The sequence below is a fragment of the Paraburkholderia sp. 22099 genome (genome assembly GCF_052045835.1).
GTDB lineage: Bacteria > Pseudomonadota > Gammaproteobacteria > Burkholderiales > Burkholderiaceae > Paraburkholderia > Paraburkholderia terricola.
In genome coordinates this window covers 287,403-341,464 of record NZ_JBQEPU010000001.1, presented here as the reverse complement: position 1 = coordinate 341,464, position 54,062 = coordinate 287,403, and the positions used below count along the sequence as shown (strand labels likewise).

Here is a 54,062-nt window from a genome sequence, read left to right as displayed (position 1 = left end):
GGATCGCGTGGGGCTCGCCGACAGCTGCATGGCGGCGGGCTCGGGATGGGACACGGTCAGTGTGCGCAACGACGCGGGCGAGATCGTGAACGAGCGGCGCCCGCCGCGCATCTTCAGGCCGGACGCCCCCGGCGCGATCGGCATCATGCGGCCGAAGCTGGCGGAGGTGCTCGAAGGGCAGGCGCTCGCGAGCGGTGCCCGGATCGACTATCGCACGACCGTCGAGGATATCGAGCAGGACGGCAACGGCGTCTCATATCGACTGTCGACGGGTGAAACGGGGCGCTGCGATCTGCTGGTCGCCGCGGACGGAACGTATTCAAAGACGCGTTGCAAAGTATTCGGCGGCGAGTATCAGCCGGCTTATGCGGGACAAGGCGCGTGGCGCTTCACGGTGGAGCGTCCCGCGGAGTTCGACGGGCTCGTGCTGTACAAGCACCGGGACGGCCGCGCGGTGGGTGGCCTGCCGCTCTCCGACAAGCTTTGCTACTACTTCTTCCTCGAGAACGCCAAGGTCCACGCGCATATGCCGCAAGACAGGCTGAGCGAGATGTTCAGGGAGCGTCTGGAGGGTTTTTCGGCGCCCGATCTTCTCGCGGCGATCGGGCGTTGCGATGGCACGCGCTACATCAGTTACCGTCCGTTCGACATCCTGTTCATGCCGCAGCCGTGGCATCGGGGGCGAGTCGTACTGGTGGGGGATGCCGCGCATTCGGTCACACCGCAGTTGACGTCCGGCGGCGGCATGGCGATCGAGGACGCGGTCGTGCTGATCGAGGAACTGAGCCAGCGCACAAGTATCGACGATGCACTCGTCGCCTATGGGCAGCGTCGTGGCGAGCGGGTGAAGCGGGTGTTCGACATTTCGCTGGCCATCTGCCAGGCGGAGCAGGACCCGCACGCGGACGGACGGCGTGCCGTCGAGCTTCTGTTCGAAGGATATGGCGTGCTCGCCCAGCCGTTCTAAGCGCGGAGCCTCGATTCCGGAGCGGGCATTGGCTCGGCGCAAGGACGCATCGACGCGTGCTGCCGGCGGGCCCGGTTCTTTCAAATCACTCTTTATTGTTTGCCATGACCGTCACCTCGTTTGCTCCGGTATTCGTCTCCAGCGACACCGCCAAGGCCGTCTTCGACTGGACGGATGCGATACGCGCGCTGCAGTCGGCCTATGCGCGGCCGGTTCCGCCGAAATCCGCCCCGCCGCGCACCGTGGCGGCCGCCGGCAAGACCTGGCTGCGCACGCTGCCGGCCGTGCCGGTGGGCGGCCGCTACTACGGCGCCAAGATCATGGGCATGGCGATGGACGCGGCCGCGCCCGGCGTCGAATACGTGATCGTCCTGTTCGACCGGGAGACTAGCCGCATCGCCGCGTTTGTCGACGGCAATCTGGTTACCGGCTATCGCACGGCCGCCACCTCGGCTGCCGCACTCGACCGGCTGGCGCCTCGCGGCGCCGCGCGCCTCGCCGTGCTCGGCAGCGGCCTCGAAGCGACGATGCATACCCGTGCCATCGCCAGCGTGCGGGATCTGAGCGAGGTCGTCGTATTCAGCCCGACACCCGAGCGGCGCGCCGCGTTCGCGCAAGCTGTGACACGCGATCTCGGCGTGCCCGCGCGCGGCGTGGCGTCGGCGCAAGAAGCGGTAGACGGCGCCGGGATCGTGCTCGCCGCGGCGCGCGCGAGGGGCGAACAGCCGATTCTTTTCGGCGACTGGCTCGAGGCCGGCGCGACCGTCGCATCGATCGGCTCGACCATTCCCGAGCAGCGCGAGATCGATGTCTCGGTCGTCGCTCGCAGCGACATCATCGTGTGCGACACGCTCGAGGAAGTCCTGGAAGAAACCGGCGACATGCTTGCCGCCCACGAAGCCGGCATCGCGTTTCGCGACAAGTCGTTCAGCCTGACAGATCTGATGAGCGGAGCAATCGACGAGCGCCTGAAAGACGCCCGCACCCGGATGTACAAGTCGGTGGGCGGCGGGCTGCAGGACATCGTGGTGGCGGAACTCATCCTCGACAAGGCAATTGCGGCCGGCCTCGCGACGCCGCTGCCGATCGAATTCGAAACCAAGCGCTAAGCGCACACCAGGACACGCGGCATTCAATAGCAACGCAAAAAAGGAGCACAGGATGGCCCGCTACACCCGAAACGAAGCGCGCGAATGGGCGCGTGAGCATCTCGTTGGCGTCGCCAACGTGACCATTCCGACGATAACATCGGACTTCAGGCGCATCAACGAAAAAGCCGTCCGCCACGATGTCGAACTGGCGATCGAGCACGGCTTCGTCGGCTCGCTTTCGTGCTCGGAAGTGGCGATCACGCAGGCGCAGTACGGCGAGTTCTGCGCCATCATGGCCGACCAGGCCGCGGGCCGCCTCGTGATCGTGCATCACGCGGTGTTCAATACGCTGGAAGACAACATCGAGGCGATCAGACTGGCGGAGGCGGGCGGCGCCGACCTGGTGCTGCTCGGCTATCCGCCGTACTTCTATCCGAAGTCCTACGACGAAGTGTTCGAGTACACGAAGGCGATCTGCGCCGCGACGAATCTCGGCGTGATGGTGTTCCCGCTGCCGGCGTGGGGCTTTTCGCGTTTGCATCCCGCCGATATTCCGCTGCCGGTGCTGCGCCGCATGGTGGATGAAATTCCCAACGTGGTCGCGATCAAGGCCGAGGGCGGCCTGCCCTACATCATGTCGGCAATCGAGGTGCACCGCGAATTCCACGAGGAAGTCGTGATTTCGTCTCCGCTGGAATACGAGTACGTACCGCTCGCGCAGGTGATGGACATCCCGTTTTGCGGCACGAATTATTCGGCCTATTACGGGCCGCTGCTGCCAAGGATTCACAAGCTGATCCGTGCGGGCGAATACGATCAGGCCACGCAGCTCTGGTACAAGATGGACCCGGCGCGCAAGGCGTTCGCCAGCCTGCCGATCGCGGCCAACGGTCTGCTCAACCGGATGTTGTGGAAATACCAGGCCTGGCTGCAAGGCTACAACGGCGGCCCGATGCCGCATCCGACCCAGCGCGTGTACCAGCGCGACATGACCGTCTTGCGCAAGGGCCTCGAAGCAGCGGGCCTGAATCCGACGAGCGATCCCGACGAGGCTTTCTTCGTCGGCCGCCATCCCGTGTGAGACCGACCGACATGAGTGAATTCATCACGCCACCCCTGAAGGACCCCGGCCTGCTGAGGCAGGCCATGCTGATCGACGGCGAATGGGTGCCCGCCGACAGTGGCGAGACGCTGGAAGTGCGCAATCCGGCGACCGGCGAACGGGTCGCGCGCGTGCCGAATGGCGGCGCGAACGAGACCCGCCGGGCAATCGCCGCAGCCGAGCGCGCGATGCGGGTGTGGCGCAAGGCGTTGCCCAAGGAGCGCGCCAAGGTATTGCGCACGCTATACGACCTGATGCTGGCGCACATCGACGATCTCGCTGTCATCATGACCGCGGAGCAGGGCAAGCCGCTCGTCGAATCGCGTGGCGAAATCCTGTATGCCGCGGGTTTTATCGAGTGGTTCTCGGAGGAAGCGAAGCGCGTCTATGGCGACATCATTCCGCGCAATGTCGACGGTCGTCGCATCCTCGTGCAAAAGGAGCCGATCGGTGTATTCGCGGCGATCACGCCGTGGAATTTTCCTTCCGCGATGATTACCCGCAAGGCAGGCCCGGCGTGGGCCGTCGGTTGCGCCGGAGTGATCAAGCCGGCGAGTCAGACGCCGCTGTCCGCGCTCGCAGTGGCGGTGCTTGCCGAGCGCGCCGGTCTGCCGCCGGGCGTTTGCAATGTCGTCACCGGCTCGGCTCGCGCCATTGGCGGGGAGCTCACTGCCAGCGCGGTGGTCCGCAAGCTTTCGTTCACCGGTTCGACGGAAGTCGGCGCGCAACTGCTCGCGCAGTGCGCGCCGACCATCAAGAAAACCAGCATGGAACTAGGCGGCAACGCTCCGCTTATCGTGTTCGACGATGCGGACGTGGATGCAGCGGTAAAAGGCGCGCTCGCCGCGAAGTACCGCAACGCGGGGCAGGCTTGCGTCGCGGCCAATCGCATACTCGTGCAGTCGGGCGTCTACGACCGTTTCGCGAGGAAGCTGGCCGAAGCCACCGCCGCCCTCCGCGTGGGCAACGGCATGCACGAGGGTGTGGTGCAGGGGCCGCTCATCAACGAGGACGCCGTTCGCAAGGTCGAGGAGCATATTTCGGACGCGCTGCGCAAAGGCGCTCGTGTGCTGACAGGTGGCAAGCGCCACGCGCTCGGCGGCTGCTTCTTCGAACCGACGGTGTTGGCCGACGTGTCTCGCGAGGCCGCGATTTTCAACGAGGAAACCTTCGGACCGGTCGCACCGCTGTTTCGCTTCGACACGGAAGACGAGGCAATCGCGCTAGCCAACGACACGCCGTTCGGTCTCGCCTCCTATGTGTTCGCACGCGACGTGGGGCGCATTTTCCGTGTCGTCGATCGACTCGAGTTCGGCATGGTCGGCGTCAACGAGGGCTTGATCTCGACGGAGGTTGCGCCGTTCGGCGGCGTCAAGCACTCGGGTCTGGGTCGCGAGGGCTCGAAGTATGGCGTCGATGATTACCTTGAAATCAAGTATGTGGCGCTCGGCGGGCTTTGACGGCGGTGGATCGCGTCGGTAGGCATTGCCGTCCAGGCGGGAACGCCGCGGCTGGCGTGCTTCTTCGAGTTGGACAGGCAAATAGGATACGATGTGTCTTATAATTGCGTGTTGCGCGGTCCGCGCTCGCGGCACATCGAGGCGATCTTGCCAACCGACTTTCCGTTACGCCAATGAAGACAAACGCTCAGCCTCCCGTTACCGCATCCTTCACCGCACGAGGCGTCGGCCGACCGCGCAGCGAGGAAACGCGTACGCAGATTCTTGCGGCGACGGTTCGTCTGCTCGAGACGCGCACGATTCAGTCGATCTCCATCGAGGCTATCGCCAAGGAGGCCGGTGTCGGCAAGGCGACGATCTACCGCTGGTGGAATTCGAAGGCGCTCGTCGTGATCGATGCGTTCATCGAGCACCACCTCGTCAAGACGCCGATGCCGCGGAACTTGCCGCCCGGCGAGGCCATTGCGGCGCATCTTGTTTCGCTGATTCACGAATACGCCGGGTGGTCCGGCAGGATCGTCGCGCAAATCATCGCGGAAGGTCAGGCCGATCCGGCTGTGCTGCGCGAATTCCGCGAGCGGTTTCACTATGGGCGTCGGGCGCTCGTTCGCGAAATGCTCGAGCAGTGGCGCGGTTGCGCGCGCATTCCCGTGCCGCCGAACATCGAGACGCTGAGCGAGATTCTGTATGCGCCGGTCTACATGCGCCTGCTGGTCGGAAACGGTCCGCTCGACGACCATTTCGCGCAGGAGCACATCAGTTACGTCTACACGTTGCTGGGCGTCGACGTGCCGGACGTGGTGCAACTGCGTGAGCAGATGAAGCGGAAAGCGCCCACGAAAAAGACGGCGGGTGCCGCACGCTGAGGCGTGGCGTGTGAGCGCCACGCGCTTGTGACCCGCTTCGGTTCGCCGGTCCGCCCATCAAGCAAAAAAAACGCCGCTCCCGGCAGGGAGCGGCGCTTGTCGAACGGTTTCGAACAAGCGACCGTCAGGCGCTTTTTTCCGCAACGGCCGGAAACGGCAAGCTGTGAAGCCGTTTGCCCGTGGCCGCGAAAATCGCGTTCGCGACCGCCGGCCCGACCGGCGCGACACCCGGCTCGCCGACACCCGTGGGCGCCTCGCCCGACGGCACGATATGCACCTCGACCTTGGGCATCTCGGCGATTCGCAGCACCTGGTAGCCGTCGAAATTGTTCTGCTCGACCTTGCCGTCCTTCAGCGTGATCGCGCTATGCAACACCGCGCCGAGACCGAAGCCGATCCCGCCTTCCATCTGGGCGGCGATGACGTCGGGATTGATCGGCGTGCCGCAATCCACCGCGCACACGACGCGCTCCACCTTCACGTTACCGTCCTTGTCGACGGAAACTTCCGCGACCTGCGCGACGAACGTCTTGAACGCCTCGGCCACCGCGATGCCGCGCCCGCGGCCTTTCGGCAACGGTTTGGCCGGGTCCCAGCCCGCTTTCCGGGCGGCGAGTTCGAGCACGGCCCGCATGCGCGGTTCGTGCGCGAGCAGATCGCGGCGGAACGCGAACGGGTCCTTGCCCGCGGCGTGCGCGGCTTCGTCGATGAACGCCTCGACCGCGAATGCCGTGTGCGAGCTGCCGACCACCCGCCACCACAGCACCGGCACGCCGGTCTGCGTGGTCGTCAGTTCGACCGAGATGTTCGGAACCGCGTAGGCCATGTTGGCGGCGCCCTCGACGGACGTCGCGTCGATCCCGTTCTTGACCATGAAGCTCGCGAACGGCGTGCCCGCGAGAATCGACTGGCCGACGATCCGGTGCCGCCAGCCGACCAGCTTGCCGTCCGCGCTCAGGCCCGCGTCGAGCTTGTGGAAGTACATCGGCCGGTACAGGCCGCCGTGGATGTCGTCCTCGCGGGTCCACTGCAGCTTGACGGGCGTGCCGTTCGCGCCCAGCGCCTTGGCGATCGAGACGGCCTCGACGATATAGTCCGAGCGCGCGTTCGCACGCCGCCCGAAGCTGCCGCCCGCATACAGCGTGTGGATCTTCACCTGCTGCGGGTCGAGCCCGGCCGTGTGCGCGGCATTGCCCTGGTCGACGGTCTGGAACTGGTCGCCGGCCCAGATCTCGCAACTGTCGGCGGTGAGCTTGACGACGGCGTCGAGCGGCTCCATCGGCGCGTGAGCGAGATAGGGGAATGAATAGGTGGCGGAGATCTTCTTCGCCGCGCCGGCGAGCGCCTGTGCGGCGTCGCCGTCCTTGCGGGCGGATGCGCCGGGTTGCTCCGCGAGTTGCCGGTATTCGGCCATGATCGCGTCCGAGCTGCGCTTCTCGGCCTTCGAATCGTCCCATTCGATCTTCAGCGCGTCGCGGCCCTGCTTGGCCGCCCAGAAGCCCTTGGCGACCACCGCGACGCCGCCCGGCACCTGCACGACCGAGACCACGCCCGGCACCGCTTTCGCAGCCGACGCATCGAACGACTTGACCGTTGCGCCGAACAGCGGCGGACGCTGCAGCAACGCGACCAGCATGCCGGGAAACGTCACGTCGAGCGTGAACTGCGCGGTGCCGTCGGTTTTCGGCGGGACGTCGACGCGCGGCACCTGGTGACCGATCAGACGAAAATCCTTCGGCGATTTCAGCGTGACCTTGTCGGGCACTGGTAGCCGCGCCGCGGCCGACGCGAGCGAGCCGTAGGTCGCGCTCCGGTTCGTGGCCGCGTGATGAACGCTGCCGTCGCGGGTCGTCAATTCGGACGCGGGCACTCGCCACTGCGCGGCGGCGGCGGAGACCAGCATCGCGCGCGCTTTCGCGCCGGCCTCGCGCAGTTGCATCCACGAGTTGGACATCGCCGAACTGCCGCCCGTGCCCTGCATTGTGCCGAACGCGAGATTCGCGTAGCGCTTGGCGTCGGCGGGCGCGCTTTCGACACGCACGTCCTGCCAGTTCGCATCCAGTTCCTCGGCGACGATCGTCGCGATGCCGGTGTACGCGCCCTGGCCCATCTCGACGTGTTTCGCGATGACCGTCACGCTGTTGTCCGGCGCGACGCGCAGGAAGGCGTTGGGTGCGAACGCCGCCTCGGGCGTCGTGGCGGCGAGCGCGCGGCGGCCCGTGCCCGCCCACTCGAAGCCGATGGTAAGGCCGACCGCCGCGACCGCGCCGGCTGCTTTCAGGAAGGTCCGGCGCGACGGGCGCACGGCGTCCGTGAGATCGAGATCGGTGGTCATGGTCAGGCCTTCAGGGTGGCGGCGGCTTCGTGAATGGCCGCGCGGATGCGGGCGTAGGTCGCGCAGCGGCACAGATTGCCGTTCATCGCGGCGTCGATGTCGGCGTCGGTAGGCGTGGCGTTGCGTTCGAGCAAGGCGGTCGCGGACATGATCTGCCCGGACTGACAGTAACCGCACTGCGGCACCTGCAGCTTGACCCATGCGGCCTGGATGGCTTTGGCGGGCCGGCTTTCGATGCCTTCGATGGTGGTGATGCGCTTGCCCGCGACGGCGGCGAGCGGCAGCACGCACGAACGGGTGGCTTCGCCTTCCAGATGAACCGTGCAGGCGCCGCATTGCGCCATGCCGCAGCCGAACTTCGTGCCGTGCAGGCCCGCGTTCTCGCGGATCGCCCAGAGAAGCGGGGTAGTGGGATCGGCATCGAGCGTAACGTTCTTGCCGTTCAGGACAAACGATGTGGACATGGAACCTCTCCGTGGGGAAAGCCCGAACTTGGCGCCGGGTGTACGCGGCAGTGTGACCGAGCACGCGCCGTTGTGCTTACACGATCCTGCAAAAATATTGAACAATGCTGCAAATCGAGCGGCCCAGCCGTGGCTGCGCGGCAGGCGCCTGGGTATGCTCGATCCCGTCAACGGAGTTCATGCGTATGAAACAGAATTCTTCCTGGCTCGATCCCGCCGAGGCGCGCGAAACGGCTCGCCGCGAACTCGCCGCGCTCGTCAGCCGCTTCGCGCCAACGGACGGCGCGCATCAGACGGCGATTCCCTCGCTGGCCTTCTACCGATACTCGGCGCCCGTCGATCTCGGCTGCGGCGTGGCGAGCTCGGCGTTCGTGTTCGCGGCGCAAGGCGCCAAGCGGGTCGTGGTCGCGGGGCAGGCTTACGACTACGATCATCTGCATTGCCTCGTGACGTCCGTCGATCTGCCGATGACGTCGCGGGTCACGCGAGCGTCGTCCGACGCGCCTTACCTGTGCGTGAAGCTCGCGCTCGATCCGCAGTGCATCGCCGAACTGGCGACGCAACTGCGTCTGCCGGAACCGGGCGCCGTGTCGGCGGGCGAGGGCATTGCCGTGGGCTCGTTGTCGGCGCCGGTCTTCGATGCGGCGCTGCGGCTCGTGCGCTTGCTCGATACTCCGGATGACATACCGGTTCTCGCGCCGCTCATCGAAAAGGAATTGCTCTACCGGCTGATGACGAGCGAGCAGGGCAAGCGGCTGCGGCACATCGCCGTGAACGGGAGTCAGACGTACCGGATCGTGCGCGCGATCGAATGGATCCAGAATCACTACACCGAGCTTTTGCGGGTGGAGATGCTGGCGCAGGAAGTGAATATGAGCGTGTCGTCGTTCCATCATCACTTCAAGAACGTCACGACGCTGAGTCCGCTGCAGTATCAGAAGCAACTGCGGCTGCACGAGGCCCGGAGATTGTTACTGGGGCAGAACGGGGATGTCGGGTCGGTGGCGATCAAGGTCGGGTATGACAGCCCTTCCCAGTTCAGCCGCGAATATAGCCGGCTGTTCGGGGCGCCGCCGCTTCGCGATGTGGTGCAGTTAAGGCGCCGTAACGGCGTGGGGTACGGAGAGTAAAGCCGCGCTTCGATGAAGCGAGCCCGTTTCCGTCCGCGAGAAACGCGTGAGAAGCGGGCGAGAAACGCAAGAAGCGACAGGCCAACAAAAAACCCCGTAAGACTGTGGTCTTACGGGGTTTCTCGATCTACTTCGCAAACTATATCGGCTTACGCCGTAACAACTGTTGGTGCCCAGGAGAGGACTCGAACCTCCACGGTGTTGCCACCGCTAGGACCTGAACCTAGTGCGTCTACCAATTCCGCCACCTGGGCACGTTTTCAAGCTAGACAGCTATTTTATCGGGATGATGCAGCGTGTCAATCCCCGCCAACAAACAACTTGCTTCGTCAATCACCCCGATCGGATCGGGCAACGGCTCGTGCCGCGAAGCGATGCTTCAAGCGTCTCACACAAAAAGTAAAGCCGCCTAAAAATGCCAGGCGGCTTTACTTTGAATCTGGTGCCCAAGAGAGGACTCGAACCTCCACAGTGTTGCCACCGCTAGGACCTGAACCTAGTGCGTCTACCAATTTCGCCACCTGGGCAGGTGATGAACAGCAAAGAACGCCATTATAGCGACAGATTCACCCCTGTCAAGTGTTTCTCAAAAGTCGCTTAAACGACGCGACCGTGCGTCCGCATGCGCCCCGCAGCGACTATTGACGGGCCGCAAGGCGCGCGAGACGGGTGTTAGAATGCCTCGCATAGTTCGTTGGCACGGTGCACACGCCCGTCGGACTCAGCCTTGAACGAGCCGGACCCGAGCAGTCTTTCCAGTGCAATTGCAAGTGCAACTTAAGCGCAATTTCAACGCTTCTTAAGCCGAGCCATATCGCCGACCGACGTCCATGCAACGAGAAAAAACCATCGACAAGCCCTTGAGCAAATTTCCGTATCCGATCCCAAGCCGCGAAGAAATCCTGGGCGTCCTGCGCACGAGCGAAGCGCCGCTTGCCGCGAACGAGATCGCCGAAGCATTGTCGATCAAGCGCCAGGAGCGCGAGGGATTTTTCAAGCGCTTAGGCGCGATGGAGCGCGACGGCCAGATCCGGCTCGATCAGCGCAATCTCTATCAGTTGACCCATCCGTCGAACTTCGTGGCGGGCCGCGTGCAAGGCCATCGCGACGGTTACGGCTTCCTGATTCGCGACGACGGCCAGGACGATCTGTTCCTGCCCACCGGCGAAATGCAGAAGGTCATGCACAACGACCGCGTGCTTGCGCGCATCGTCGGCTACGACCGGCGCGGGCGTCCGGAAGGGCACATCGTCGAGGTGACAGACCGCGCAAACAAGCGCGTGATCGGCCGTCTGCTGAACGAGAACGGCGCGCTGATCGTCGCGCCCGAAGACAAACGTATCGGCCACGACATTCTGATCACGCAGAACACCAAGAAGGCCAAGGTCGGCCAGGTGGTGGTGGTCGAGCTGACCGATTTCCCGAGCCGCCATTCGCAGCCGCTCGGCCGCGTGGCGGAAGTGCTCGGCGATATCGACGACCCCGGCATGGAAATCGAAATCGCGGTGCGCAAATACGGCGTGCCGCACGAGTTCAGCCAGGCCGCGCTCGACGAAGCATCGAAGCTGCCCGACGAAGTCCGTCCGGTCGACGCGCGTCATCGCATCGATCTGCGCGACGTGCCGCTCGTCACGATCGACGGCGAGGACGCCCGCGACTTCGACGACGCGGTGTACTGCGAGCCGGTTCAGGTCGGCCGCGGCGAGGGCTTTCGCCTGATCGTCGCGATCGCGGACGTCTCGCACTACGTGCACCCGAAAAGCGGGCTCGACGCCGACGCGATCGAACGCAGCACCTCGGTGTATTTCCCGCGCCGCGTGATCCCGATGCTGCCGGAGAAGCTCTCCAACGGCCTGTGCTCGCTGAATCCGAACGTCGACCGTTGCGTGCTGGTGTGCGACATGATCGTCACCGCGCGCGGCGAAGTGAAGGCGTATCAGTTCTACCCCGGCGTGATGCATTCGGCCGCGCGACTCACGTACACCGAAGTCGCCGCGGTGCTGAAAAACACCAAGGGTCCCGAGGCCGCGCGCCGGGCCGCCTTGCTGCCGCAACTGCAGAATCTTTACGGCGTATACAAGTCGCTGTTCGCGGCGCGCCAGAAACGCGGCGCGATCGACTTCGATACGACCGAGACCTACATCGTCTGCAATGCGCAGGGCAAGATCGAGCAGATCGTGCCGCGCACCCGCAACGAGGCGCACAAGCTGATCGAGGAATGCATGCTGGCCGCGAACGTTTGCGCGGCCGACTTCCTGAAGCGCAACAAGCATCCGGGGCTGTTCCGCGTGCACGCCGGCCCGACCGCCGAGAAGCTCGAGAACCTGCGCACCTTCCTGCGCGGCATGGGCCTCACGCTCGCCGGCGGCGAGACGCCGCACGCCAGCGACTACGCCGCGCTGATGGCGCAAATCCGCGAGCGGCCGGACGCGCCCATGCTGCAAACCATGTTGCTGCGCTCGATGCAGCAGGCCGTCTACAGCCCGGAGAACATCGGTCACTTCGGCCTCGCGTATGAGGCGTATGCGCACTTCACGAGTCCGATTCGCCGTTATCCCGACCTGCTCACGCACCGCGCGATCTACGCGATCCTGCAGGGCCGCAAGTACCAGCCCGAACCGGCGCAAGGCATCGAGTTGAACACGGCGCTCTCGCCGCGTGCCCGCGCCATGCAAAAGGCCGACGACGAAAAGCGCGGCCGCGTGCGCGGCAACAACGTGGCGATCTGGGAAGAGCTCGGCCTGCATTGCTCGGCCAACGAACGCCGCGCCGACGAAGCCTCGCGCGACGTCGAAGCGTGGCTGAAGTGCTATTTCATGCGCGACAAGCTCGGCGAGGAGTACGGCGGCATGGTGAACGGCGTGACGTCGTTCGGCATCTTCGTGCAGCTCGATTCGCTCTTTATCGAGGGCCTCGTGCATGTCACCGAACTCGGCTCCGACTACTTCCAGTACGACGAGATCAAGAACGAGTTGCGCGGCGAGCGCACCGGCATTCGTTATCGCCTGTCGGATCGCGTGCGCGTGCAGGTGAGCCGCGTCGATCTCGACGCGCGCAAGATCGATTTCCGTCTCGTGCGCGATACGCCGATCAAGCCGCCGGTGAATCGTACGCCGCTCGCCGACAAGTCGTCCGGTGAAAACGGCGGCGCACGCGTGCGCGTGCTGCCGCCGATCGAAGGCGCCGTGCCGGCGCCGGTCGGGCGGCGCAAGAAGGCGGCGCCCGCGCAGTCCGCGGCGGTGCAGGAAGCGCGCGCCGCGCGCGGCGCGGCGAAGAAGCACGGCGCCACGGCCAAGCCGGCATCGAAACCGCAGACGCGCAAGAAGCGCTGAAGCCGCATCACGGCTGACACCGCGCGCATCGGGTGCGTCAAGACGCACCGGTTGCGCGCGGTCTGCATTTCATCGTGGCCGGGCAGCAAGCGCGGCACGCAACTCGTATTCATCACAGCAGCGCGTATTGAAGGCGCGTTCAATCAAAGGTTGTATCAGTCATGGCACGTCTCAAGGTTCTATACGGTTTTCACGCAGTGACCGCGCGCATCCGGCACGATGCGTCGACAGTCGAGGATGTCTATTTCGACGCGACGCGCAAGGACCGTCGCATGACCGAATTCCTGCACGCGGCGAAAGAAGCCGGCGTGCGTCTGATCGCCGCCGACGAAACGCGTCTGTGGGGGCTCTCGCATACCGAGCGCCACCAGGGCGTGGTCGCGCGCGCGAGCGACATGCCGCTCGCGCAGAACCTGGCCGAACTGCTCGACGGCATCAACGGTTCGCCGTTGCTGCTGGTGCTGGACGGCGTGACCGATCCGCACAATCTCGGCGCGTGCCTGCGGGTCGCCGACGCGGCCGGCGCGCACGCGGTGATCGCGCCGCGCGACCGCGCGGTGGGTTTGAACGCAACGGCCGCCAAGGTGGCGAGCGGAGCGGCCGACACCGTGCCGTACATCACCGTCACGAACCTGGCGCGCGCGCTGCGTGAATTGAAGGACGCGGGCGTGTGGATCGTCGGCACGGCCGGCGAGGCCACCAGGAGTCTCTACGACACCGAGTTCGACGGTCCGGTGGCTCTGGTGATGGGCGCCGAAGGCGAGGGCATGCGCCGCCTCACGCGCGATACCTGCGATGTGGTGATGCAGATTCCGATGGCGGGCACCGTCGAAAGCCTGAACGTCTCCGTCGCGAGCGGCGTGTGCCTGTTCGAAGCGGTGCGGCAGCGGTCGGTGAAGAAGTGATTGCAGGCGGCGCTCATGTGCCGCTCCGGTAAACTAGCCGTTTTTACTGCTCGCCAGCATTCCCCATGACCCAAGACGAACTCAAGCAACTGGTCGGCCAGGCCGCCGCCGATTATGTGAACGCCAACGTGCCCGAAGGCGCGGTGATCGGCGTCGGCACCGGCTCCACCGCGAACTGTTTCATCGACGCGCTGGCCGCCAGCAAGGCACGCTATCGCGGCGCGGTGTCGAGTTCGCTCGCCACCACCGCGCGCTTGCAATCGCACGGCATCAAGGTGCTCGATCTCAACGAAATCGACTCGCTGCCGGTCTACGTGGACGGCGCCGACGAAATCGACCACAGCGGCGCGATGATCAAGGGCGGCGGCGGCGCGCTGACGCGCGAGAAAATCGTCGCCTCGGTGTCGGACGTGTTCGTCTGCATCGCGGACGCAAGCAAGCTCGTCGAGACGCTCGGCAATTTTCCGCTGCCGATCGAAGTGGTGCCGATGGCGCGGACCTCCATCGGCCGCCGCGTCACGGCGCTCGGCGGCGTGCCGATCGTGCGCGTCACGAAAGAGGGCGTGCCGTTCATTACCGACAACGGCAACGAGATCATCGACGTGAAGGGATTGCGCATCAGCGATCCGCGCACGCTGGAAATGCATGTGAACGCATGGCCCGGCGTGGTGACGGTGGGGCTCTTCGCGGGCCGTGGCGCGAATCTGTGCCTGCTCGGCTCCGATAGCGGCGTCGAGACGATCGAGTTCAGCAGGACCTGAGCGTACGCGCTCGTCTCTTGTCGCCGCATGCGGGCCGGTTTCGGCAGGCCCGCTTCAACGAGCGGCTTTTGAAGCCGCTTCAAGAGCCGCTTTAAGAGTTCTACCCGCAAGAGTTCTACCCGCACCCCGTTGCAACGACTCGCATTAGCTCGCGGCCAGTCCGATCGCTTGCATCATCCGTTGCAAACACCGATCCACCGAAAATTCCGTTTGCGCGTCCGCAAGCGCCTGCGCGGCGCGCAATGCGCCGATCGCGTCGGCCAGCGCGACCCCATCTCCGGTTTCACCAGCCAGCCATTGCTCCGCCGCCGCGCAATCCCGGTCACGCCTCTGGCGGCGGCGATCACCGGGCGTGCCGCCGCCATTCCTTCGACGATCATTCGCCTGAACGGCTCAGACACGGCAGCGCATGCGCGCGTCGGCGCTGTTGCGCTGGAGATCGGCGAAGGAAAGGCCGCGTTGGATCAATCAGCGCCCGCCGAACCATCAGCGACGAGCGGGCAAATGACGAGGCATCGATCATCGGCCGCATAGGAACGCGAGGAGTGGGATGCAGGTTCGCAAGAGGCTAAGCGCGGGTCTTCATTATTCGCGTGCTGTCGTGCGTTGAATGTGGGCACGCGCACGCACAGCAAACGGTGTGCCCCATACACTCGTTGCAATGGCCATGGGGCGCTTATCTAAAGGTGGGATGTCATGAGAGTGGCGATCGTGCACGACTGGCTGGTCGCACCAGGCGGCGCGGAGAAGGTCCTCGAACAGATCATCGAGTGCTTTCCCGACGCGGATCTTTTCACTCTCGTCGATTTCCTCGAAGACCGCCGGCCGCTCGGCGGCAAAGCTGTCACGACCTCCTTCATCCAACGCCTGCCGTTTGCGCGGCGCCGTTATCGCGCGTATTTACCGTTGATGCCGCTCGCGGTCGAACAGTTCGATTTGTCCGGCTACGATCTCATCATCACGAGTTCCCATGCGGTCGCCAAGGGTGTGCGGGTTCGCCCGCATCAGACGCACGTGAGCTACGTGCATTCGCCGATGCGCTACGCGTGGGATCTGCAACATCAGTATCTGCGCGAGGCCAATCTGACGCGCGGACCGAAGTCCTGGGTCGCGCGCATGCTGCTTCATTATCTGCGCGGCTGGGACGCGAATTCGGCGAACAGCGTCGACCGTCTGATCGCGAACTCGCATTTCGTCGCGCGGTGCATGATGAAAACTTACCGGCGCGATGCGGCCGTGATTCCGCCGCCCGTCGACGCAGGCGAATTCGAACTGTGCACGCACAAGGAAGACTTCTATCTGGCCGCCTCGCGGAACGTGCCGTATCAACGCATCGAACTGATCGTCGAGGCCTTCAACGCGACGCCGCACCGTTCGTTGATCGTGATCGGCGAGGGCCCGGAGATGGCGGCGATTCGTGCCAGGGCCGCTCCGAACGTGACGATCCTCGGCCATCAGCCGTTCGACGTTCTCAAGGATTATCTGCAACGCGCGCGAGCCTTCGTGCTGGCCGCCGAGGAAGACTTCGACCTCCTCGCGCTGCAAGCGCAGGCATGCGGCACGCCGGTCATCGCATTCGGCAAGGGCGGGGCGCTCGAAACGGTAGTGCCGGTGGGCGACGCGCATCCCACGGGCGTCTATTTCGCGCGCCAAACGGTCGTGTCGATGCTCGATGCAATCGGGCGCTTCGAACGGCTGCGCGAACAGATCACACCGGCGGCCTGCCGCGCGAATGCCGAGCGCTTTTCGCCGGCGGTGTTTCGCCGCGCCTTCATGGCGGAAGTCACGCGCACGATCGCGGCGCGCGGCCGGCGTCGGCGGATCGACCTCGTGGAGCGCATCGAACCGGTGGCCATCGGGGATATTGCCTGGCCAGGCGAGCCGGCGCGGGAAAGCAGTTGGGGACGTTGACGCGCTCGACTGCGGTCTCGCGTGGTTTGGCATCAAAAGAAGAAGAGGGAGTTCGTCTCTTTATTCGCGGGTTGCGAACTTCGCAGTTTGCGAATAAAATGGTTTTCGTCATACCGCTGTAGGTCGTATCCGGGTGCCTTGGCTATGCCATCCGGCTAGCTATCGGCACCCCTCCGCTGCGTTTAGCCTTGCAGGCAGATCGCGCATGTTCAGTGCGCGAATACGTGCGAGGAAATACGATGCGGGTCATTTCGAAGAAAGCGTTGCTGGACTTTATAAACAGACATCCGGGGGCGCGCGGTGCGCTATTGACGTGGTACTCACTGGCGCAGGCTTGTCTCGCGTATGGCTATAACGACCTGAAGCAGACGTTCGCCGGCGTGGATTACGTGCCGCCGCAATACACGGTTTTTAACGTAGGCGGCAACCGGTTCCGCATCGTCGCGGCGATTCACTACAACAGGCAGTCGTTATTCGTTCGTCATGTACTGACGCATGCGGAATACGACCTTTGGACGAGGAAGAATCTAAACTCATGAACGCCGATCGCCTCCCGGGAGCTTTTCCCGACATCGCGCAAACCTGGACTGCGCTGCAAACCCAGTTGCCGATCACGCCCATTCGCAACGAAGAGGACTACCAGAAGATGGTGCGGCTCGCCAACTCGCTGGCCGACCATCTGAACGGCAACGAAGAGGATCCGCTTGCCGATCTGTTCGCGATCGTCACCGACCTGATCGAAAGCTGGGAAGCGCACAACGTGACGATTCCGAAAGCGGAGCCGCGCGAGGTGTTGCGGCATCTGCTGGAAACGCATGGCCTCAAGCAGAAGGACCTGATCGGCATCGCGTCGCCCACCGTGGTGAGCGACATTCTCGCAGGCCGGCGCGCCATCAGCAAAAAGGTGGCGAAGGCGTTGGCGCAGCGTTTCCGTACCGACGTCAGCGCGTTTCTGTAAAAGCGGCGCCGCGCGAGCCTTGCGCCGCGCGCAGTGTCGACGGAAAAGAGAGCGGCGCCTGGTTACGGCGCAGCCCCTTTTTTGCGCGGCATGTCGTCGTGATGCGTTGACGCGTTTTATCGCGGCATGGGCGTATCGAACCGGTCGCCGGTGGGATAGGCGTCCACATACGCGCAGCGGCCTTGCCTCTTTTTGTGAGGCCGCGTATGAGGCCGCGCGTCGGTTCGCTCAGCGCGCCGCCTCCTGCCATGCCCCGCGCATTGCGCGTAGGCCCACTCGCCATTTGCGAAGCGCAAGCGCCACTCCGCCGCGCTCGAATGCCAACGACAATGCGCGCAGGAACCCCGGGTCCGCGCGATCGCCGATCAGCGTCGAGTAAACGACGAAGGCCCATCTGCCGTGCGGCGTCAGGTATTCGCACATGATGAGCCGGAGATTGAATGACGCGTTATAGAAAGCCGCGTCGTTGAATGTGAAGTGCTGATCTTCATCGCTGCGCTGCGCGGGAAAATGCTCGACCAGCAGCGACGGGTCGTAGATCAGCGTCCAGCCGCGCCGCTGCACGTCCAGACTGAAGGCCATCTCGCAGTGAGCCTGCGCGCCGGTGCCGCGCAAGCGCGAGTCGAAGCGCAGCGCGCCGATCGCCTCGCGGCGAAACGCCATGTTCACGCCCTTGAGCACCTGAACCTTGCGCGCCTTGCCGTGGCCGATATGGTGATTGCCGATGGTCCGGCCATACCAGCGCACGAGGCCCACGCAGGGCTTCTGCCCCTGCGGAATGCCGTTGCGTTCATGCACGATGTCGCGTCCGCCGAGGCCGCCCAGCGCCGGATCGTTTTCGAAGGCGCGTGCGATGCGCGCGACCCAGTCGGGATGCGGTGCGGCGTCATCGTCGGTGAAGCAGAGCACGTCGCTGCTCGCGCTCTCGATGCCGAGGTTGTACGCGGCGACCACGCCCGGGTTGCGCACCAGCACGATCCAGCGGCGCGGGTCGGGGCGCGTCGCGTCACGCGTGCGCAGCCAGTCGAGCGTCGCGTAATCGTCGTGACGCACGACCACGATCACCTCGTCGGCGCGGCGCTCCTGCGCGTCGAGCGCCGCGAGGCAGCGCGCGAGGTCGGCGGTGCGCCGGTACGTCGGCACGATCACGGAGACTTTCACCAGCGGTTCGCGTAGTGGCATGGTCGGAATGCGTTGTGGCCGGCAAAGCCGCCGCACAGGGTGGCGGGCCTCGCAATGCGCATCGTGGGAGCGAACCCGCCTCGCGCGACCACGAAGCGCGCGTCGAGGCATCGCGCGGTATTCCTGAACCTGGTCGACCCAGCGCGGGAGTCGAATGATTCAACGCTTACTCGACGGCCTCGGCCTGGCGCAAGCGCGGCAAAAGGCGGTCGAATTCGCGCTTGACGAGGCCATAGCATTCGCATGCGCGCGCTTCGAGTCCCTTGCGGTCGAGCACCTTGATATGGCCGCGGCTGTGATGGATCAGCCCTTCGTCGTGCAACTTGCCGGCCGCTTCGGTGATGCCCTCGCGGCGTACGCCGAGCATGTCGGCGATCAGTTGCTGCGTGACCGTCAGATCGTTCGACGCCACCCGGTCCACTTCGATCAGCAGCCAGCGGCACAACTGTTTGTTCAGCGCATGGTGGCGATTGCAGGCCGCGGTCTGCGCGACTTGCGTGAGCAGCGCGTGCATGTACAGCAGCATCAGGCGGCGCAGAAAATCGGAGCGGGCAAATTGCTGCTTGAGCGCCTGCGCGTTCATGCGATACGCGAAGCCGGCGCATTGCACCTGCACGCGGTTCGGCATGGTTTCGCCGCCCGTGAGCACCGGTACGCCGGTCATGCCCTCGCGGCCGACTGCGGCGATTTCCACCGAGCTGCCGTCTTCCATCGTCGAGAGCATGGAGATGATCGCGGTGGTGGGGAAGTAGACGTGATGAATGCGTTGACCGGAGTCGCACAGCAGTTGCTCCGTACGCAGATGAACCAGTTCGAGATGCGGAGCCAGCGCTTGCCATTCGTGCGACGGTAATGCACCGAGCAAATGGTTGCCGTGCAGATCTGATTGGAGTGTCAACATGATCGGTCCTCGCGTGGAAGCCGCGTGCCGCGGCTTCCTTGTTTTTTGATCCGACGCCTGCATCCTTTAAAACAGCGCTGCCCCGCGAGCAACGAAGAGGATGAACAGGATCGGCCCCGTCTTGGCCTGATACGCAGCCGCAGTTGTTGTCGTTCGCGGCATGCTGTGTTGCGCTTTGTTCTTAGCGAGGAGCGTGCCAATGATCGGAAAAGTGAGTGCTGGTGCGGCACAACGAACATAGCCTTAGCGATGCGCGAAGCCAAACGTGTCTTTTTGTTTCAATTCTGTACAGCGCCGACCTCGCGCGCCGACGCCTCGCGGGGCGGGGTTCTTCGAGCCAAGTCCTTGATCGGACTGGCTTAGATGCGCTCGGGCGCGGCTTCAAGCGAGCCGTCTCGCGGCGGCAATGGCCTCTGGATGGGCGTGGTGAAGGCGCGTCCGGGATGTGCCGGAATTGATTCAGATGTGTTCAGTACACTGCGTGCGCTGTCGTACGGATCGTCTTTTTGACGGCTCGGAAGTCGTGAAAAAACCAACAGTGACTCCGCAGTCCAGACAGGGGGCTGCGTGTGGCGCCAGGTATTAGGCAGGTCGCGACCGCATACCCGGATGCGTCGGACATTTAACCCTGAAGCGTGGCGGATAACGCATTGACCGCGCGCACTTCGCCGGGGGCGCCGCGCATGTTGCGTCCGCGTTAAACGCGCGGTCGGTTGCGTGCGCAATGAATCGTTCGGGAACGAGAGGAAATGGAGGAAACAAACGGCACGACGCAGGAGCGATTCGGCGCCGGACACTCCACGCCGCCGTCGCGTAGACAGACGGGTTCGAACCGCGCGTGAAACGTTTGCGCGCGCCTGTCGAGCAGACGAATATCGAGGGCGTTGAGGCCATCGACGGCCCGAATGGCCTGGATGGGTTGCCGCGCTCGCGCGAGGCCGTGCCGCGCGCTTCCAAGTCGGCCCTGTGGCATCGCTCAAGCCCCGAGCGCGAGACGGCGCGTCACAACACCAGCGCGGCGAGCGGCGGCAGCGTCTTTTCATACGCGCTTTCTAGTTCGTCGAAGCAGTCCTCGCACAGGTCGCGGCGTGCGCGTGCGATCGCGCGCAGGAGCCGGAACTGCATCGCCATCGACTCCGACGCGATGCTCTGCGCCGCCGCCGGAATCGATGCCGGAATGTCGAAGCCCTGTGCGGTCAGCCACAGCAGATACTTCGAGAGAAACTCGAAGTTCGCGCCGAGTTGTCGCGTCAGATTGAACGAGTACGGATGGAAGAACGCCTCGCCGCGTTCGAGCAACGTCTCGAGATGCGCGGGAAACGCGGCACGCCATTGCGAAATCGGATTGGCGAGCGGCCGGCGGCGCAGATGGGCGCACAACGATTCCGCCGACGCGTCCGCGAGCGCGGTGCCTTCCAGTGCGGGGCGCGCCTGCTTGGCGAACTCCACATAAGGAAGCAGCAGATCGGGCTGCTGCGCGAATTGCGGCAGCTTGCGGAACACGCCGTCGTAGTCGTCGCCGTCCAGCCGGTGATAGCCGGTGTTGTGAAAATAGCCGAGGCGGCGCGCGGCGGGGTCGACGAAATCGATGCCCACGATGGTTTTCGAATGCTCGCGCCGGTACGACGTGGCGCGCGTGTTCGGCAGGTAGTAGCCGTCCACGTCCACGAGCACCGTATGGCCGCGCGAGGTTTGCGCGAGCACGCGCGCCTCGAGCGAATCGTAGATGGCCAGCTCCTGTACCTGGGTGCCGTAGAGCCGGTCGAGATCATCGAGCGGAAATTTGATGAACGTGAACTGGTCGCCTTCGAAATCCTGCGTGACGGTGAAGCCGAACGCCGCGCGCGGCTCGAGTCCGAAGCCGTGCAGCAGTTCGATCCACAAATCGACGTAGCAATGGGTCTCCTGCCATACGCGCTCGCCTTGATGCAATGCGTGCGGCGCGTGCTGGCGCGGCCGGGTTTCAGGCGCGGGCGTGCCGCGTTGAGCGGGCGCCGTCGCGAGCGAGGATAAACCGGCCGGTTCGAAAAGGATGCGTCGCGATGCGTTATTCATGGCGGGTGGCCCGTGTCGTTTTCAACGGCCTCGAATCGGGCAGGCGTCTAACGAACACATCGGATCGTTTCTGACGCCTGGGCGTGCATGGGTGCTTATCGAGGCGGCTGACGCCATTACTGCGCATCGCTCGGACAAGGCGCGCCTCGTCGCCGCGTTTTGCTGTGCGTGGAGTCCGGTGCCGAGGCTGTCGCGAGGCCGCGCACGATGCCTTGTATTAGACGAAGTGTCGAAGCCGAACGTCGGTGCGATGCCGCACGGAAACACGCCTATGGCGGACGTACCGTGTAGCCATGACAACGGACCGACGCGCGAAGGCCCGTGTCGCTGAACTCATTGACCGCAAGGGAACGTGATGAACTGGAAAACGCTGGAATTCGAGCAGCTTTCGGCACGCGAGTTGTATCTCATCCTGCGGGCGCGTAGCGCGGTGTTCGTCGTCGAACAGGCGCACGTTTGTCTCGACGCCGACGCTCGTGACGAACACGCGTTGCATGTGTTCGCGGCGGACGACATGACGCGATCCATGCCGATCCTCGCCTATGCACGCCTGCAACCAGGCGACGCCGAAGATCCGGACATCACCATCGACAAAGTACTGACGAGCCCGCTGCGGCGTGGCGACGGCACCGCCGAACGGCTGATGGAGCGCGTGCTGCAGACGATCGCCGAGCGTTGGCCCGGCCACGCCGCGCGCGTGAAGGCGCCGCTCGGCTTGCGCGACTTCTATGAGCAATTCGGCTTTCGCAAGACCGAGGGGCCGTACCTCGCGCATGGCGTGCCGTTCATCGTTCTGACGCGCCAGTTGCGCGGCAACCCGCTGCGCTTCGGCACGCGGCCGCGCGAGCGCGGCGGCGCGGCGGACATCGACACCGTCGAACTGTTGTGATGGGGCGAAGGCCGATCACACCTTCCACCACACGATCTGAATCATGGGGATCGACAGAACTCAGCGCCGCGCGCTGTCCGATCCGTAAGTCTTTTTCGGCCTGCCCCTAGCCGCCATTCGCTCATGGGTCAGACAATTCATCCGATTGCGTGCGTCTTCGCACGATGCAAGTAGTTCGAAGCAGGCACGCTTGATACGCAAGCTTAAGGTCCGTCAAAAGGTCCGGCGTTACACAGAAGAAACAATTCTTCAGAGGGATAACCCTGTCAGGAAGTCCCCCAACTGGCGCAACCGTTTTGAAGCTAGCAACGTATCGAAAGAGCATAACGATGTCGATATAGAAGAAACATAAGGGCCGTTTTATCAACAGGCTACGCGGGGATCAACACCGCTTCGGGGAGAGTCGTCATGGATCAGGCAAACAAGGATCGATCGTTGGTCAGCAAGGTGATGGATGGACTCGTCACAGGGATCGTCGAGGAGAAATACGGCGCCATTCTGCCGCCGCAGGATGTGCTGTCGAAAGAGTTCGACGTCAGCCGCACCGTCATGCGCGAGGCGCTGTCGATGCTGCTCGCGCGCGACATGCTGGACGTGCGGCCGAAGATCGGCACGCGCATCCGGCCGATGAGCGACTGGCGCATGATCGACGAGGACGTCGTGAGCTGGCGTTTTCGCGCGAAGCCCGATCCGCTGTTCGTGCGCGACGTGATCGAGTTTCGCAGCCTGATCGAACCGCGTGCGTCGGCGCAGGCGGCCGCGCGCGGCAGCGCGGCGGACATCGCGGCGCTGCGCGAGGCGTTCGAGGCGTTCCGCGCGATCCGCCCGAACGAGCCCGGCTATCAGGAAGCCGACGAGCTGTTCCACACCCGCATCGTGATCGCGAGCGGCAATCAGTTCTTCAAGCAGATGGCCGCGATCATTCGCGGCGCGCTGTCGACGGTCAATCCGATCGTCAACCAGAAGGAAGGCGCATGGGAAGGCGCGGTGAGTGCGCGTCAACGCGTGGTCGAGGCGATCGAACGGCGCGATCCCAAAGCAGCGGAAGCCGCGTCGCTCGCCATGATCGACCACACCGCGGAAGAGATGGGCAGCACGCTTTCCGAACCACCGCCGGTGCGTGGCTGAACGCCGCGGCACGCCGGCTTCTTTCCTAAGAGACCTTGCATGACGGACGGTGCGCTCATGGGCGCGCGCGAAAGTGCGCGACGTGGGCGACGTGCGCGACAATAGCGCCTGTTCTGAACTGCACGGATTCGAAGGAACGATGACAAACCCACCGCAGGAAACCCTCGCGAACGACGTGATTCGCTGGGGAATCGTCGGCACGGGCCGCATTGCCCGCCGTTTTGCTCAAAGCCTCGCTCATGTGCCGCAGGCGTCGCTCACCGCGCTGTGGTCGCGCCGCGCCGAACCGGCCGCGGCCTTCGCCGCGGAATTCGGCGGCGAGGCGTGCGCGAGTTTCGACGCGCTGCTCGCGAGCGGTATCGACGCGCTCTATATCGCCACCATCCAGGACAGCCACGCCGACTACGCGGTCGCCGCGCTCGAAGCGGGCCTGCATGTGCTGTGCGAGAAACCCGCCGCCATCAATCAGCCGCAACTCGAGCGCGTGCTCGATGCCGCGCGCGCCGCGCAACGGCTCTTCATGGAAGCCATGAAGCCGCCGTTCTATCCGCTCTACCAAAAGCTGCGCGCGCAGCTCGCCGCCGAACCGATCGGCGAGGTGGGGCTCGTGCGCGCCGGCTGTTCGGTGCCGGGCGTGCCGGACGATCATCCGTCGCTGTCGTTCGAGCATGCGGGCGGCGCGCTGCTCGACATCGGCGTCTACGAAATGTTTCTCGCCGTCGACTGGCTCGGCGCGCCTCATGAGGTGCAGACGCTCGGACGGCTCGGCCCGACCGGCGTCGATACCTTCGCGAGCCTGAACAGCCGGCATGAGCGCGGCATCGCGCAACTGTTCTGCGGCCTCGATCTGCACGGCAAGGGCGATGCGCTGTTGATGGCGAAAGGCGGGCATGTGACGATTCACGAGCCCTGGTGGAATCCGTCGCGCGCGACGATCCGTTACGCCGACGCTCATGTGGTCGAACTCGACGAGCCGTTCGAAGGCGGCGGCCTGAACTATGAGACCGCGCATTTCTGCGAGCTGATTCGTGCCGGGCAACTGGAGAGTCCGGTGATGCCGCATGCCACCTCGCTGCGGATGATCGCCATGGCCGATGCCGCGCGCGCCGCGCTGGGGCTCAGGTTCGCGGGAGAGTGAGGGGCGCGTTAAGGGCAAGTGAAGGGCAAGTGAAGGTTAGCGGTGATACGATTTGCGCGCGCATGCGAGGCGCAAGAATCGTCCGCATGTCCGCAGCTTTCGAACCTCTTCCATGGGAGCCGTCCACGATGCGCATGCTCGGAAAACTTTGGCGCGACAACAAGAGTCCTGTCGCGTTTCTCTTCCTGATGGTGCTGTTTCGCAGCGCCGTGGCCGACTGGAATAGCGTGCCGAGCGGCTCGATGCTGCCGACGATCCGCGAAGGCGACCGGATCTTCGTCGACAAGATGGCCTACGATCTGCGCGTGCCGCTCACGCATATCGCGATCGCGCATCTGCACGAGCCGCAGCGCGGCGATATCGTCACGATCGATTCGTCGGCGGCGCATGACTTGATCGTCAAGCGACTGATCGGCTTGCCCGGCGACAGCGTCGCGATGCGCGACAACGTGCTGTATGTGAACGGCGTGCGCGCCGATTATCAGCCGCTGAAACTAAAGCCGTTGCCTGGCGACACCGCTTCGCCCGGCGACTATCTGCCCGAACGCTTCGAGGGCGTCGCGCATACCGTGCGGCTCGCGCCGAATGCGCCGAGTCCGCGCGACTCGTTCGGGCCGGTGATCGTGCCGCCGGGCGAATATCTGATGCTCGGCGACAATCGCGACAACAGCGCCGATTCGCGTTACTTCGGTTTCTTTCCGCGCAAGGAGTTGATGGGCCGCACGCGCCGCGTGGCGTTCTCGCTCGACCCGGATCGCTACTACGCGCCGCGCTTCGAGCGCTTCGGCGCGCCGCTGGACCCGGTGTCGCCCATGGCGAGCCGTTAGCGAAGCATGAGTGAGCCGCTAGCCGACGCGAGCCTCGCTCAGTGGCGCGAGGGCAGCGCGAGGCGCCGCTCGTACCAGCGCTGCACCCATTCGAGTAGCTGGCACAACACCCAATAAATCGCGGCGGCCGCAAGATACAGCGGCAGCGGCTGATAGGTCGACGCGATGATTTCCTGCGCGCTGCGCAGCAGTTCGGTCACGGTAATCACCGATACCAGCGAGGTGTCCTTGATCAGGCTGATCAAGCTGTTCGACAAACTCGGCACGGCAATGCGCAAGGCTTGCGGCGCGACCACATAGCGCAGCGTCTGACGGCGCGAGAGTCCGAGGCTGTAGGCGGCGAGCCACTGGCCGTTGTGAATGCCGAGGATCGCACCGCGCATGCTCTCCGACAGATACGCCGCCACGTTCGCCGACAATGCGATCACGCCGGCCGGCGTGGGGTCGAGTGAAATGCCGAAACTCGGCAAGCCGTAATAGATCACGAAAATCTGCACGAGCAGCGGCGTGCCGCGCATCACGCTCACGTAGAGGCGCGCGAGCCAGTTGAGCACGCGGTTGTGGCTCACGCCCATCAAGGCGAGCACGGCGCCGGCAAGCAGGCCGAAGAACATCGACAGAACCGCGAACTTGACCGTCAGGACAGCGCCCTGCGCGAGCACGGGAAGCGATTGGACCAGCAGGGAAGTGATGGACATGAGCGGAAGTCGGGTTGGCGCGCAAAGCGCACATCATAAACTTGGGCAGGGGGCGAAGCGCCGTTGATACGCAACGTGGACCGCAAGCAAAACCACACGACACAAAAGCGAAGGGCGGCACCATCGCCGATGCCGCCCTTCGGTTTACCTCGCGCCCGTTACTTGATCGGCTTGCTGACGTCGATGCCGAACCACTTGTCCGAGATCTTCGAGAACGTGCCGTCCGCTTCGAGCTGGATCATTGCTTCGTCGATCGCCTTGGCGAACTTCGGATTGCCCTTTTTGAACGGAATGCCCGACGGGTTGCCCGCGCCGAGGGTTGCGCCCGTGCGCAGCGGCAGTTGCGAGTTCTTCAGCAGATACGCGAGCATCAGGCGGTCGTTGAGCGCCGCGTCCAGCCGGCCGGCGGCCAGATCACGCAGGTATTCGGGCGCGCCCGGGTACGTCTTCACGTCGATGCCCGGCACCGACTTCGCCATGTCCATGTAGTTGGTGCCCAGACCGACGCCGAGCTTCTTGCCCTTCAGTTCGTCGAGCGATTTGAACTGGCGCGAGTCGTCCTTGCGCTGGATCAGTTGCGCGGCCGAGTACGTGTAGGCCGGCGAAAAGTCGAGCGCCTGCTTGCGCGGGTCGGTAATGCCGACCTGGTTGACGATCACGTCGAACTTGCCCGCCTGCAGACCGGCGATGATGCCGCTCCATTCGGTCGTGACGAATTCCGGCTTCACGCCGAGTTTCGCCGCCACCGCCCTGGCGATATCGACGTCGTAGCCGACCAGTTCGCCCGACGGCGCCTTTGAATTGAACGGCGGGAAGGTGCCCTCGAGACCGACGCGCAGCGTGCCGCGTTGCTTGACCTGATCGAACAGATCCTCCGCGTGCGCGGTGACGGAAGTGACGGCGGTGAACGACGCGCCGATCAGACCGGCGACGACAACCTTTTTCAGCAAGCCAAATTTCATCGTGTTCCTTTTTTGTTCGCCTGGCGTTTTAGCAGACGAAAGCTTAACAAAGCAGACTATCGAAACCAAAATACCGTTTGTTCATGCCTATATTACTGACGCAGCGCACGCACGCATTCGCCCACCAGCGCCGGCCCGCGATAGATGAAGCCGGTATAGAGCTGCACCAGCGAGGCTCCCGCCGCGATCTTCGCGCGCGCGTCGTCGCCCGAGAAAATTCCGCCGACGCCGATGATCGGCACGGTCTCGCCGAGTTCGGCGCGCAGCTTGCGGATCACTTCGTTCGACGCGTCGAACACCGGCTTGCCCGACAGGCCGCCGGCCTCGTCGCCGTATTGCATGCCGGCGACCGCCGTGCGCGAGAGCGTGGTGTTGGTCGCGATCACGCCTTCGAAGCGGTGGCGCAAGAGCGTGTCGGCGATCGACTTCACCTGTTCGTCGTCGAGGTCCGGCGCGATCTTCAGCGCGAGCGGCACGAGCTTGCCGTGCATGTCGGCGAGACGCTGCTGCTTGTCCTTGAGCGCCGCGAGCAGCGCGTCGAGTTCGCCCGCGCCTTGCAACTGGCGCAGGTTCTTCGTGTTCGGCGACGAGATGTTGACCGTCACGTAGCTCGCGAACGGGTACACGCGTTCGAGGCAGTACAGATAGTCGTCGGCGGCGCGCTCGATCGGCGTGTCGGCGTTCTTGCCGATGTTCAGCCCGAGAATGCCGCGATAGCGCGCGGCCTGCAGGTTCTTCACGAACTGGTCGACGCCCGCGTTGTTGAAACCCATCCGGTTGATCACGGCGTTCGCCTGCGGTAGACGAAACATGCGCGGACGCGGATTGCCCGGCTGCGCGCGCGGCGTCACCGTGCCGACCTCGATGAAGCCGAAGCCGAGCGCGGCCAGGCCGTCGATGCACGCGCCGTCCTTGTCGAGCCCCGCGGCGAGCCCGACCGGATTGCGGAACGTCAGGCCCATCACGGTGCGCGGCGCATCCGGCACGTGCGGCGCGAGGACGCCGGCGAGGCCGGCGCGGCCGGCCGCGCCGAGCATACGCAAGGTGAGGTGATGAGCGTCTTCCGCGTCCATGCGAAAGAGTTGGGCGCGTACGAGCGGGTAGAGGGAACTGAACACGGGACGAAGCCGGGCGGCCGGAAAATGGGAACCCGCTATTTTACCGGCTTTGGGGTTTCAGGGAGACGCGTTGGAAAGCGGGCGCGCGCCGTTTCATTGCCTGGCCGGTGGGTGGCGAAAGTAGTGCGGTAGCCGTCGCTCGCATGGCGCAGGGGCCGGGCGGCTTGCGAACGTATTCGCGAGCCCGGCGTGCCACCAGACGGTCAAGGCCTGAGCGGTCCGCCGCGCCTGCCGTGAATCGCCAGATCGACCGGCGGCAGATCGACGCCGTTCGGGTCGAGCACTCGCCACGCGCCGTCGATCAAGCCTTCGAGCGGCCGGAAATTCGCTTTGTACGCCATCTTCGGACTCTCGCGAATCCAGTAGCCGAGGTACACGTAGGGCAGCTTCAGGCTGCGCGCCTGCTCGATCTGCCAGTAGATGTTGTAGGTGCCGAAGCTGGTGTGCGGCAGTCCCGGCTCGAAGAACGTGTACACGGACGAGAGTCCGTCGCCGAGAATGTCGATCATGCTGATCATGCGCAGGATGCCGGGCGCGTCCGGTTGATTCGGCAGCGGCTCGCGGAATTCGACCAGCCGCGAGTTGATCCGGCTTTGCAGCAGGAACTGCTCGTATTGATCGCGGCTGTCGCGATCCATGCCGCCGCCCGCATGCCGCGCCGACTGATAGCGCATATAGAGCGCGTAATGCTCTTCGTCGTAATGGAGCGGCGCGACGGTGGCGACCATCTCGCCATGCTTTTTCCAGACCCGCCGTTGCGTGCGGTTCGGCTCGAACCGGTCGACCGGCACGCGCACCGGCACGCATGCGCGGCAACCGTCGCAATAGGGGCGGTAGGTGAACACGCCCGAGCGCCGGAAGCCCGCCTTGACGAGGTCGGTGTAGACGTCGGAGTTGATCAGGTGACTGGGCGTGGCGACTTGCGAGCGCGCGATGCGCCCATCCAGATAACTGCAGGGATAAGGCGCCGTTGCATAAAATTGCAGCGCCGAAAGCGGGGAAAGAGGCAGCTCGTTGGGATGAGTCACGTTGGCAGCTCTCGAAGCGTCTCTGTGATGCAAACCCGGCGCCTTGCGGTTGACGACCCGCGGCTCGTGACCCGCGGCTCGATGGGCGGCGAATCCGGATTCGGCCTGATCTTCCTACGCCGCTCGCGCGAGCACATCGAGCAGCGCGGTCTTGTCGAAACGCCATGGAATCGGCGGTGCCTCAACAGCCGCGCGAACATGCGCGATGAACGCCTTGCGCGCTATCTCGCGACCGCCGAGCGACGCCAGATGCGACGTGTTCTGCTGGCAGTCTATCATTTCTATTTCGTGACGGCGCAAGTGCCCGACAAGCGCGGCCAGCGCCATTTTCGACGCATCGGTGACGTCCGCGAACATCGATTCGCCGAAGAACATCTTGCCGAACGACACGCCGTACAAACCACCCACGCGCTTGCCCTCGAACCACGTTTCGATGCTGTGCGCATCACCGATCCGATGCAGCGACGAATACGCCTCGACCACGTCCGCGGTGATCCAGGTGCCGCGCTGTCCGCGTCGCGGCGCCTGCGCGCACGCGCGCATGACGGCGGCGAAATCATGGTCGACGCGAATCTCCCAGGCGTCGTCGCGCAACACCCGCTTGAGCGTCTTGCGCAGCGACGGCGATACCTTGAATTCGGCGGGGACGAGCACCATGCGGGGATCGGGGCTCCACCACAACACGGGTTGACCGTCGGAGTACCAAGGGAAGATGCCGCGCCGGTAGGCGTCGATGAGGCGCGACGGCAGCAGGTCGCCGCTCGCGGCAAGCAGGCCCGGTGCGCCGCTCGACGCGCCGAGCGCGCGCTCGACGGGCGGGAACGGATCGTCAGGTCCGAGCCAGGGAACCATGCGCGCCGCTCAACCTTCGCGCAGCGAGCGGAAGATGTCGCCCGTGTGCAGGCCGAAGCTGCCGGCGGCGCGGTCGGCGAAGAAGAAACGCAGGGTCTGGCCGACGGTGGGAAAGGCGATCTCGTCCCACGGAATTTCGTGTTCCTCGAAGAGTTGCACTTCGAGACTTTCCTCGCCGGCGGCGATGTCGAGGTCGAGCAGCCGCGCCATGTAGAACAGATGCACCTGATGCACGTGCGGCACGTTCAGCAGCGAGAACAGGTTCTGCACCTCGACGCGCGCGCCGGCTTCTTCCAGCGTTTCGCGCGAGGCGGCCTCGGCCGTGGTTTCACCCATTTCCATGAAGCCTGCCGGCAGCGTCCAGTAGCCGTAGCGCGGTTCGATCGCGCGACGGCACAGCAGCACCTTGTCGTCCCACACCGGGACGGTGCCGACCACGTTGCGCGGATTCTGATAGTGCACCGTGCCGCAACTGCCGCAGACGAAGCGCTCGCGGTTGTCGCCCGGCGGAATGCTCAGGCTGACGCCCTGGCCGCAGACAGAACAGAATTTCATAGGAAGGGGACGAGAAAGGGTGATAGGAGTTTATCACCGGGACGGGGGTTTTCTGACCTCGGCGATGGCCGGGTTGGCGATGCGGTGCCGAGCGCGGCACCGTGAAGAAACATCGGGACGAAACGCGACGAAGTGGCGGGGGAAAACAAAAAAGGCCTGCCGGTTGGGCAAGCCTTCAATGTTGTTTTCGACGTTTCGAGACACTTGGTTGCGGGGGTAGGATTTGAACCTACGACCTTCGGGTTATGAGCCCGACGAGCTGCCAGACTGCTCCACCCCGCGTCCGTCGAAGAAAAGATTATAGAACAATGCGGATGGCCGTGCAATAGCTATTTAAGAGCCGGCTTCAATCGTGCGTGCGCGCCGCTGGCGGCCAGTCTGTGGCGCGCTTCGAAGTCGCGGTGCGCACGGGTGGCGTCGCATGCGGGCAGGCCGTCGCAAGGGGCTGCGCTAGAATCGGGTTCTCTTTCGCGCGGCGCCGCCCAGGCCTTCATCGCCGGCGCACGCTCCAACTCTTTCCTTGCTCGAACCTCATGGACATCGCTCACGATCTGCAGGTGATTACCGCTCAGGAACACGCGCTGGTGTTCCCACGATTCGACGCCGACCGGGCATGGCAGGTCGGCGCCTATCTGCACGAAGTCGCCAAGGCGCGCGGCATCGCGGCCGCCATCGACGTGCGCACCTTCGGTCAGCCGCTGTTCTTCAGTCTGCTCGAGGGCGCGACGCCGGACAACGTCGACTGGGCGCGCCGCAAGGGCAATACGGTTGCGCATTTCCGGCGCAGTTCGTACGCGATCGGCCTGAAGATGCAGCTGGCGGGCAGCACGCTCGCCGACAAGCACGGCTTGCCGGCCGCCGAATACGCGTCGCACGGCGGCGCGTTTCCCTTGACGGTGGCGGGCGCCGGCGTGATCGGCTCGATCACGGTGTCCGGCCTGCCGCAGCGCGCCGATCACGAACTGGTCGTGGAAGCGTTGTGCGCGCACCTCGGCGTCGACTACGGCAAGCTCGCGCTTGCAAAGGCCTGAGGCGATGCGCGTGCCTCCTTATGCGTTGCTCGGCATCGCCATCGTTGCCGAAGTGATTGCCACCTCGGCGATGCGGGCGTCGGAGGGTTTCTCGCGGTTCGTGCCGTCGGCGGTGGTCGTGCTCGGCTACGGCGTCGCGTTCTATTGCCTGTCGCTCACGTTCAAGAGCATTCCGGTCGGCATCGTCTACGCGGTGTGGTCGGGCGCCGGCATCGTGCTGATCACGCTGGTCGCGCTGCTGCTGTACCGCCAGGTGCCCGACGTGCCGGCCGTGATCGGACTCGGACTGATCATTTCGGGCGTCGCGGTGCTGAACATGTTTTCAAAGATGCAGGCGCATTGAATCGTCGCCTGCATGAACGCGCCCGGCGTTATTTGCAGCGCACGATCATCGAACGGTTCTTCACGTTGGCCGAGACGACGTTAGTGATGCTGCCGCCCGCCATGCCGCCTTCGTCGTTGTCTTTCGACACGATGTCGTAGCCGGTCGCGCCGCAGGCGTTGCCGGCTTGCACGTAGCACGAGGCCCAACTGGAAGCGGCGTCGGCGCCGCTGCAGTTCACGGCGAATCCTGTCTGGCCGTTCGGCAGGTTGATCAGCGAAGTGGTGTTCGACGATGCGCAGCCGCCAAGCCCCGTTGCCAGCAATACAGCGGCGGGCAGGGCGGCGAACCGGGACGCCCGGCGGACCCGAGCGAGCGCTACGCTGGCTCGCAGTCGCTGCAAGCGGCCGGCGCGGACAACGAGGCCCAAGTGCGTCATGAAATGCATCGTGATGTTTTCCTTTCAAAGAGAGATCGCGGCCCGCCAGGTACACAGAGAGTGCGCCTGCCCGGCTAGGGCATGTCGATCGTAATGCCCGCCGCGCCGACCAGCCGGCGGCTTTACGTGCCGTTTTCGGTGGCGGCGTCTTCGCAGATGCCGATGGCTTTCGACATGTCGATGCCGTGGCTTTCCGCATAAGCAAACCATGCGTTCGCCGCCTCCGGCTCCGGTAATTCGTAGTTCCGCGGAAAATATTTTCCCATATTGCGCTCGCTGGACTCGAAACCGGGTGACTGCTTCAGCATGGACCATGCCGACGGTCCGTTCGACCGGCGCATGCCGAACAAGTGCGAATCGGCGTCTCGCGCCGCCCGCAACGGGTCATCGGCTCGCAGACGCCGTCACCGCATGCAGGCCGCAGAACTTATCGCCTTGAGGCGCGCCTTACTGATTGACCTGCCGCGAGCGCATGCATGCAACGGCCCGTTCAGATTCACGCGGGCTCGATGCGCTACGGCGGCAGCGTCCGCTTATCACACACAAACCGATACACACAACGAGGAGAGCGAATATGGCTGAACGGGTCAGTGGCCCTTATCGCGGCTACTACATCAGCGCCGCCGCGCGTCTCGTGCCCGCGGCCGATGCGCCGGCCACGGGCGCTGGCACCGGCGTCGGCGTTGACGCAAAGGGCACCGCCAGGAGCGGCACCTACGTCGGCACGGTGAGTCTCGCCGAACTCGGTCCGGACGATCCGCATCGCATCGAAACCCTGCTCGAACTCGGCGACGCACAGCGCTTCGGCAGCGAGGAAGAAGCGCTTGCGTTCGTCGAACAGGCCGCGCGCGATTACGTCGACCGTCTGCTCGGAGGCCATTGATGGCGGCGCGTGAGGTCGAGCAGGACGCCCCGCCAGGCTGGACCGAGGTCCGGCCGCGCGAGTACCATATCGGGGTTGTCCGGAGCCGGCCGGTTCTCGCCGGCGCCGGTTTCCTGCCGGATACTTCTGATGAGGCGACCATGGAAATTCGGTTTCCCGCGGACGCACCTGCTTACCGCGACTCCAATCTGACCGTTGTGTTTCCCGCGCTGGTGGACGGCGAAACGGTGCCGTGCGCCATTTCGGTCGAAGCGCTCGAAGATCACTTCGGCGCCTACTCCGAGGATCCCGAAGGCTGGATGCGTGCGTTCGACGCCGGGCGTCGGCGCATCGAGGCAGTGGCGCGCGAGCACTTGCAGATCAGCAACGGCACGCCCGTGCTGCTCAAGAGCGGCCACTTTCCACCGGGTAACGCGGCGGGTTGAGCGGGCCCGATGCGATTTCATGCGTCGCATCGAACGCCTGGTGGGACGTTGTTGGCAGGTCGTTGGCGGCAAGCATGTCGGCCGAGCAAACGGGCGGCGCACGGGCAACAACTCCGCTGACCCAGCCGTCGATCCAAAGTCCGCGTGGAAGGCCGGCAAGAACCGACATCGGGACGGATGCAGCGCGGCATACCTGCATAACCGCCGAGCCGCCGAACCCGCCGCCAAGGTCAAATCATCGAGTGCGTGATAACGTTCAATCCCAATTCACTTCGCGCCAGCCCGCCTAGCACTCCATGTCCATTTCCACCTCGCCCGCCGTCAGCGACGAAATCGCGACTTACGTAGCCAACCGCATCGGCTTCATCGAACTGGAGAGGCCGAAGGCGCTCAACGCGCTCTCCACCGGCATGATTCGCGCGATGCACGCGGCGCTCGACCAATGGCGCGAGGATCCCGACGTGCTCGCCGTGGTGGTGCGCAGCCAGCACCCGCGCGCGTTCTGCGCGGGCGGCGACGTGCGCTTCCTGTACGAGTCGGCGCAGCGCGGCGAGCAGGACCCGCGCGACACGTTTTTCATCGAGGAATACCGCCTGAATCACGCGATTTTCACGTATCCGAAGCCGTATATCGCGTTGATGAACGGCGTCGTGATGGGCGGCGGCATGGGCATTTCGCAAGGCGCGCACCGCACGGGCGGCCTGCGCGTCGTCACCGATTCGACGAAGATGGCGATGCCCGAGACCCGCATCGGGCTCTTTCCCGATGTCGGCGCGAGCTGGTTTCTGGCCCGCACGCCGGGTGCGATCGGCCGTTATCTCGCGGTAACCGGCGAGGCGATCGGCGCGGCCGACGCGCTTTACGCGGGTCTCGCCGACACCTACATCGAGGACGCGGCGTTGCCCGCGCTAGTCGACACCTTGCGCGGCGAACTGTTCGAGCGAGGCGCGGACGTGGTGGCGTGCGTCGAGCGTGAGACGGCCGCGCATCGGGTCGTGCCGGAGCCCGACGCGTCGCCGCTCGCCAACGCGCGCGCGTTGATCGACCGGCATTTCGCGTTGCCCGAACTCGCGCGGATTCTCGCTTCGCTCGAACGGGCGCGCGACGGCGACGCCGATCCCGACGCCGCCGAATGGGCCGAGCAAACGATCGCCGTGTTGCGCGAACGCTCGCCGTTGTCGATGGCGGTATCGCTGGAAGTGGTGACGCGCGCCGAGGGCTCGATGGCCGACGTGCTGCGCGGCGATCTCGATCTGACGCGCTCATGCTTCTTGCATGGCGATACGATCGAAGGGATTCGCGCGCGCATCATCGACAAGGACAACGCGCCGCGTTGGCGTTTCGATCGCATCGAAGACGTGAGCGCCGCCGAGGTGGAGAAAATGTTCGAAAGCCCGTGGCCGGCCAACGAACATCCGCTGCGCGAATTGCGCGGTTAGGTGTCGGCGTTATTTCGGCGTTATTTCGACATTGACGTTCGGTTCGCTCGGCCCGCTCAGTCGTCGTACTCGCTTGCCATGAACGCGCGCATGAACACCAGCGCGCCCCAGCCCCACATCGCATTCGCCGCGAAACCCACCGCGAGGCGCGGCAGCATGTTGCCGCTCGGCCAGATGCCGCGCAGCGGATCGACCACGAACACGCTCGCCGCCGTCAGCGCGACGCCGCCGAACACGAAGGCCGGCACCCACGGCGCGCGCCTCTCCGGCGCGATGCGCAAGAGCCACGCCATCAGCACGGCCCAGAACGCGCTCCAGATCGCGTTGGCGATGAATTCGGGCAAACCGAGCGGCAAAAACGGCGCGGTCGAAAACCCGGTCGGATCGATTAGCCCGGCTGCGTGCAGCAGCGCCAGCGTCGATTCATGAAAGAAGAGGGATGCCAGAAAACCGGCGACGAACGGCAGGATGAGTTTTTGCATGCATTGCACCGCCAGGGTACAAGCGGTGCGGTTCGCATGGCCTGTACCGGATTATTGGAAACGTGCGCCATTATATCTATGGGTACCCGCTTTCCCGCGTGCATCGAGCGCAACATCCGTATGCTTTAGCGTCGGGCTAATCACGGAAGTGGAAAACCTAAGCTAAAAAAAATCGTTCAAAAGCCGCGGCCCGATCCATAGACTGTTTCTCCATGCAGACGGCGTTTGCCGCCGTCGCCCGTTTAATCGCGCGCATGACGCGCACGTCTCTGTCGAGGGAAGCCGTCGCGATGTCCTGTCTGATGCCGATCTTCAGCCGCGCCACGGCGCACGCGCGTTCGCGGTCGCGCCGCCGATACTAAGCCGCAATACCAAGCCGCCAAGCCGCCAAGCCGCGCCAGGCGCGGCACTTCCGTCTCCCTTGCGCCTGCTTCACCCGGCCGCGCGCCGGCGGGATGCGCGCGGCCGGCGTGTGCGCGGGCGCTTCACGCACCGTCTCCAATCAACGCAGTTTCGAACAGGCAGGAGCAGCAAATGAATGTGTTCTGGTTCATTCCGACTCACGGCGACAGTCGCTATCTCGGTACGTCCCAAGGCGCACGCGCAGCCGATTACGACTACTTCCGGCAGATCGCGATCGCCGCCGATACGCTCGGCTACGAAGGCGTGCTGCTGCCGACGGGCCGCTCGTGCGAGGACGCATGGGTCGTCGCGTCGAGCCTGATCGCCGCGACCCAACGCCTGAAGTTCCTGGTGGCGATCCGTCCGGGCCTTTCGTCGCCGGGTCTCGCCGCGCGCATGGCGGCGACCTTCGACCGGTTGTCGAACGGGCGTCTGCTGATCAACGTCGTGACCGGCGGCGATGCGGCGGAACTGGAAGGCGACGGCGTGTTCGTCGATCACGACACGCGCTATGAAATCACCGACGAATTCCTGCACATCTGGCGCAAGCTGCTCGCCGCTTCGCATACCAACGACGCGATCGCGTTCGACGGCAAGCATCTGAGTTCGAAGGGCGGCAAGGCGTTGTATCCGCCGGTGCAGAAGCCGCATCCGCCGCTGTGGTTCGGCGGTTCGTCGGCGGCGGCGCACGACATCGCGGGCGACCATATCGACACCTATCTGACGTGGGGCGAACCGCCCGCGGCCGTCGCGAGGAAAATCGCCGACATTCGCGCGCGCGCCGCGGCACGCGGCCGCACGATCCGGTTCGGGATTCGTCTGCACGTGATCGTGCGCGAGACCGAGGAAGAAGCATGGGCCGCCGCGGACCAACTGATCAGCAAGCTCGACGACGACACCATCGCACGCGCGCAGGCCTCGTTCTCGAAGATGGATTCCGAAGGACAGCGCCGCATGGCCGCGTTGCACGGCGGCAAGCGCGGCGGGCGCGCCGAGCTCGAGGTGTATCCGAATCTGTGGGCGGGCGTGGGGCTGGTGCGCGGCGGCGCGGGCACGGCGCTGGTCGGCAATCCCGAGCAGGTGGCCGCGCGCATGAAGGAATACGCGGACCTCGGCATCGAGACGTTCATTCTGTCCGGCTATCCGCATCTGGAAGAGTCGTATCGCTTCGCCGAGCTGGTGTTTCCGCTGCTGCCGAACCGGCAGAGCAAGACTTCGAATGGACCGCTGTCGGGGCCGTTCGGCGAGATCGTCGGCAACAACTATCTGCCGAAGGCGGCGAGTTCCAGTTGAGCGCGCGTGCCGCCGACGGCGGCGATGCTCATCGATAAGCAATGAGGAAAGTGATCATGGCTCAATCCAGTTTGAATGCCGATGCAGGCGGCGGCGTTGGCGCGAATGCGCGTGCCAATGCGGACCCAAGCTCGGCCGCGAATGCCCGCGGGATTCTCGACGTCTTGCGCCGCGCCGGCGCGCATCTCGCGCCCTGGCTCGCGCCGCTCGCGATTCTGCTCGCGTGGGAATTCGCCGCGCGCAGCGGGATTCTGTCGACACGCGTTCTGCCCGAACCGCTCGCGGTCGTGAAGGCCGCGTGGTCGTTGGTTCAGTCAGGTGAAATGTGGGCCGACGTGAAGGTCAGCACGTGGCGCGCGGTATCGGGCTTCGCGGTCGGCGGCGGAATCGGACTCGTGCTCGGCCTCGCAACGGGGCTCTTCAAGCCCGCCGAGATCGCGCTCGATTCGACCGTGCAGATGGTGCGCAACATCCCCGCGCTCGCGATGATTCCGCTCGTGATTCTGTGGTTCGGCATCGAGGAAGAAGCCAAGCTGTTCCTGGTTGCGCTCGGCGTGTTCTTTCCGATCTACGTGAATACCTTTCACGGCATCCGCTCGGTGGACGCCAATCTGATCGAAATGGCGCGCAGTTACGGCGTGAGAGGTTTCGCGCTGTACCGGCACGTGATTCTGCCGGGCGCGTTGCCGTCGATTCTGGTTGGCGTGCGCTTCGCGTTCGGGCTCATGTGGGTCACGCTGATCGTCGCGGAAACCATCTCCGCGCAGTCGGGCATCGGCTACATGACGATGAACGCGCGCGAATTCCTGCAAACCGATGTGGTGGTGGTCGGCATTCTGCTGTACGCGGCGCTCGGCAAGCTCGCCGACGTGCTGGCGAAGAGCCTCGAGCGCGTCTCGCTGCGCTGGCACCCGGCTTATCAACGAGGAGCGAAAGTATGAGCGCAACGACATTGTCGGCGTCGTTCGGCGGCATCGCGGGCAGTGATCTGGAAGCCGAACTGGAACAGCCGCGCACCGTCGATCACGACGCCGGCGAAGCCGCGGGCTTCGAGCGCGCGGATCAGGTGCGCGATCTCAAGCAGGGTCGCGAGCACGCGGGCCGGCTGCCCCCGGCGGGCGCGCTCGCCCGCGACGACGCGCGCCGTCGCGCCGACTATTCAGTGCAATTGCGCGGCGTCGGCAAGCAGTATGGCGAGCGCAAGGTGTTGTCCGATCTGGATCTGTCGATCGAGCGCGGCAGTTTCGTCGCGATCGTCGGCCGCAGCGGCTGCGGAAAATCGACCTTGCTGCGGCTCGTCGCCGGTCTGGAAAAGTCCACCTCGGGCGTGCTGGAAAAGCGCACTGAAGATGGCCGTCCGCTCGACACGCGCATCATGTTTCAGGACGCGCGCCTGTTGCCCTGGAAGACCGTGCTGCAAAACGTGATGCTCGGCCTCGGCCGCGGCGCGCGTGAGGATGCGCGCGCTGTGCTCGCCGAAGTCGGCTTGCTCGAACGCGCCGACGATTGGCCCGCGCGGCTTTCGGGCGGCCAGCGGCAGCGCGTGGCGTTGGCGCGGGCGCTCGTGCATCGGCCGCAATTGCTGCTGCTCGACGAGCCGCTCGGAGCGCTCGACGCGTTGACGCGCATCGAAATGCACGCGCTGATCGAACGCTTGTGGCGTGAGCATCGATTCACCGCGCTGCTGGTGACGCATGACGTGCATGAAGCGGTGGCGCTCGGCGACCGGATTTTGCTGATCGAGGACGGGCGCATCGCGCTCGATCAGCCGGTGCCGCTCGCGCGTCCGCGGGCGAGCGCATCGGCGGGCTTCGCCGCGCTCGAAGACCATGTGTTGCAACGGGTATTGAAGACCGCGCCGAACGACGACGCGCTGTCTTATCGTGCGTACGACGCAGTTAACGAAGGCCGTCTCACGCGGCCGACAGACGTCCGTTGGGCCGTCTGACCTTCCTTGATCGACCGTTTCGATCGCTTTCCTGGAGTCACTCGATATGAGCATTTCCGCTATCAACGTACGCAATCAGTTCAAAGGCAAGGTCAAGGAAATCATCCGCGGACCGGTGGTGTCCGAAGTCGATGTGGATACGCCGTTCGGTATCGTCACCTCGGTCATCACCACCCGCTCGATCGACGAACTCGAACTCAAGGTCGGCTCGGAAGTGGTCGCGCTGGTGAAGTCGACGGAGGTGTCGATCGCACGTTTGTAGAACCGCTGACGAAAGCCGCTCCCGCGCGCCGGCGCTACTTCGCGTTTGCGCCGCTGGCGGGCGGCTCGTGCATCATTTTGTCGTTGGTCGGATGGCGCGGGCGCTTGATCGGCATATTGTCCGGATTGCTCGAACCGCCCGACCCCGAGGCCGATTCAGGCGGCTTCACCATCGAGGCGGTGTCGCTCTGCGTCGGTTGCTTTGGTTGCGTCGGTTGCTTTGATTGTGTCGTTTGCGCGAACGCCGTCGTGCCGCTCGCTACGAACACCGCGAGCGCGACGCCCGCGGTCAGCGCTGTCAATCTGCTTCGCTCCATTTCGTCCTCCATTGCGATGCCGCCTGCTGGATTTGACGCGGCCACGTTCGTGCGACTCGCGCTCGCGAGGAAAATTCGCGCGGGCCGCATCGCGTTGCGGTTTTCATGCGGCCACGACTTCAAACGCGGGGCGTAACGCGGGACACACGCCGTAGAGCGCGTCGCCGGCCAAGCGATAACAGGCACGCAATGCGTATGCCCATCGCGCTGCGTCGACGCATCCGCACCTGCATACGCCCTCGAAACTTGCTAGGATGAATTGAACAAGTCGACGGAGACGGCCATGTCGAAGTCATTGAGTCCTGAAGCGGTCGAAGCGTTGCGGCGCCTGAACGACGTCGGCGTCGGACAGCACGCGCCAAAGTTCGCGCAGTCGGTCAAGGCGGAATTGCTGGCAAGCGGCCTGGTCGCCGAGGCGGGCGACGACGAGGTCGAGATCACCTGCAACGGCCGGCAGTATCTGTCAGGCGATTGCGATTGATCCGTCGGCGATAAGCGGACGCGGGCCGGTGCAAGTCGCGAGCCGTGCGCTCGCCGGCTGGACGGGCTTGGCCGCCGTCACGTCGCCTGCAATCACAAGGAGGCGGGCATGGAGCCGAAAGGCATCGACATGGGCGATTACCAGGAGCGCTATCAGGACTACGACATCGAGGTCGCGGTCGAGCAGGTGCTCACCGGTGTCAAGGCGCATTTCAGGGTGCTGCGGGGCGACGCGGTGGTGGTCGACTGGCGGCTCGTCCATATCGACAGCCTATGGTCCACCGAGCACGCCGCCGCCGAAGCGGGTTTCCAGGCCGCGCGCGAAGTGATCGACGCGGGCCTCGCGACCTGAGCACGGGTGCGTGAAATCGCGGGCGCGTTCGATTAAGCTGGCTGTCTCGTCGTCATTTGCAGGAGAGCGCTGTGCATCTCGCGCGTGCCATCCCGATCATTCGTATCTTCTCCGAGGCAAAAGCGAGAGAGTTCTATGTGGACTTTCTGGGCTTCACCGTCGAATGGGAACATCGGTTCGAAGACAATTTTCCGCTCTATGCCCAGGTGCGCCGCTCCGACCTGGTTCTGCATCTGAGCGAGCATCATGGCGACGCGACGCCGGGTTCGACGATTTTCGTTCCCGTGCAGGACATCGACGCGTTGCACGCGGAACTTCAGGGCAAGAACTACAAGTACGCGAAACCGGGCGTCGAGGCGCTGCCGTGGGGAAGGGTGCTGGAGACGGTCGATCCGTTCGGTAACCGGATCAGGTTCTGCGAGTAGCCAACACAGCCACGAGCGGAATCAGGCTGCGTAGTAACGATGCCGCTCGCCGGTATTGCGGGCGCAATGCCGCGTAAACGGAAGCGGGCGCCGGCATTCATCATGCGCGGCGCCCGCTTCAGTCACTGCCCGTGACGGGCAGTGATCGGCCAGGCGTGCTTAGTGGCCGAAGAAAACCGATTGCGGGCCCGACACCGGTTCACGCGTACCCGATTGCGACGACACGTTTTGCACGCCGCCGTAAGCATTGGATTCAGCGTTAGCGCGTTCAGCCGCAACGGTCTGCGCGTTCTGGCCTTGTTGCGAGGCCGGTGCGCCGACCGACGGACGGTAGAACGGCGCCGGGCCGTAGCCGCTCGCGAAAGCGGGGGCGGCGATCGAGGCGGAAACAGCAACCAACAGGGCGGCGATGAGCTTGGTCTTCATGGTATGACTCCGATAACGTTTCGACTTCAGTTCAGGAAGACGTCGCGACAGAGGCCGGGAGGTGTGTCTGCAACGTCGATGTGAAGCAGTGTATACCCCTACTATCGAAGATTTGTGCCGATAATCTGAAATTACTATTCTCGATACTGGAATAATCTGTCAGACGCAGAGGCGACAAGCCTGCGCGGCGTTTCGACCCCGGTTGGCAAGGCTTTTCGTAACTGAAAAACCAGATTGGGAGCGCGGTTTATCGGAGGACTTCGCGTCAACGTTACTGATGCCCAAGACATATATCGGGCTGTCGTTCCGGATCACCTAACAATAAAAATGGGTCGACGGGTTTTCACAGTGCCGTTCGCGAATTTCCGCTGTTTGCGTTTTTCGGCGCGACGGTGACAAACGATTAAACAGGTGCAACGCTCAATAAAAAACAAAAAATCACAACTCATGTGCCGCACTGCTTTTCGCCATTTTCCTGGTGGATGCCTGGGAAGTCGGAAATCGCTCATCATTTGTCGCGCGCGGTTTCGCGCAGTGAACTAGACTTGCCGCTAGAACAAAATCTAAGGGGATCGGGCATGCAGAGGCGGGAGAAACTGCTTTTTAATCTCGATGTTTCGAAATTGGTGGGCATTGAAATCGGCGCGCTCGACAAACCGTTCATCCAGCGAAATGACGGGAATATCCTCTACGTCGACTATACCGACCGTGAGGGCCTCGTCGAAAAATACAGGCAGGACCCCAACGTTAATGTCGAAAATATCGTCCGCGTTGACGCGATATGGGGCGAAAACACCCTGGCTGACGCCGTCGATCATCGAAAAGTTGATTATGTGATCGCCTCGCACGTCATTGAGCACGTGCCCGACCTCATTACGTGGCTCGCCGAACTTCGCAGCATTCTGAAAGACACCGGCGAAGTCCGTCTGATGATCCCAGACAGACGGTTCACGTTCGATTATTTGCGCGAGGAAACGCGCTTCGCGGATGTCGTGAACAGCTTCCTGTTGCGAGCCCGTGTTCCGCAGCCTCATTCCGTGCTGGACTTCCTGTTGAACGCAGTTCGGCTAGACTGCGCCGCCGCATGGGACGGGAAAATTGAAACTGGCGAACTCGTAAAATTTCAGACGTTCGAGAATGCAGTAAAGATCGCGCGGGACGTCCTCGATAACGGTACATACCATGACGTGCACTGTTGGGTCTTTACGCCAAAATCGTTCGGCGGTTTAATGGCGCAAATGGCGGATGTCGGATTGCTCGATTTTGCGTGCGACCGCTTCCACGACACGGAGAAGTACACGTTCGAGTTCTTTGTATCGCTGCGCCCGTCAAGTGACCGGCGTCTTATTGCCAGGTCATGGCGACGCATGGCTGAGATGGCGAAAGACATGCCGGATTCCGCAACGCACGCGTGCAGAGATGCCACGCCTCAAAAGCGAGATCCCACGAACTGCACTTATACGATGGACGAAATCCGCGCGATGAAAACTACCGTGGAACCATTGGATCTCGACCACGGCATCAGTGCCGAATGGGCATATAGCCGTGATCCGTTAGGGTGGGCGCATGCCACCCGCTCCTCACATATGACGCGAAACGATGTATCCGGCGACACGTGAGGGTAGGCCACTTCGCGAGCCGGGCGAAACCAGAAACACAAAAGCCCCGGAGTAGATTTCCGAAAACAAAAAGCCGTTCCGAATATTCCGGAACGGCTTTTGAATGCCTAACTTTTGAAGCGTCTGAATTCTTTGGGGTGGCTGATGGGGCTCGAACCCACGACAACAGGAATCACAATCCTGGACTCTACCAACTGAGCTACAGCCACCACTGACATCTGCTTGGCTTGCCTAAAAAACATGGCTCGCCGACGAAGAAACGAGATTATACGAACAAGAATCCGACTTGCCTAGTCCTTTATTCAAAAATTTCGACTGGCTCGCGCAGTTGCTGTCTTGCCTCGTCGAAAATCGACAGGTCGCGTGCAGCCAGCCGTTTGCTGTCGGATAACACACGACGCCATCCGCGTGCGCCCGCCTCGCCGCGATAGAGGCCGAGCGCGTGGCGCGTGATTGCACCGAGATACGTGCCGCGCGCCATTTCAGCCGCGCAATAGTCGATCAGCTTCGCTTCGACCTGCTCGCGCGTGAGCGGCGTTTGCGCCGAGCCATAAAAGCGTGCATCGACGTCGGCCAGCACATAGGGATTGTGATAAGCCTCGCGTCCAAGCATCACGCCGTCGACGTGTTGAAGATGCGTTTCTACTTCGTCGAGCGTCTTGATGCCGCCGTTGATGATGATCTCCAGCTGCGGGAAATCGCGCTTCAGTCGATACGCGTAGTCGTATTTGAGCGGCGGGATCTCGCGGTTCTCCTTCGGGCTCAAGCCCTTGAGAATCGCGTTGCGCGCATGCACGACAAAGACGTTGCAGCCGGCGTCCGCGATCGTGCCGACGAAATCGCGCACGAAGCCATACTCCTCGACCGCGTCGACGCCGATCCGGTGCTTGACCGTTACCGGCACCGACACGGCATCGCGCATTGCCTTCACGCAGTCGGCGACGAGTTGCGGCTCGTTCATCAGACACGCGCCGAACGCACCGCGCTGCACGCGCTCGGACGGACAGCCGCAGTTCAGATTGATCTCGTCGTAGCCCCATTGCTCGCCCAGCTTGGCCGAACGGGCGAGGTCGTCAGGCTCGCTGCCGCCGAGTTGCAACGCGACCGGCGCTTCTTCGGGCGCAAACGCTAGATGACGCGGCACGTCGCCGTGGAGCAGCGCACCGGTCGTGACCATCTCCGTGTAAAGCCACGTATGGCGCGAAATCATGCGATGCAGCGAGCGGCAGTGACGATCCGTCCAGTCCATCATGGGTGCGACCGAAACGCGGCGCGGACTGGGAGTTTGAACTGAAGACATGGCGGCCAGGCGGCTTGAATCAAAATGCGATTTTACCGCAAGGCACCCGATGTCCTGGCTCGCTTACCGATCCGTTTATCGCGCTGGCGGAGCGACCCAGATGCGCGACCCGGAATGCGCGACCCAGCCGCGTCAATGCCAACGACCCCCACGCCCGCCGCCGCTCCATGAACTTCCGCCGTGGGAGCCGCCATATCCACCGCCGTGCCAGCCGTTCCCACCGTGCCAGCCGCCACCACCGTGGCCGCCATGCCAGCGCCCACCGTCGCCGCGGTAATAACAGCAGGACGAGCCGCCCCAGATGCCTATCGTGCCGTACACCGGTTGGTACGGTGGTCCGTATGCGTAACCGTAGCCGGGGTAATAGGATTGACCGTAGGCGTAGTCGTATCCCGGCGCGACCGCGCATCCCGCGAGACTCGCCACTACAGCCAATAGAGCCGTCGATGCAATCAGCTTGCTCACGATCTTCTCCTTCGTGGATAAGGATCAGAAAGATCGCGCGTAAGAGAGTTCAGCGGCGGTTGTGTCCGCAAGTTACCGCCGTCGCGTGTCATTGGGCGTGCGCTATCGCTGCACCCCGGTTCAATGCCATGACAGCAAGGCAAGGCCGCGAACTTTTCGCGCCTCAGCGGTTCTCCGCGTCGTAACAGTTAGTTAAATTTTTCGAGCCGCAACCCTAGGCGCGCTGTCACGTTGCCATCAGACGAAAGCTTCGCCTCAGCGCTTGCGCAAAGGCTCGATGAGCGAGGACAAACCGTTGTGATCGATCTCGTGCATCAAGGCGAGCAGCCGGCCGATTTCGCCCGGCGGAAAGCCCTGGCTCGCGAACCAGTTCAGATAGTGGCCGGGCAGGTCCGCGATCAGACGGCCTTTGTATTTCCCGTACGGCATCACGCGCGTGACCAGCAGTTCGAGGTGTTCGGGATTCATCGTGGAGAGATCGACGCAAAAATTATTGAGCGCGGCTGAGTCGACAGAGCCGGTTGGCGCCGTTCGAACGGCATTTTAGCCGTGCTGCACGCATGACGCCGGCGTGGTAACGTCAGCGCTTTCCGTTCATACAAATCAACAGGACAAGTTCGATGGAATACCGCAGACTCGGCGACTCCGACGTGCAGGTCAGCCTGATCGGCCTCGGCACCATGACATGGGGCGAGCAGAACACCGAGCAGGAAGCGCATGCGCAGATCGACTATGCGCTCGACCACGGCGTCAACCTGATCGACACCGCTGAAATGTACCCGGTGCCGCCGCGCGCCGAAACGCAAGGCTCGACGGAGCGCTTCATCGGCACGTGGCTCGCGCGGCATCGCGGCGCGCGCGAGAAGATCGTGCTCGCCACCAAGATCGCCGGCCCCGCGCGTCAACCGCACAACCCGCGACATATTCGCGGCGAGGGCAATCAGTTCGACCGTAAGAATCTGACGGAAGCGCTCAACGACAGCCTCACGCGCTTGCAAACGGATTACGTCGATCTGTATCAGTTGCACTGGCCGGATCGCAGCACGATGACGTTCGGCCGCACGGCGTACCCTTGGGTCGACGACGCGTACACGGTGCCGATCGAAGAGACGTTGTCGGTGCTCGCCGAGTTCGTGAAGGCGGGCAAGGTGCGGCACATCGGCGTGTCGAACGAAACGCCGTGGGGCGTCGCGCAGTTTCTGCGCGCGGCCGAAAAGCTCGGCTTGCCGCGTATCGTCAGCATCCAGAATCCGTACAGCCTGCTCAATCGCACCTACGAGGTGGGGCTCTCGGAATACGCGCATCGCGACAACATCGGCTTGCTCGCGTATTCGCCGCTGGCCTTCGGCTGGCTGTCGGGCAAGTATGAAGGCGGCGCGCGGCCGGCGGGCGCCCGCATCTCGCTGTTCGAGCGCTTTCAACGCTACAGCAAGCCGCAATCGATCCAGGCGACCACGCGTTATGTGGAACTGGCGAAACGTCACGGCTTGTCGCCCGCGCAATTCGCGCTCGCGTTCGTCAACAGCCGGCCGTTTTTGACCAGTAATCTGATCGGCGCCACGTCGCTCGATCAGTTGAGGGAAAACATCGCGAGCGCGGACGTCGAGCTTCCGGTTGAGGCGCTTGCGGAAATCGATGCGCTGCATGAGTTGCAGCCGAACCCGGCGCCTTGATGGAGCGGCCTGGGCGCGTTGCCTCGTGATCGATTCGAGCGACGCGCTGAACGTCGTCGGAACGTCGTCTGAACGTGCCCCGGCTTCGTTGCCGGGATGGTGACCTGGCGTGGGGTTGCGTGAAGTTGGTTGCGCCTTGCTTCATCGCCATCGCGTTCGGCGAATCTTTCGCTTCGCGAGCCACCGCATACAGCTTCGGACGGACGGCGGCAATCAAGCCTCGCCAGCACCGTTTCAAACAATGCGAAGCACGCGGCAAACCGTCGGAATTGCTGCAAGCGCCGCGCTCGACCGGCGCTTCAAAACCAAATCTCCCAAGCCGGAACACGAATCACGACCTAAACTGTGGTGGACGGGGCGGGCTGTCGGACCGGGCCGCGCGGATCGCCATGCCGGGATGCACGCCAATGGTAGGATTCAGCCCGAAAAACGGCGAGCGGCGGCGGATCAATGCAGCGTGCCGCCTACAACAGAGCGATAGGACTCAGGACATCGAATGGCGCAACAAAAAACAAACCCAAAACTCGAGCAGGCGCTGACGCGCGGGGACCTTGCAATTCGTCAGGCGAACTCGGCGCGCGCGACCGCATTGCTGCGTGCATTGGCCAAGATGATCGTCGACGCTTCCGCGACGATCGGCGTGGAGGCGTTCACGCTGATACCCGACGGCGACAAGATTTATGATCCCGCCGACGGACTATGGCCGCAGGAATTGCTGATCTCGCTCGACGGTCCTGTCGAAGAGGCGGATCCCGATGAGCTTCGCACGGTCAGGCTGATCGCCGACGACCCAGGCACGGTGTTTCGCGTTGAATGGCAGCGCGCCGACGGCAAGATCGGCCGCCAGGATGGCGGACCGTTCGCAACGGTCGCGTTCATCTCCGACGTGGATATTCCGTGGACGGACGACGAGGACTGACACCGGTCCATTCACGGCGGGCGACGCGTGCGCGCTGCCTGCCGCCGCCGTGTTCGATATAACCTCGCGTTACTTCATCATCCGGCGCCGGAACAGCACCGCCGAGACGACGAACCCACCCACCGCATACACCGCCAGCACCGCGACATGCAAAACCGCGTCCTCGACGGGCCGCCCGAGCATCGCCGGGCGAATCAGATCGACGGCGTGCGCGAGAGGCAACACCTGGGTCGCGGCACGCGCGGCGGCGGGCAGTTGCGAAGCCGGGAAGAACACGCCGGAGAGCAACAGCATCGGCGTCAACACCAGCGTCTGATAAAACATAAAGAAGTCATACGATGGCGCGAGTGCCGTCACCACCATCGCGATACTGGCGAACGCGAGCCCGGTCAGCACGATGACGGGCAACGCCAGCAGCATCGACGGGAAGTTCGCGTAGCCGAGCGCGCCGGCCACCAGCATGATCGCCGTGCCCGACAGCACCGACTTACTGCCCGCCCAGATCACTTCACCGAGCACGATGTCGCCGAGCGTGAGCGGCGTGTGCATGATCGCCTCCCAGGTGCGCTGCACGTGCATGCGCGAGAAGCCCGAGTACATCGACTCGAAACTCGCGGACATCATCACGCTCGACGCGACCGTGCCGGCCGCCAGAAACGCGATGTACGACACGCCGTCGACGTGTCCGACCATCAGGCCGAGCCCGAAGCCGAGCCCGAACAGATAGATCATCGGATCGGCGAGATTGCCGAACATCGAGGCGATCGCGAGCTTCCTCCACACCAGATAGTTGCGGCGCCACACCGCAATCCAGTTCACGGCGTTCGCGGGCAACGCGGCGAACGGTTCCTGCCTCGACGGTGCGTCGCCGTTGCCGTGTGTTTCGTAAGTGCGTGCGTCCATTGCGTGTCTCGTGCAGTGTCGTTGTAGCTGTAACGGATGCGGCCGGCGTCAGTCCTGCATCTCGCGGCCGGTGAGCCGCAGGAACACATCTTCCAGATTCGCCGGACGATGCAGATAGCGCAGGTCGGCGCGTTGCTTGAGCCGCGCATGCACCGGCTGCGCGTCGTTCACATAGCAGAAGAGCGTCTCACCGCTGATCTCGGTTCGCTCGACAAGCGGCGCCAGTTCGTCGCGCAACGCGACCGGGTCGGGACCGAAGATCTCGATCACGTCGCAGCCGATCTCCGAGGCGATCAACGTGCTCGGCGCGCCCTCGGCGATCTTGCGTCCTTCCTCGATCACGCACAGCCGGTTGCAAAGCCGTTCGGCTTCTTCCATGAAATGCGTGGTCAGCAGGATCGTCTTGCCGCGCGCGAGCAACGAGCGCAGCCGCTCCCAGATCAGATGCCGCGCCTGGGGATCGAGGCCGGTGGTCGGCTCGTCCATGATCAGCACGTCGGGATCGTTGACGAGCGCCCGGGCGAGCGTCAGGCGCCGCTTCATGCCGCCCGATAGCTCGCTCACGCGCGCATCCGCCTTGCTTTCGAGGCGCGCGAATTCGAGCAGCGACGGCACCATCGCGCGGCATTGCGCGGCGCTCAGCCCGAAGTAACGGCCGAACACCAGCAGGTTCTCGCGCACCGTGAAGTCGGGATCGAGATTGTCGAACTGCGGCACCACGCCGACGCGCGCCCGCGCCATCCGCGCGCGGCGCGGAATCGGCTCGCCGCACAGGCGGATCACGCCGGCATCGGGTGCGGCGATGCCGAGCAGCATGCGCAGCGTGGTGGTCTTGCCCGCGCCGTTGGGGCCGAGCAAGCCGAAGCATTCGCCGGCATCGACGTGAAACGAGAGCCCGTCGACGACTGTTTTGTCGCCGTAGCTTTTCTTGACCTGCTGGAATTCAATGGGGGCTTCAGGCATGGGATCGATGGAGGTTCTGGGAAAAACTCGCCGATGATGCTAATGGCCGGGAAGGCCGTCTATTCTAGGGCATCGGCGAGTTGCCGTCGGCGAGCCCGCAGCCGTTCCGAGCGTGTTTCTTGCACTGCCGCAAACCTCGCAAGACAGCCTCGATCCCGATCAAAACCCCGCACGCTCCCGATCAGTGCACACCTAGCGTTTTCCATCCCTTGCAAGCTGAATTGCGGCGCACCATGATTCATGAAGACCGCGCTTTTCGCGGCTAGGGAGAAAATCATGGCGAGCTACAAGAAAATCCTGCTGTGCTACGACGGCTCGCGCGAAGGCCGCAAGGCGTTGCGTTGCGGCGCCGACCTGGCGTTGGATCTGAAGGCGGAAACGCATCTGCTGTCCGTGGTCGACATGCGTTCGAGCATTGCGCAAAGCGCGGGCCTGCTGACCGATGTGGCCTGCGGCAGTTTCGAGAAGACCGCCCGCGACATTCTGCAGGAAGGGGTGGACTGGCTCACCGAGCGTGGCGTGACCGCGCAAGGGCACTTTGCGTTTGGCCATCCAATTGACGAGATCGCGAATCTCGCCAACGACTTGAACGTGGACCTCGTGGTGGTCGGCCACCGTTGCCGCACCGGTTTGTCGCGATGGTGGATGGGCGCGGGCAATACGCCGTTGCTCGACCGCGTATCGTGCAGCATCCTGGTGGCGTGTTCTTCCGCGCAGGAGCAGCAGCAAGCGGCGGCTTGATGCGCAGGAAGCCTGGCAGGAAAACGGTTGCTCTTCCAGCTCCGTTCACGCGACCAGACAATCACTCGTTTAAATTGACGGCGCTCAGCTTCCATGTGAGCAAGCCTTCGCGCTGGAAGATCGCCGAATAACGTGCGTCGCCGGCGCCATGCCGGTAAGTAACGGCGAACTGGTTGAGGCCGCGATAGCTCGCCGTGGTTTCCGGCGGCTGCGGCGGCGCGGCGTTATTGTTTGCCGCGCTGTTGGCTGAGCCTCCCGCGGTGGGCGATGCAGGCACGGGCGCCGGCGCGGGTGTTGCGGGCGGATTGTTGGCCGCGGGCGGAGCAGGCGGCCGCTCGCCAGGATTGCCGCGCGGCGGCATGCCGTTCAGCAATGCCGCCACGCCGTCCGGCGTCGCATAAGCGTCTACCAGCGGCCCGATCAATGCCACGCCGATCATCGCGCCGATCGCGGCTAATGGATTGCCGTTGCCCTGCGCGTCGAGCCGGCGTGTCAGCAAGCCTGTGACCTGCTGCTTCAGGCTTTCGCGCAATGCGGGAAAGTCGACGTACTGATTGACGGTTTGCGCGTCGCGCGCGTCCGCCGCGCGCTTGAGATTATTCAGCGCGATATACGGCGACGCGTAGACGAACCCCAGCGCGGCGATCAACACGATCACAACCAGAGTGACGATCAGCGGCCGGCTGGCGCCGTGGTTCTTGCGTGTCGAAACTGCCATCGGGTGGGACTCTCCATCACGTTTGATCTAACGTGGACCGCGGCCACGCAAAAACGATCCCACGCGACAACAATATTGAAAGCCGATCAGGACTCGAATACCGCGCCGTGCACGTTGGCCTCGTCGGCGATGCAACGATCGATCATGCGGCATACGGCCTCCATGGTGCCGACCATGATGAGCCGCGACGGCCCGTGATAAACCCGAACCGGTGCGCGCCGCTCCGGCTCCGCCATATTCAACCCGGCATTCAACGACACGCGGGCAAAGGCGGGCAACGACGACGGCAAGCTCGATACCCCGTCGGGCGAGTCGAACAGCGATGGCGTGCTGACCGCGGGCGCTCCGCTCACTGAGCAGGGCACCAGCTTGCGCAGACGGCGCAGACGACCGAACTGGCGAAAGGGCAGCAGGCGGGCAAGGCGTTCCATGAGTCTCTCCAGGCGATTCAACGTTGGGGCGGCTGCGATCCGGCGAACCGGCGAGCGGGCGGGTTAAAACTCTCCGGGGCGGATCAGCCCCACGGCGATACCCTCCAGCGCGAAATCCGCGCTGCCGGTTTCAACGAAGATGTTGTCGTAATCGGGATTCTCGGCGATCAGCTCGATACCGTTCGGCCGGCGCTTCAGGCGCTTGACCGTGACGTCGTCGCCGAGCCGGGCGATGATGATCTGGCCGTCTTTCGCCTCGCTGCGTTTTTGCACCGCGAGCAGGTCGCCGTCGAAGATGCCGGCGTCGCGCATGGACAGCCCGCGCACTTTCAGCAGGTAATCGGGCTTGCTCGAGAAGAGCGCCGGGTCGCATGCGTAATGCTGCGAGATATGTTCCTGCGCGAGTATCGGGCTACCCGCGGCGACCCGGCCGATCAGCGGCAACGACAGTTGCATGATGCTCGCGTGCGGCAGCGTGAACTGGTGCGGCGAGTCTTCGGGGCTGGTGAGAAGGCGTATGCCGCGCGATGCGCCGGCCGCCAGCTCGATGACACCCTTGCGAGCGAGCGCGCGCAGATGTTCTTCTGCCGAGTTGGCCGAGCTGAAGCCCAGTTCCGCGGCGATCTCCGCGCGGGTGGGCGGAAAGCCGGTGCGTTCGATGGCCCGGCGGATCAGATCGAAAACCTGCTGCTGTCGTGCGGTGAGTTTTGTCATGGCGCCACTGTATGTATGAACAGGTGGCTGTATTTTTATACAGTATCCGGCGCAATTCAAGCTTTACTTTAAGTTCGTGCGGGCAGGCGACGAAGTGGGGTCGTGGAAACGTCCAAACCGGACGCTCCAACACCCGTTTTCGTGCTGCAACGCCTTATCTGGCTGTCATTACCACTTTTGCGTATTAAAGAATGAAGAAACATTATTTTTAATGATGAAAGCCCTTCGATAGACTGGCCTCCAGTTGGCGCCACGCACACGTGGCCGCACGCAGACGACGCAAAACAACATCACACGCCGTTTCAACGGACCACAACGCGGAGAAAGTTGGCATGAACCATCGACACACGGGGCTGGCAGGCAAGACGAAGAAACTGATCGCGGCGCTCGCCTTCGGCGCGGCAGCCGCGCTCGGCGTCGCGGGGCAGGCGCACGCCGCCGACACGACGCTGCTGAACGTGTCCTACGACCCGACGCGCGAGCTCTACCAGGACGTCAACCAGGCGTTCGGCAAGGAGTGGAAGGCAAAAACCGGCGAAACGATCACCTTCAAGCAGTCGCACGGCGGCTCGGGCGCGCAGGCGCGCTCCGTGCTCGACGGCCTGCAGGCGGACGTCGTGACCCTCGCGCTCGCCTACGACATCGACGCCCTCGCTAACAAGGGCCTGCTCGACAAGGGCTGGCAAAAGCGTCTGCCCGACAACGCATCGCCGTACACGTCGACGATCGTGTTTCTGGTGCGCAAGGGCAACCCGAAGCACATCAAGGACTGGGACGATCTGATCAAACCGGGCGTGTCGATCGTCACGCCGAACCCGAAAACCTCGGGCGGCGCGCGCTGGAACTACCTCGCGGCGTGGTCGTATGCCGCGCATCAGCCGGGCGGCAACGACCAGAAGGCGAAGGAGTTCGTCGGCAAGCTCTATAAGAATGCCGGCGTGCTCGATTCGGGCGCGCGCGGCGCGACCACCAGCTTCGTGCAACGCGGCATCGGCGACGTGCTGATCGCGTGGGAAAACGAAGCGTTCCTGTCGCTGAAGGAGTTCGGCACGGACAAGTTCGAAATCGTCGTGCCGTCCGTGAGCATCCTGGCCGAGCCGCCGGTTGCCGTGGTCGACAAGGTCGTCGACAAGCGCGGCACGCGCAAGCTGGCCGAGGCGTATCTGAACTTCCTGTACAGCGAGCAGGGCCAGGAGATCGCCGCGAAGAACTTCTACCGGCCGCGTTCGAACAAGGTGCCGGCGGAGTTGACCTCGAAGTTTCCGAAGCTGAAGCTGTACACGGTGGACGACTCGTTCGGCGGCTGGACGAACGCGCAGAAAACGCACTTCGCGGACGGCGGCGTATTCGATTCGATCTATCAGCCGCAGTAAGACCGCCGGTGCCGGCAACGGCATCGACCGAGCGACGCGGCAACGCGTCCAATCCGGGCGCGCCCCAGTGGCGCGCTTTGGCCAGCCAGGGCCCGGCGGCCAGAACACGCAGGCGTGAATCCTGAAAGAGCATTGAGCATGACGACGTTGACCTTCCGAAAACCGAGCGCCTTGCCCGGTTTTGGCCTGACACTCGGCATCACGGTGGCTTATCTGAGCCTCGTGGTGCTGATTCCGCTTGCCGCAACCTTCCTCAAGACCGCGACGCTCGACTGGGCGCAGTTCGTGCGCGCGGTGAGTTCGCCGCGCGTGCTCGCGTCGTATCGCCTGACGTTCTTCTCGGCGTTGGGCGGCGCGCTGATCAACGCGGTGTTCGGCTTTCTGGTGGCGTGGGTGCTGGTGCGCTACACGTTTCCGTTCAAGCGCATCGTCGATGCGGTGGTCGATCTGCCGTTCGCTTTGCCGACCTCCGTGGCCGGCATTTCGCTCGCGGCCGTGTACGCGGGCAACGGCTGGATCGGGCAGTTTCTCGAACCGCTCGGCATCAAGATCGCATTCACGCCGGCGGGTGTGCTGGTTGCGCTGACGTTCATCGGTTTGCCGTTCGTCGTGCGGACCGTGCAGCCGGTGCTCGAGGAGTTCGAGCGCGAACAGGAAGAGGCGGCCGCGTGCCTCGGCGCGTCGCGCTGGCTGACGTTTCGCC

The 54,062-nt window shown here is 64.0% G+C and carries 61 protein-coding genes and 4 tRNA genes (2 of these 65 cut by a window edge); 36 read left to right on the top strand and 29 right to left on the bottom strand.

Annotation, left to right across the window (positions count from 1 at the left end; all coding sequences use genetic code 11):
* The 5 genes from ACTJLC_RS01545 to ACTJLC_RS01525 form a co-directional block, all read left to right on the top strand.
* A protein-coding gene (locus ACTJLC_RS01545) for an FAD-dependent monooxygenase (RefSeq protein WP_073427678.1) crosses the window boundary here: on the top strand, positions 1–967 show its 3' portion. The gene continues 167 nt to the left of window position 1, outside the view; 967 of the gene's 1,134 nt are visible here — the last part of the coding sequence; its start codon lies off the left edge, out of view; it ends in the stop codon at positions 965–967.
* 104 nt (positions 968–1,071) lie between these two features.
* Positions 1,072–2,076, top strand: a complete 1,005-nt coding sequence (locus tag ACTJLC_RS01540; protein WP_073427716.1) for an ornithine cyclodeaminase family protein — start codon at positions 1,072–1,074, stop codon at positions 2,074–2,076.
* Between the two features lie 52 nt (positions 2,077–2,128).
* Entirely contained in the window at positions 2,129–3,139 is a 1,011-nt protein-coding gene (locus ACTJLC_RS01535) for a dihydrodipicolinate synthase family protein (protein WP_073427679.1), read from the top strand.
* Positions 3,140–3,150: 11 nt separating this feature from the next.
* A complete protein-coding gene (locus ACTJLC_RS01530; RefSeq protein ID WP_440843198.1) occupies positions 3,151–4,620 on the top strand; it encodes an NAD-dependent succinate-semialdehyde dehydrogenase in 1,470 nt (489 codons plus the stop codon).
* Positions 4,621–4,793: 173 nt separating this feature from the next.
* A complete protein-coding gene (locus tag ACTJLC_RS01525) occupies positions 4,794–5,486 on the top strand; it encodes a TetR/AcrR family transcriptional regulator (RefSeq protein ID WP_073427681.1) in 693 nt (230 codons plus the stop codon).
* Positions 5,487–5,610: 124 nt separating this feature from the next.
* Here the strand turns inward: ACTJLC_RS01525 and ACTJLC_RS01520 are convergent, their stop codons facing one another.
* Positions 5,611–7,821, bottom strand: coding sequence for a xanthine dehydrogenase family protein molybdopterin-binding subunit (locus ACTJLC_RS01520; RefSeq protein WP_310129061.1), 2,211 nt, complete (start codon positions 7,819–7,821; stop codon positions 5,611–5,613).
* Between the two features lie 2 nt (positions 7,822–7,823).
* Entirely contained in the window at positions 7,824–8,285 is a 462-nt protein-coding gene (locus ACTJLC_RS01515) for a (2Fe-2S)-binding protein (protein WP_006046916.1), read from the bottom strand.
* 185 nt (positions 8,286–8,470) lie between these two features.
* Here ACTJLC_RS01515 and ACTJLC_RS01510 point away from each other — a divergent pair, with 185 nt between their 5' ends.
* Positions 8,471–9,415 carry an AraC family transcriptional regulator gene (locus ACTJLC_RS01510; RefSeq protein WP_073427683.1) on the top strand — a complete coding sequence of 315 codons (945 nt, stop codon included), beginning with the start codon at positions 8,471–8,473 and terminating at the stop codon, positions 9,413–9,415.
* Positions 9,416–9,582: 167 nt separating this feature from the next.
* Here ACTJLC_RS01510 and ACTJLC_RS01505 read toward each other — a convergent pair.
* A tRNA-Leu gene (locus ACTJLC_RS01505) sits at positions 9,583–9,669 on the bottom strand.
* Between the two features lie 186 nt (positions 9,670–9,855).
* Positions 9,856–9,942, bottom strand: a tRNA-Leu gene (locus tag ACTJLC_RS01500).
* Between the two features lie 303 nt (positions 9,943–10,245).
* Between ACTJLC_RS01500 and rnr the strand changes: the two genes are divergently transcribed.
* The 7 genes from rnr (at position 10,246) to ACTJLC_RS01465 (ending at position 17,282) form a co-directional block, all read left to right on the top strand.
* Complete coding sequence (rnr, locus tag ACTJLC_RS01495) at positions 10,246–12,747, top strand: ribonuclease R (RefSeq protein ID WP_073426878.1); 2,502 nt, start codon at positions 10,246–10,248, stop codon at positions 12,745–12,747.
* A gap of 161 nt (positions 12,748–12,908) precedes the next feature.
* Positions 12,909–13,652, top strand: coding sequence for a 23S rRNA (guanosine(2251)-2'-O)-methyltransferase RlmB (gene rlmB / locus ACTJLC_RS01490; RefSeq protein ID WP_073426877.1), 744 nt, complete (start codon positions 12,909–12,911; stop codon positions 13,650–13,652).
* Positions 13,653–13,717: 65 nt separating this feature from the next.
* Positions 13,718–14,413, top strand: coding sequence for a ribose-5-phosphate isomerase RpiA (rpiA, locus tag ACTJLC_RS01485; RefSeq protein WP_073426876.1), 696 nt, complete (start codon positions 13,718–13,720; stop codon positions 14,411–14,413).
* A 129-nt stretch (positions 14,414–14,542) separates the two neighbouring features.
* Entirely contained in the window at positions 14,543–14,947 is a 405-nt protein-coding gene (locus ACTJLC_RS01480) for a hypothetical protein (RefSeq protein ID WP_159442541.1), read from the top strand.
* Positions 14,948–15,109: 162 nt separating this feature from the next.
* On the top strand, positions 15,110–16,324 hold the full coding sequence (locus tag ACTJLC_RS01475; RefSeq protein WP_073426874.1) for a glycosyltransferase family 4 protein: 1,215 nt from the start codon (positions 15,110–15,112) through the stop codon (positions 16,322–16,324).
* Positions 16,325–16,563: 239 nt separating this feature from the next.
* Complete coding sequence (locus ACTJLC_RS01470; protein ID WP_073426873.1) at positions 16,564–16,863, top strand: type II toxin-antitoxin system HigB family toxin; 300 nt, start codon at positions 16,564–16,566, stop codon at positions 16,861–16,863.
* Complete coding sequence (locus ACTJLC_RS01465; RefSeq protein WP_073426872.1) at positions 16,860–17,282, top strand: helix-turn-helix domain-containing protein; 423 nt, start codon at positions 16,860–16,862, stop codon at positions 17,280–17,282. The genes ACTJLC_RS01470 and ACTJLC_RS01465 overlap by 4 nt, the downstream gene beginning before the upstream one ends.
* A 228-nt stretch (positions 17,283–17,510) precedes the next feature.
* Here the strand turns inward: ACTJLC_RS01465 and ACTJLC_RS01460 are convergent, their stop codons facing one another.
* The 3 genes from ACTJLC_RS01460 to ACTJLC_RS01450 all read right to left on the bottom strand — a co-directional run bounded on the left by ACTJLC_RS01460 (position 17,511) and on the right by ACTJLC_RS01450 (position 21,420).
* On the bottom strand, positions 17,511–18,464 hold the full coding sequence (locus tag ACTJLC_RS01460; RefSeq protein ID WP_073426871.1) for a glycosyltransferase family 2 protein: 954 nt from the start codon (positions 18,462–18,464) through the stop codon (positions 17,511–17,513).
* A 166-nt stretch (positions 18,465–18,630) separates the two neighbouring features.
* Positions 18,631–19,365, bottom strand: a complete 735-nt coding sequence (locus ACTJLC_RS01455; protein ID WP_073426870.1) for a Crp/Fnr family transcriptional regulator — start codon at positions 19,363–19,365, stop codon at positions 18,631–18,633.
* A 1,002-nt stretch (positions 19,366–20,367) separates the two neighbouring features.
* Positions 20,368–21,420, bottom strand: a complete 1,053-nt coding sequence (locus tag ACTJLC_RS01450; RefSeq protein WP_440843197.1) for a DUF1839 family protein — start codon at positions 21,418–21,420, stop codon at positions 20,368–20,370.
* Between the two features lie 355 nt (positions 21,421–21,775).
* On the opposite strand from ACTJLC_RS01450, the gene ACTJLC_RS01445 reads away from it, so the two are divergent.
* The 4 genes from ACTJLC_RS01445 (at position 21,776) to lepB (ending at position 25,402) form a co-directional block, all read left to right on the top strand.
* Positions 21,776–22,309 (top strand): GNAT family N-acetyltransferase, encoded by a 534-nt coding sequence (locus ACTJLC_RS01445; RefSeq protein WP_073426868.1) that lies wholly within the window; start codon positions 21,776–21,778, stop codon positions 22,307–22,309.
* Between the two features lie 408 nt (positions 22,310–22,717).
* The gene (locus tag ACTJLC_RS01440; RefSeq protein WP_073426867.1) at positions 22,718–23,437 is read left to right on the top strand and encodes a FadR/GntR family transcriptional regulator; all 720 of its coding nucleotides are present in this window, start codon (positions 22,718–22,720) and stop codon (positions 23,435–23,437) included.
* Positions 23,438–23,576: 139 nt separating this feature from the next.
* Positions 23,577–24,575 (top strand): Gfo/Idh/MocA family protein, encoded by a 999-nt coding sequence (locus ACTJLC_RS01435; protein ID WP_114163478.1) that lies wholly within the window; start codon positions 23,577–23,579, stop codon positions 24,573–24,575.
* Positions 24,576–24,703: 128 nt separating this feature from the next.
* Complete coding sequence (lepB, locus tag ACTJLC_RS01430) at positions 24,704–25,402, top strand: signal peptidase I (RefSeq protein WP_440843214.1); 699 nt, start codon at positions 24,704–24,706, stop codon at positions 25,400–25,402.
* 38 nt (positions 25,403–25,440) lie between these two features.
* Here lepB and ACTJLC_RS01425 read toward each other — a convergent pair whose 3' ends face one another.
* The 7 genes from ACTJLC_RS01425 to ACTJLC_RS01395 all read right to left on the bottom strand — a co-directional run bounded on the left by ACTJLC_RS01425 (position 25,441) and on the right by ACTJLC_RS01395 (position 30,897).
* Positions 25,441–26,100 carry an amino acid ABC transporter permease gene (locus ACTJLC_RS01425; protein ID WP_073426865.1) on the bottom strand — a complete coding sequence of 220 codons (660 nt, stop codon included), beginning with the start codon at positions 26,098–26,100 and terminating at the stop codon, positions 25,441–25,443.
* Positions 26,101–26,258: 158 nt separating this feature from the next.
* A complete protein-coding gene (locus tag ACTJLC_RS01420; protein WP_114162312.1) occupies positions 26,259–27,062 on the bottom strand; it encodes a cystine ABC transporter substrate-binding protein in 804 nt (267 codons plus the stop codon).
* Between the two features lie 92 nt (positions 27,063–27,154).
* Positions 27,155–28,180, bottom strand: a complete 1,026-nt coding sequence (locus ACTJLC_RS01415; RefSeq protein WP_440843196.1) for a quinone-dependent dihydroorotate dehydrogenase — start codon at positions 28,178–28,180, stop codon at positions 27,155–27,157.
* Positions 28,181–28,383: 203 nt separating this feature from the next.
* Complete coding sequence (locus ACTJLC_RS01410) at positions 28,384–29,208, bottom strand: arginyltransferase (RefSeq protein WP_073426862.1); 825 nt, start codon at positions 29,206–29,208, stop codon at positions 28,384–28,386.
* 114 nt (positions 29,209–29,322) lie between these two features.
* Positions 29,323–30,060: a leucyl/phenylalanyl-tRNA--protein transferase gene (gene aat, locus ACTJLC_RS01405; RefSeq protein ID WP_073426861.1), complete on the bottom strand. Its 738-nt coding sequence runs from the start codon at positions 30,058–30,060 to the stop codon at positions 29,323–29,325.
* A gap of 9 nt (positions 30,061–30,069) precedes the next feature.
* Complete coding sequence (locus ACTJLC_RS01400; RefSeq protein ID WP_073426860.1) at positions 30,070–30,615, bottom strand: NUDIX hydrolase; 546 nt, start codon at positions 30,613–30,615, stop codon at positions 30,070–30,072.
* Between the two features lie 205 nt (positions 30,616–30,820).
* A tRNA-Met gene (locus tag ACTJLC_RS01395) sits at positions 30,821–30,897 on the bottom strand.
* A 251-nt stretch (positions 30,898–31,148) separates the two neighbouring features.
* Here ACTJLC_RS01395 and ACTJLC_RS01390 point away from each other — a divergent pair.
* On the top strand, positions 31,149–31,646 hold the full coding sequence (locus ACTJLC_RS01390; protein ID WP_073426859.1) for a heme-degrading domain-containing protein: 498 nt from the start codon (positions 31,149–31,151) through the stop codon (positions 31,644–31,646).
* 10 nt (positions 31,647–31,656) lie between these two features.
* Positions 31,657–31,989 (top strand): DMT family transporter, encoded by a 333-nt coding sequence (locus ACTJLC_RS01385; RefSeq protein ID WP_440843213.1) that lies wholly within the window; start codon positions 31,657–31,659, stop codon positions 31,987–31,989.
* Between the two features lie 28 nt (positions 31,990–32,017).
* On the opposite strand, the gene ACTJLC_RS01380 is transcribed toward ACTJLC_RS01385, so the two are convergent.
* Together ACTJLC_RS01380 and ACTJLC_RS01375 are read right to left on the bottom strand one after the other, a co-directional pair.
* Positions 32,018–32,416, bottom strand: a complete 399-nt coding sequence (locus ACTJLC_RS01380; RefSeq protein WP_073426857.1) for a hypothetical protein — start codon at positions 32,414–32,416, stop codon at positions 32,018–32,020.
* 113 nt (positions 32,417–32,529) lie between these two features.
* Complete coding sequence (locus ACTJLC_RS01375) at positions 32,530–32,757, bottom strand: hypothetical protein (protein ID WP_440843216.1); 228 nt, start codon at positions 32,755–32,757, stop codon at positions 32,530–32,532.
* A gap of 224 nt (positions 32,758–32,981) precedes the next feature.
* Here ACTJLC_RS01375 and ACTJLC_RS01370 point away from each other — a divergent pair, with 224 nt between their 5' ends.
* The 3 genes from ACTJLC_RS01370 to ACTJLC_RS01360 all read left to right on the top strand — a co-directional run bounded on the left by ACTJLC_RS01370 (position 32,982) and on the right by ACTJLC_RS01360 (position 35,154).
* Complete coding sequence (locus ACTJLC_RS01370; protein ID WP_114162316.1) at positions 32,982–33,290, top strand: hypothetical protein; 309 nt, start codon at positions 32,982–32,984, stop codon at positions 33,288–33,290.
* Positions 33,290–33,715: a DUF1488 domain-containing protein gene (locus ACTJLC_RS01365; protein ID WP_235004786.1), complete on the top strand. Its 426-nt coding sequence runs from the start codon at positions 33,290–33,292 to the stop codon at positions 33,713–33,715. The genes ACTJLC_RS01370 and ACTJLC_RS01365 overlap by 1 nt, the downstream gene beginning before the upstream one ends.
* 296 nt (positions 33,716–34,011) lie before the next feature.
* Complete coding sequence (locus tag ACTJLC_RS01360; protein WP_114162317.1) at positions 34,012–35,154, top strand: enoyl-CoA hydratase/isomerase family protein; 1,143 nt, start codon at positions 34,012–34,014, stop codon at positions 35,152–35,154.
* A 56-nt stretch (positions 35,155–35,210) separates the two neighbouring features.
* On the opposite strand, the gene ACTJLC_RS01355 is transcribed toward ACTJLC_RS01360, so the two are convergent.
* Both ACTJLC_RS01355 and ACTJLC_RS01350 read right to left on the bottom strand, forming a co-directional pair.
* Entirely contained in the window at positions 35,211–35,636 is a 426-nt protein-coding gene (locus tag ACTJLC_RS01355) for a hypothetical protein (RefSeq protein ID WP_073426853.1), read from the bottom strand.
* A 157-nt stretch (positions 35,637–35,793) separates the two neighbouring features.
* Positions 35,794–35,961, bottom strand: a complete 168-nt coding sequence (locus ACTJLC_RS01350) for a hypothetical protein (RefSeq protein WP_159442539.1) — start codon at positions 35,959–35,961, stop codon at positions 35,794–35,796.
* Between the two features lie 209 nt (positions 35,962–36,170).
* Here ACTJLC_RS01350 and ssuD point away from each other — a divergent pair, with 209 nt between their 5' ends.
* The 4 genes from ssuD to ACTJLC_RS01330 are packed head-to-tail and all read left to right on the top strand — an operon-like array spanning position 36,171 to position 39,541.
* Positions 36,171–37,331: an FMNH2-dependent alkanesulfonate monooxygenase gene (gene ssuD / locus ACTJLC_RS01345; protein ID WP_073426852.1), complete on the top strand. Its 1,161-nt coding sequence runs from the start codon at positions 36,171–36,173 to the stop codon at positions 37,329–37,331.
* A 56-nt stretch (positions 37,332–37,387) separates the two neighbouring features.
* The gene (ssuC, locus tag ACTJLC_RS01340) at positions 37,388–38,272 is read left to right on the top strand and encodes an aliphatic sulfonate ABC transporter permease SsuC (protein WP_073426851.1); all 885 of its coding nucleotides are present in this window, start codon (positions 37,388–37,390) and stop codon (positions 38,270–38,272) included.
* Complete coding sequence (locus tag ACTJLC_RS01335; RefSeq protein ID WP_073426850.1) at positions 38,269–39,279, top strand: ATP-binding cassette domain-containing protein; 1,011 nt, start codon at positions 38,269–38,271, stop codon at positions 39,277–39,279. Before ssuC ends, ACTJLC_RS01335 begins: the two co-directional genes overlap by 4 nt.
* 46 nt (positions 39,280–39,325) lie before the next feature.
* Positions 39,326–39,541 (top strand): TOBE domain-containing protein, encoded by a 216-nt coding sequence (locus tag ACTJLC_RS01330; protein WP_073426849.1) that lies wholly within the window; start codon positions 39,326–39,328, stop codon positions 39,539–39,541.
* Between the two features lie 34 nt (positions 39,542–39,575).
* Here ACTJLC_RS01330 and ACTJLC_RS01325 read toward each other — a convergent pair whose 3' ends face one another.
* The gene (locus ACTJLC_RS01325) at positions 39,576–39,857 is read right to left on the bottom strand and encodes a hypothetical protein (protein ID WP_073426946.1); all 282 of its coding nucleotides are present in this window, start codon (positions 39,855–39,857) and stop codon (positions 39,576–39,578) included.
* A 283-nt stretch (positions 39,858–40,140) separates the two neighbouring features.
* Here ACTJLC_RS01325 and ACTJLC_RS01320 point away from each other — a divergent pair, with 283 nt between their 5' ends.
* The 3 genes from ACTJLC_RS01320 (at position 40,141) to ACTJLC_RS01310 (ending at position 41,114) form a co-directional block, all read left to right on the top strand.
* Positions 40,141–40,338 carry a hypothetical protein gene (locus ACTJLC_RS01320; RefSeq protein WP_073426848.1) on the top strand — a complete coding sequence of 66 codons (198 nt, stop codon included), beginning with the start codon at positions 40,141–40,143 and terminating at the stop codon, positions 40,336–40,338.
* Between the two features lie 108 nt (positions 40,339–40,446).
* A complete protein-coding gene (locus ACTJLC_RS01315) occupies positions 40,447–40,689 on the top strand; it encodes a DUF6566 family protein (RefSeq protein WP_073426847.1) in 243 nt (80 codons plus the stop codon).
* A gap of 71 nt (positions 40,690–40,760) precedes the next feature.
* Entirely contained in the window at positions 40,761–41,114 is a 354-nt protein-coding gene (locus ACTJLC_RS01310; RefSeq protein ID WP_073426846.1) for a glyoxalase superfamily protein, read from the top strand.
* 159 nt (positions 41,115–41,273) lie between these two features.
* Here ACTJLC_RS01310 and ACTJLC_RS01305 read toward each other — a convergent pair whose 3' ends face one another.
* Complete coding sequence (locus ACTJLC_RS01305) at positions 41,274–41,540, bottom strand: hypothetical protein (protein ID WP_073426845.1); 267 nt, start codon at positions 41,538–41,540, stop codon at positions 41,274–41,276.
* Positions 41,541–42,118: 578 nt separating this feature from the next.
* Between ACTJLC_RS01305 and ACTJLC_RS01300 the strand changes: the two genes are divergently transcribed.
* On the top strand, positions 42,119–43,159 hold the full coding sequence (locus tag ACTJLC_RS01300; RefSeq protein ID WP_161553686.1) for a methyltransferase domain-containing protein: 1,041 nt from the start codon (positions 42,119–42,121) through the stop codon (positions 43,157–43,159).
* A 133-nt stretch (positions 43,160–43,292) separates the two neighbouring features.
* Here ACTJLC_RS01300 and ACTJLC_RS01295 read toward each other — a convergent pair.
* The 4 genes from ACTJLC_RS01295 to ACTJLC_RS01280 all read right to left on the bottom strand — a co-directional run bounded on the left by ACTJLC_RS01295 (position 43,293) and on the right by ACTJLC_RS01280 (position 45,392).
* Positions 43,293–43,368: transfer RNA gene (locus ACTJLC_RS01295), tRNA-His, on the bottom strand.
* An 89-nt stretch (positions 43,369–43,457) separates the two neighbouring features.
* A complete protein-coding gene (dusA, locus tag ACTJLC_RS01290; protein WP_073426843.1) occupies positions 43,458–44,459 on the bottom strand; it encodes a tRNA dihydrouridine(20/20a) synthase DusA in 1,002 nt (333 codons plus the stop codon).
* Positions 44,460–44,591: 132 nt separating this feature from the next.
* Entirely contained in the window at positions 44,592–44,924 is a 333-nt protein-coding gene (locus tag ACTJLC_RS01285; protein ID WP_073426842.1) for a hypothetical protein, read from the bottom strand.
* Positions 44,925–45,179: 255 nt separating this feature from the next.
* Positions 45,180–45,392: a DUF3820 family protein gene (locus tag ACTJLC_RS01280; protein WP_006048800.1), complete on the bottom strand. Its 213-nt coding sequence runs from the start codon at positions 45,390–45,392 to the stop codon at positions 45,180–45,182.
* A 152-nt stretch (positions 45,393–45,544) separates the two neighbouring features.
* On the opposite strand from ACTJLC_RS01280, the gene ACTJLC_RS01275 reads away from it, so the two are divergent.
* The 3 genes from ACTJLC_RS01275 to ACTJLC_RS01265 all read left to right on the top strand — a co-directional run bounded on the left by ACTJLC_RS01275 (position 45,545) and on the right by ACTJLC_RS01265 (position 47,516).
* Positions 45,545–46,597, top strand: coding sequence for an NADP(H)-dependent aldo-keto reductase (locus ACTJLC_RS01275; RefSeq protein ID WP_440843195.1), 1,053 nt, complete (start codon positions 45,545–45,547; stop codon positions 46,595–46,597).
* A gap of 119 nt (positions 46,598–46,716) precedes the next feature.
* Positions 46,717–47,136 (top strand): hypothetical protein, encoded by a 420-nt coding sequence (locus ACTJLC_RS01270; protein ID WP_440843194.1) that lies wholly within the window; start codon positions 46,717–46,719, stop codon positions 47,134–47,136.
* Entirely contained in the window at positions 47,094–47,516 is a 423-nt protein-coding gene (locus ACTJLC_RS01265) for a hypothetical protein (protein WP_073426840.1), read from the top strand. Before ACTJLC_RS01270 ends, ACTJLC_RS01265 begins: the two co-directional genes overlap by 43 nt.
* 69 nt (positions 47,517–47,585) lie before the next feature.
* On the opposite strand, the gene ACTJLC_RS01260 is transcribed toward ACTJLC_RS01265, so the two are convergent.
* On the bottom strand, positions 47,586–48,419 hold the full coding sequence (locus ACTJLC_RS01260; RefSeq protein ID WP_083083581.1) for an ABC transporter permease: 834 nt from the start codon (positions 48,417–48,419) through the stop codon (positions 47,586–47,588).
* 48 nt (positions 48,420–48,467) lie between these two features.
* Positions 48,468–49,382: a nodulation factor ABC transporter ATP-binding protein NodI gene (gene nodI, locus ACTJLC_RS01255; RefSeq protein WP_114162324.1), complete on the bottom strand. Its 915-nt coding sequence runs from the start codon at positions 49,380–49,382 to the stop codon at positions 48,468–48,470.
* 276 nt (positions 49,383–49,658) lie between these two features.
* Here nodI and ACTJLC_RS01250 point away from each other — a divergent pair, with 276 nt between their 5' ends.
* Positions 49,659–50,123: a universal stress protein gene (locus ACTJLC_RS01250; RefSeq protein ID WP_440843193.1), complete on the top strand. Its 465-nt coding sequence runs from the start codon at positions 49,659–49,661 to the stop codon at positions 50,121–50,123.
* Positions 50,124–50,184: 61 nt separating this feature from the next.
* On the opposite strand, the gene ACTJLC_RS01245 is transcribed toward ACTJLC_RS01250, so the two are convergent.
* The 3 genes from ACTJLC_RS01245 to lexA all read right to left on the bottom strand — a co-directional run bounded on the left by ACTJLC_RS01245 (position 50,185) and on the right by lexA (position 51,986).
* Positions 50,185–50,841, bottom strand: a complete 657-nt coding sequence (locus ACTJLC_RS01245) for a DUF2939 domain-containing protein (RefSeq protein WP_440843192.1) — start codon at positions 50,839–50,841, stop codon at positions 50,185–50,187.
* 86 nt (positions 50,842–50,927) lie between these two features.
* Positions 50,928–51,272, bottom strand: a complete 345-nt coding sequence (locus ACTJLC_RS01240; RefSeq protein ID WP_073426836.1) for a hypothetical protein — start codon at positions 51,270–51,272, stop codon at positions 50,928–50,930.
* Between the two features lie 63 nt (positions 51,273–51,335).
* Positions 51,336–51,986: a transcriptional repressor LexA gene (gene lexA / locus ACTJLC_RS01235; RefSeq protein WP_073426835.1), complete on the bottom strand. Its 651-nt coding sequence runs from the start codon at positions 51,984–51,986 to the stop codon at positions 51,336–51,338.
* 332 nt (positions 51,987–52,318) lie between these two features.
* On the opposite strand from lexA, the gene ACTJLC_RS01230 reads away from it, so the two are divergent.
* Positions 52,319–53,359 (top strand): sulfate ABC transporter substrate-binding protein, encoded by a 1,041-nt coding sequence (locus ACTJLC_RS01230; protein WP_073426834.1) that lies wholly within the window; start codon positions 52,319–52,321, stop codon positions 53,357–53,359.
* Between the two features lie 138 nt (positions 53,360–53,497).
* Positions 53,498–54,062 carry the 5' portion of a sulfate ABC transporter permease subunit CysT gene (cysT, locus tag ACTJLC_RS01225; RefSeq protein ID WP_083083583.1) on the top strand. 332 nt of this gene lie beyond the right edge of the window, so 565 of the gene's 897 nt are visible here — the first part of the coding sequence; its start codon is at positions 53,498–53,500; the stop codon falls past the right edge of the window.

Coding starts and splice junctions, on each gene's coding strand:
- nodI (WP_114162324.1), bottom strand. CDS start 49,382: ATGCCTGAAGCCCCCATTGAATTCCAGCAGGTCAAGAAAAGCTACGGC.
- ACTJLC_RS01325 (WP_073426946.1), bottom strand. CDS start 39,857: ATGGAGCGAAGCAGATTGACAGCGCTGACCGCGGGCGTCGCGCTCGCG.
- ACTJLC_RS01465 (WP_073426872.1), top strand. CDS start 16,860: ATGAACGCCGATCGCCTCCCGGGAGCTTTTCCCGACATCGCGCAAACC.
- ACTJLC_RS01230 (WP_073426834.1), top strand. CDS start 52,319: ATGAACCATCGACACACGGGGCTGGCAGGCAAGACGAAGAAACTGATC.
- ACTJLC_RS01370 (WP_114162316.1), top strand. CDS start 32,982: ATGGCTGAACGGGTCAGTGGCCCTTATCGCGGCTACTACATCAGCGCC.
- ACTJLC_RS01450 (WP_440843197.1), bottom strand. CDS start 21,420: ATGAATAACGCATCGCGACGCATCCTTTTCGAACCGGCCGGTTTATCC.
- ssuD (WP_073426852.1), top strand. CDS start 36,171: ATGAATGTGTTCTGGTTCATTCCGACTCACGGCGACAGTCGCTATCTC.
- ACTJLC_RS01425 (WP_073426865.1), bottom strand. CDS start 26,100: ATGTCCATCACTTCCCTGCTGGTCCAATCGCTTCCCGTGCTCGCGCAG.
- ACTJLC_RS01355 (WP_073426853.1), bottom strand. CDS start 35,636: ATGCAAAAACTCATCCTGCCGTTCGTCGCCGGTTTTCTGGCATCCCTC.
- ACTJLC_RS01265 (WP_073426840.1), top strand. CDS start 47,094: ATGGCGCAACAAAAAACAAACCCAAAACTCGAGCAGGCGCTGACGCGC.
- aat (WP_073426861.1), bottom strand. CDS start 30,060: ATGGTTCCCTGGCTCGGACCTGACGATCCGTTCCCGCCCGTCGAGCGC.
- rnr (WP_073426878.1), top strand. CDS start 10,246: ATGCAACGAGAAAAAACCATCGACAAGCCCTTGAGCAAATTTCCGTAT.
- ACTJLC_RS01475 (WP_073426874.1), top strand. CDS start 15,110: ATGAGAGTGGCGATCGTGCACGACTGGCTGGTCGCACCAGGCGGCGCG.
- rpiA (WP_073426876.1), top strand. CDS start 13,718: ATGACCCAAGACGAACTCAAGCAACTGGTCGGCCAGGCCGCCGCCGAT.
- ACTJLC_RS01380 (WP_073426857.1), bottom strand. CDS start 32,416: ATGCATTTCATGACGCACTTGGGCCTCGTTGTCCGCGCCGGCCGCTTG.
- ACTJLC_RS01335 (WP_073426850.1), top strand. CDS start 38,269: ATGAGCGCAACGACATTGTCGGCGTCGTTCGGCGGCATCGCGGGCAGT.
- ACTJLC_RS01445 (WP_073426868.1), top strand. CDS start 21,776: ATGAACTGGAAAACGCTGGAATTCGAGCAGCTTTCGGCACGCGAGTTG.
- ACTJLC_RS01460 (WP_073426871.1), bottom strand. CDS start 18,464: ATGCCACTACGCGAACCGCTGGTGAAAGTCTCCGTGATCGTGCCGACG.
- dusA (WP_073426843.1), bottom strand. CDS start 44,459: ATGTCTTCAGTTCAAACTCCCAGTCCGCGCCGCGTTTCGGTCGCACCC.
- ACTJLC_RS01260 (WP_083083581.1), bottom strand. CDS start 48,419: ATGGACGCACGCACTTACGAAACACACGGCAACGGCGACGCACCGTCG.
- ACTJLC_RS01275 (WP_440843195.1), top strand. CDS start 45,545: ATGGAATACCGCAGACTCGGCGACTCCGACGTGCAGGTCAGCCTGATC.
- ACTJLC_RS01330 (WP_073426849.1), top strand. CDS start 39,326: ATGAGCATTTCCGCTATCAACGTACGCAATCAGTTCAAAGGCAAGGTC.
- ACTJLC_RS01515 (WP_006046916.1), bottom strand. CDS start 8,285: ATGTCCACATCGTTTGTCCTGAACGGCAAGAACGTTACGCTCGATGCC.
- ACTJLC_RS01540 (WP_073427716.1), top strand. CDS start 1,072: ATGACCGTCACCTCGTTTGCTCCGGTATTCGTCTCCAGCGACACCGCC.
- ACTJLC_RS01530 (WP_440843198.1), top strand. CDS start 3,151: ATGAGTGAATTCATCACGCCACCCCTGAAGGACCCCGGCCTGCTGAGG.
- ACTJLC_RS01240 (WP_073426836.1), bottom strand. CDS start 51,272: ATGGAACGCCTTGCCCGCCTGCTGCCCTTTCGCCAGTTCGGTCGTCTG.
- ACTJLC_RS01525 (WP_073427681.1), top strand. CDS start 4,794: ATGAAGACAAACGCTCAGCCTCCCGTTACCGCATCCTTCACCGCACGA.
- ACTJLC_RS01365 (WP_235004786.1), top strand. CDS start 33,290: ATGGCGGCGCGTGAGGTCGAGCAGGACGCCCCGCCAGGCTGGACCGAG.
- rlmB (WP_073426877.1), top strand. CDS start 12,909: ATGGCACGTCTCAAGGTTCTATACGGTTTTCACGCAGTGACCGCGCGC.
- ACTJLC_RS01300 (WP_161553686.1), top strand. CDS start 42,119: ATGCAGAGGCGGGAGAAACTGCTTTTTAATCTCGATGTTTCGAAATTG.
- ACTJLC_RS01535 (WP_073427679.1), top strand. CDS start 2,129: ATGGCCCGCTACACCCGAAACGAAGCGCGCGAATGGGCGCGTGAGCAT.
- ACTJLC_RS01305 (WP_073426845.1), bottom strand. CDS start 41,540: ATGAAGACCAAGCTCATCGCCGCCCTGTTGGTTGCTGTTTCCGCCTCG.
- ssuC (WP_073426851.1), top strand. CDS start 37,388: ATGGCTCAATCCAGTTTGAATGCCGATGCAGGCGGCGGCGTTGGCGCG.
- ACTJLC_RS01280 (WP_006048800.1), bottom strand. CDS start 45,392: ATGAATCCCGAACACCTCGAACTGCTGGTCACGCGCGTGATGCCGTAC.
- ACTJLC_RS01245 (WP_440843192.1), bottom strand. CDS start 50,841: ATGGCAGTTTCGACACGCAAGAACCACGGCGCCAGCCGGCCGCTGATC.
- ACTJLC_RS01400 (WP_073426860.1), bottom strand. CDS start 30,615: ATGAAATTCTGTTCTGTCTGCGGCCAGGGCGTCAGCCTGAGCATTCCG.
- ACTJLC_RS01390 (WP_073426859.1), top strand. CDS start 31,149: ATGGACATCGCTCACGATCTGCAGGTGATTACCGCTCAGGAACACGCG.
- ACTJLC_RS01520 (WP_310129061.1), bottom strand. CDS start 7,821: ATGACCACCGATCTCGATCTCACGGACGCCGTGCGCCCGTCGCGCCGG.
- lexA (WP_073426835.1), bottom strand. CDS start 51,986: ATGACAAAACTCACCGCACGACAGCAGCAGGTTTTCGATCTGATCCGC.
- ACTJLC_RS01470 (WP_073426873.1), top strand. CDS start 16,564: ATGCGGGTCATTTCGAAGAAAGCGTTGCTGGACTTTATAAACAGACAT.
- ACTJLC_RS01440 (WP_073426867.1), top strand. CDS start 22,718: ATGGATCAGGCAAACAAGGATCGATCGTTGGTCAGCAAGGTGATGGAT.
- ACTJLC_RS01510 (WP_073427683.1), top strand. CDS start 8,471: ATGAAACAGAATTCTTCCTGGCTCGATCCCGCCGAGGCGCGCGAAACG.
- ACTJLC_RS01420 (WP_114162312.1), bottom strand. CDS start 27,062: ATGAAATTTGGCTTGCTGAAAAAGGTTGTCGTCGCCGGTCTGATCGGC.
- ACTJLC_RS01320 (WP_073426848.1), top strand. CDS start 40,141: ATGTCGAAGTCATTGAGTCCTGAAGCGGTCGAAGCGTTGCGGCGCCTG.
- ACTJLC_RS01455 (WP_073426870.1), bottom strand. CDS start 19,365: ATGTTGACACTCCAATCAGATCTGCACGGCAACCATTTGCTCGGTGCA.
- lepB (WP_440843214.1), top strand. CDS start 24,704: ATGCGCATGCTCGGAAAACTTTGGCGCGACAACAAGAGTCCTGTCGCG.
- ACTJLC_RS01360 (WP_114162317.1), top strand. CDS start 34,012: ATGTCCATTTCCACCTCGCCCGCCGTCAGCGACGAAATCGCGACTTAC.
- ACTJLC_RS01250 (WP_440843193.1), top strand. CDS start 49,659: ATGGCGAGCTACAAGAAAATCCTGCTGTGCTACGACGGCTCGCGCGAA.
- ACTJLC_RS01435 (WP_114163478.1), top strand. CDS start 23,577: ATGACAAACCCACCGCAGGAAACCCTCGCGAACGACGTGATTCGCTGG.
- ACTJLC_RS01315 (WP_073426847.1), top strand. CDS start 40,447: ATGGAGCCGAAAGGCATCGACATGGGCGATTACCAGGAGCGCTATCAG.